The following is a 57,671-nucleotide window of genomic DNA, read 5'->3' on the forward strand; positions in this document are numbered from 1 at the left end:
TAACTAACTGTGTTATACTGTCTGCTTCGTTTTCTTCACCGCGTCAGCAGCGAAGAACCGAACTATACGCCTCACAACAAAACCAGTCAACACCCAATTTCAAAAAAAATTAAAAATTTTCACAACTATCTGTATTTAAATAATTTAAAATTTATTGGATTTTATCGTTCGATAGATAAAACAGATACCCAAAGATAAATACTCCTGCGGCTTTACTCTTAATTGCCACATTCAAACACTCTATATCTCTATATTACTGGCGCTTTAGTCCCATCTACTCTTACAATCTCTACTTTCTCCAATAAAACAATCATAAATTTAGAATAGTCCCTATTATGAGTAACGAAAAGATTCAACAAAAATTTGAACAAGCATATCACTCTTTTATTGAAGAGGAAAATTACGAGGAAGCGCTAAAACGTGCCGAGATTCTTTGCCTTCTCAATCCCCAATCTGTCGAATATCATCATAAAGTTGCTTATGCCTATCTGAAGCAATTGAAATGGGAAAAAGCCATTGAGGCTGAAATGAAAACGCTAGAGCTGGATAGCACCTATATTCCTGCTTTGGATTTACTTGCACATGCTTACGGCGCTCTAGATAACTGGGAAAAAACCGGGTTTTACGGTCATCAGGCTTTGGTTCTAAAAGATAAAGCCATCCCAGACCTAGAACATGAAATCACTCCAACACCAGCTCCAAAAAACGGCAAACGGATTATCTCCTTTTCTTTATTTGGCAATAATTCCAAATATATTGAGCCTGCCGTATTAAATACCCAGCTTGCGCCTGTGCTTTTCCCCGGTTGGACATGTCGTTTTTATGTCGACGATTCTGTATCGGCTGAAGCTATTCAACGATTTAGAAATAACGGTGCCGAAGTGATTAAAGTTGGCGCACCGTTGGATAACTGGCCGGGTACAATGTGGCGCTTTCTTGCCATCAATGATCCCGAGGTTGAATACGTTATTTTCCGTGATGCAGATTCTATTATTTGCTATCGTGATGCTGCAGCCGTATCCGAATGGATAAAAAGTGGCACCCTATTCCACACTATTCGCGACTCAGGCTCGCATACTGCCCTGATTCTTGCGGGTATGTGGGGGGCTAAAGCGGGTGCAGTCCCAGATATGCAGGAAAGAATTCAAAACTTTGTTGACGAGGGCTACCCTTCCAGACATTTTGCAGACCAAGATTTTCTAGAAAAAGAATTGTGGGCCTATATCCGTCAGAATCTGTTTGCACATGACAGATTATTTGATTTCTGTAATGCACACAAAATTCCCGGCGAGTTCTACTCTAATTATCAAATCGCTTTCAGCGAAGGGGTCACCAGCTTTAACGCAACGACTAATTATGAAGACGGCAGTCTGGCAAGATGGACGCTGTACTCCAGTGCTTCGCCTTTGGTCAATCCGGACTACTCGCTCAATGTTGTTCCTGAATTTAAAGTCTGCAGTTATGTGACTGAAGTGAAAAACGGAGCGGTTTCAGCATTCTTACCAAAGAGATATGGTAATGCGATTAAAGCAAAACTGGCCAGAATCAACATCGAACAAATCTAATTTGATTTGATTCCTATATATCTCATTTAATGAACCCGTTATTTATGAGCAAACACATTCTCCTCGGCATTACTGGCGGTATTGCGACGTATAAATCTTGTGAACTGGTCAGACTACTGAAAAAGCAAGGACATTCTGTATCAGTAGTGATGACGGATTCTGCGACAGAATTTATCTCCCCGCTGACTTTCCAAGCTTTAACCGGCAATCCTGTTTTATCGGATACCTATTCAGGTGCTTCCAATAATGGCATGGCGCACATCAATCTGACGCGTGAAGCCGACGCATTTCTTATTGCGCCTGCAACTGCCAATACGATTGCCAAAATTGCCAACGGATTGGCTGATAATCTACTGACCAACTTGGTAGCAGCCAGGAAATGCCCTTTGGCTGTTGCGCCTGCAATGAATGTCGAAATGTGGAACAACCCTGCCAATCTGCGCAATATTGAGCAGCTGGTTTCAGACGGCATTACCGTGTTTTACCCAAACAGCGGCGAACAGGCTTGCGGCGAAACAGGCACTGGCAGGATGGTCGAAGCGGTCGATCTGGCTGATTTGCTAGAGGATTTATGGACACCCAAGCTACTGAGCGGTAAAAAAGTTCTGATTACAGCCGGCGCAACGTTTGAAGCCATCGATCCTGTTCGCGGCATTACCAATATTTCCAGCGGACAAATGGGCATAGCTTTAGCGCGTGCCTGCCGTGCTGCCGGAGCGGAGGTCACGCTGATTTACGGTCAAATTCAGACGGCCTTGCCCGCAGGCTTAACTCATTCTGAACAGGCTGTCAACGCAGAAGCCATGTATCAGGCGGTTCATCGCCATATTCCGAAACAAGATGTCTTTATTTCCGTTGCAGCTGTTGCAGACTATAAAGTCAAAAACAGCAGCAACGAGAAACTGAAGAAAAACGGCAATCAGCCCCCGGTTATCGAACTGACGGAAAATCCGGATATTCTCGCATCCGTTGCCGCCTTGCCTTCTCGACCATTCTGCGTCGGCTTTGCTGCAGAAAGCCATCAGGTTTTGGAATTTGCACGGGCAAAACGTTTGCGCAAAAACGTACCTATGCTGGTAGCCAACCAAGTTTCCGTTTCCATGGGTAAGCCAACCAATCAAATCACCATTATTGATGACCTTGCTGAAACCTCATTTCCGGAAACATCGAAACGCCAAGCGGCAGATGAAATCGTCAAACGCCTGGCTGAATTATTGGCTTAATCAAACAAAAGGCCGTCTGAAAATTTTTCAGACGGCCTTTGTTCAAACACATTACATTACAAACCCAATTCGCGCAGAAAACGAATATCGTCTGCCCAACCGGATTTCACTTTCACCCAAATCTTCAAGAAGACTTTGGTATCAAACAATTTTTCCATATCAAGGCGGGCTTCAGTAGAAATTTTCTTCAATTTCTCCCCACCCTTGCCAATCAAAATCGCCTTTTGGCTGTCTTTATCGACCAACACCGCGATATAAATGCGGAACAGTCCGCTTTCCTCTTCCTCAAACTGCTCCACTTCAACATTCATCGCATATGGCAACTCTTCGCCCAAATAGCGGAACAATTTTTCGCGCACAATCTCCATCGCCAGGAATCGGCTGGATTTGTCCGTCACCATATCTTCCGGATACATCGGGATACTTTCCGGCAGATACGGCTTGAGCAATTCCAGCAGATTGGCAATACGCAGACCATGTTTCGCGCTGACTGCCTCGCTGGCGGCAAATTCAAACTCTTGGCGCACTTCATTGATAAACGCCTCAAGCGCAAATTTGTCTTTGGCTTTGTCTTTATCGATTTTATTGACCACCAATACCACAGGCGTATGCTTAGGCAACTGCTTCAACACCACGCGGTCGGCATCGGTAAAGCGCATGGCTTCCACCACAAAAACCACCACATCCACGCCGCTCAACGCTTCGGTTACGTTTTGATTAAGACGGTCGTTCAAAGCATTGCGGTGATTGGTTTGAAAACCCGGCGTATCGACAAACACAAATTGCGCCGTGTCGTCGGTGTAAATACCTGTTACACGGTTGCGCGTGGTTTGTGCTTTTTTACTGGTAATACTGATTTTCTGACCGATTAAATGGTTCATCAGCGTGGACTTGCCGACATTCGGGCGACCCACGATGGCCACAAAGCCGCAACGATAATCCGTCGGGTGTTGTGACTCGTTTTGCAAAAAGGTTTCGATATCCATTTATATATGACTTTCTTGATTGTTTCAGACGGCCTTTGCATTTTCTCAAAGGCCGTCTGAAATATTATTTTTTAGATTTTTTTAAAGGGAACTTCTGTTCCAACCATTCCAAGGCTTCACATGCCGCTTTTTGCTCGGCCACTTTCCGACTGCTGCCGCGCGCATTGCAGATAAAGCCAAGTTCGCCCAAATCACAGGAAATCACAAACATCGCATCAGCCGTCTGCTCCGCCTGCTCTTCGATTCGATATTTCGGCAGGGCAAAGCGGCGTGCCTGCAAGGCTTCCTGCAAAGCGGTTTTACTGTCTTTTTTGCCGATGTTCAAATCCGCGCGTTTTACGCGTTCCGCAAATAAATGGCGAACCACTTTTTCCGCCGCAGAAAAATCCGCGTCAAAGCTGACCGCCGCAAACATCGCCTCCATCGCGTCGGCCAAAATCGAAGGCCGTCTGAAACCGCCGCTCTTCAACTCGCCGGCACCCAAATACAAACCGTCGCCGACATTCATTTCCAACGCAATTTCAGCCAACACGCCTTCATTCACCAAAGCCGCACGCATCCGCGACAACTCGCCTTCCGACAATTTCGGAAACGCGTCAAACAACATCCGCGCCACGGAATAGTTCAAAATCGAATCGCCGACAAATTCAAAACGCTCATTGTGTTTGGCATTGTAGCTGCGGTGGGTCAAAGCCTGCTGAAGCAGCTCCATATTGCGGAACTCATAGCCCAGACGCTTTTGAATCGCTCGATGCGCCTGCTGTTTGAGCAAATCAGGTTTCATTCCATACTTTCAAAAAACAGCCCGAAAATACGCCTCATCCGCAGTGAAACAAAATAAAAAGGCTACACCGGCAACTTTTTTATTTTGGCTCATTGTTTCTTGCGTCCCTCAAGCCGATAAACAATCAAAAGCCGTCATGTTCAAACCTGACGGCGCTCGACCGACATTGTACCATCAAACCGCCCCGGCACACATCCGTGCGGAAAAGCGGCGAATCGTGTAAAATCATGCCAAATCATCTCTTTGCCAACTCCATGAACAAATTTGCCCAAGCATTGGCCGCAGCGCTCGACCGCTGCATCGTCACCAACACCGTCGCCGAACAAGGCGAACCCGTCGGCTTCCTCTACCGCGAAGCCCCCGTATTTGAAAACGACAGCGGCTGGCGTATTTTCAGCGGCGACGAAACCGACGAATACACCGACAATCCCGACAACTTCAGCATTGTCAGCCTCTCCGCCATTACCGCAGACAATCCCGACATCGCGCCCCTGCTGACTCAGGCAGAAGGCAGCGCGTGGGAATTAAACGAAGACGGCGAGTTCCAAGCCGTTGCCGATTGGCAGCCGCAAGAATAACCCATCCCCATTTCGTTTCAGACGGCCTCCTTTATAACAAGGCCGTCTGAAACCGAGCAGAATCCCTATTTCACAAATATTGAAGGAATCATCATGAACATTATCGAACCACGCCTCGATGGCACCAACCTGCGCATCGGCATTGTTCAAGCCCGCTTCACCAACGAAATCGGCAGCGAAATGGTCAAAGTTTGCTGCCGCACCTTAAAAGAATTGGGCGTAGCCGAAGACAACATCACGCTTGCCACCGTTCCCGGCGCGCTTGAAGTGCCTATCGCGCTGATGAACCTCGCTTCATCCGAACAATTCGATGCCCTGATTGCCATCGGCGTTGTCATTCGCGGCGAAACTTACCACTTTGAATTGGTATCCAATGAATCCGGCGCAGGCGTCAGCCGCGTTGCCCTTGACTACAACATCCCGATTGCCAACGCCATCCTGACGACCGAAAACGACGAACAGGCCGTTGCACGCATCGAAGAAAAAGCCTCCGATGCCGCCAAAGTTGCCGTAGAATGTGCCAACTTGGTCAACCATCTTTTGTCAGAACAATACGAAGACGACGAAGAATAAACTTCTCCCCGTATTGAATACCGCATATTTTCAGACGGCCTCCCAATCATGACATTGAGGCCGTCTGAATCATTCAATATTTAGCCGACAACCATCGGCCCTCTTCACAAGGAATACCCATGAAAAGCCCACGCCGCCGCGCACGCGAGCTTGCCGTACAAGCCATTTATCAAGCAGGCATCAACAAAACCGCCGCTCCCGAAATCGCCAAAAACATCCGCGAACTGTCCCAAGCGCCCAATATGGATGAAGAGCTGTTCAACAAACTGTTTTTCGGCGCACAAACCCATGCCGAAGAATACATGGAAAAAATCAGCCCCCTGCTTGACCGCGACGAAAAAGACCTCAGTCCTATCGAACGCGCCGTTTTGCTGGTTGCCTGCCATGAGCTGAGCACCATGCCTGAAACCCCCTATCCTGTCATCATCAACGAAGCCATCGAAGTTACCAAAACTTTCGGCGGCACCGACGGCCATAAATTCGTCAACGGCATCCTCGACCAGCTGGCTTCCCGCATCCGCCCTGATGAACCGCGCCGCAAAGGCTAAGATTGACTTCACATCGGAACAAGATTACTGATCTTTGCCCTATTGAGGCTCATCTGCTTATACAGCCAAACCATCCAAAAGGCCGTCTGAAATTCAGACGGCCTTTTATATTTCGATTTATTCCGATTTTGGTATTTCATAACCGGGGCAGTTTTGTTTATCGCTGTTTGCCCAAATGATACCGCTGTCGTTGTAATAAACAGTACAAGTTTCATCGGCATTGGTTTCTTTATTGGGTACAGCCTTCAAAATATAACCTGAATCGGAAGGATTAGGCATAGAAGCCGTACCTTCGGAAAAACTAATATTGAAATATTGATTCTGCTGTAAGGTTTCAGGAGGAAATTTCTTAAATGTACTTTTTTGAGTGTAATAGCGTTCGAGTTGTTGGGCGTTATGCAGCATCTGCGTGCGGACGGTGGCAAGGCGCGTTTGGCGGATGTAGTTTTGATAAGACGGATATGCGATGGTAGCGAGAATGGCCGCAATCAAAACGACTATCAGCAGCTCGATAAGCGTGAAGCCTTGTTGGTGTTTCATTTTATTTGTGTCGTTAATAATTGGAATAAGACATGAATATTATAGTCGTTTTCTTGCGGCTTAAATGTTCAGATTCGGAGGGAGTTTGGGAATTTATGTAAACGAGGTACAAGTTCTGAAAAATATTTTTATTCTTTTATTTTTTATTTCAATAAGTTAAACTTCAATTTTAGCCGACCGTCTCTTGGTTGGCCTTGGTCTTTACAGTAAAATCCAGTTGTTTTTTTGTTTCTATCAATACATTTGTTGCTTGTCTGCGACGTTATTTTATTGAATTGGTTCCTTTTATATGTCTAAAGTTTTCAAGTGGGCGGCCGGTACGGCTGTTGTAGTAGCAGCGGCTTTCGGCGGCTGGTCTTTGATGAAGCCTGAGCCTCAGTCTTCTTTTATTACTGAAGTAGTCAAACGCGGCGATATCCGTCAAACCGTGTCGGCAACCGGCGAAATCTCACCTTCCAATTTAGTATCCGTAGGCGCGGAAGCTTCAGGTCAGATTAAAAAACTGTATGTGAAACTGGGCCAACAAGTGAAAAAAGGTGATCTGATTGCGGAAATCAACTCAACCAATCAGATCAATACCTTAAATACCGAAAAATCCAAACTGGAAACCTATCAGGCAAAATTGGTTTCTGCCGAAATCGCGCTTTCCAGTGCGGAGAAAAAATATAAACGCGAACTTGCCTTATGGAAAGAACAGGCAACTTCCAAGGAAGACTTGGAATCTGCACAAGACTCTTTAGCCGCAGCTAAAGCGAATGTCGCCGAACTGAAGGCCTCCATCAAACAATCAAAAATCTCGATTAATACAGCCGAATCCGAACTGGGCCACACGCGGATTACCGCCACCATGGACGGCACCGTGGTCGCCATTCCTGTTGAAGAAGGCCAATCCGTCAATGCGGCGCAATCTACGCCGACCATTATCCAGCTGGCAAATCTGGAAACCATGTTAAACAAAATGCAGATTGCCGAAGGCGACATCACGAAAGTCAAAGCCGGTCAGGATATTTCGTTCACCATTTTGTCCGAGCCGGACACCCCGATTAAAGCGAAATTAGACAGTGTCGACCCCGGCCTGACCACCATGTCTTTGGGCAACTACACCAGCAGCACGGACACGACTTCCAATGCGATTTACTACTATGCCCGCGCCCTGGTGCCGAATCCCGAAGGCAAACTTTCTATCGGCATGACCACTCAAAATACGATCGAAATCAACGGCGTAAAGAATGTTTTACTGGTACCGACACTGACCGTGAAAAAGCATAACGGCAAATCCTATGTCAGCATTTTGGGCGCAGACAATAAAGCGGTAGAACGCGAAGTGACCGTCGGTTTGAAAGACAGCATGAATACCGAAATCAAAAGCGGCTTGAAAGAAGGCGAAAAAGTGATCGTTTCTGAAATGAGCGCAGATGAAAAGAATAAGAGCAGTGAACGCGCGATGATGGGTGGCGGCCCTCCTCGCTGATTGATTAAGGTCGTCTGAAAGGTTTGGCTGTGTTTCAGACGGCCTTAGTTCCTGTATTTCTATTTTTCGCCCGGAAAGATTATGAGTTTAATCGAATGTAAGAATATCAACCGTTTTTTCGGTAGCGGTGAAAACCGTGTGCATGTATTGAAAGATGTCAGCCTTTCTATTGAGAAAGGCGACTTTGTGGCGATTATCGGCCAGTCCGGTTCAGGCAAATCAACGCTAATGAATATCTTGGGCTGTCTGGATACCGCCACCTCCGGCTCTTATCAAATCGACGGCATCGAAACATCGCAAATGCAGCCGGATGAGCTGGCGGCTTTACGCCGTGAGCGTTTCGGCTTTATTTTCCAGCGTTACAACCTGTTAAGCTCGCTGACCGCCCGGGACAACGTCGCCCTGCCTGCCGTATATATGGGTATGGACAGCAAAGAGCGCGCGGAACGTGCGGAAAAACTGTTGGGCGATTTGGGCTTGCAAAATAAAGAAGGCAACAAACCCAGCGAACTTTCCGGCGGTCAGCAACAACGCGTTTCGATTGCCCGCGCATTGATGAACGGCGGCGAAATCATCTTTGCCGACGAACCGACCGGCGCATTGGATACCGCCAGCGGTAAAAACGTGATGGAAATCATCCACAAGCTGCACGAAGACGGGCATACCGTGATTATGGTTACCCACGATCCGGGTATTGCAGCAAACGCAAATCGCGTCATCGAAATCCGCGACGGTCAGATTATTTCGGATACATCTAAAAATCCCGATATCCCGCTAAGCAAAGTGGAGAGGATTAAAGAAAAAGCTTCCTGGTCGTTTTATTACGATCAATTTATGGAAGCATTCAAAATGTCTGTGCAGGCGATTATGGCGCACAAGATGCGTTCGCTGCTGACCATGCTGGGGATTATCATCGGTATCGCCTCGGTGGTATCGGTAGTGGCATTGGGTAATGGCTCGCAACAAAAAATCTTGGAAGACATCAATTCGATGGGTACAAACACCATCAGCATCTTCCCCGGCCGTGGTTTTGGCGACCGCCGCAGCGGACGAATCAAAACGCTGACGATTAATGACGCAAAAGCCATCAGCCAACAAAGCTACGTCGCCTCTGCCACCCCTCAAACCAACTCCGGCGGCACCTTGACCTACCGCAACACCGACCTGACCGCCTCGCTTTACGGCGTAGGCGAACAATATTTCGACGTGCGCGGTTTGAAATTGGAAGAAGGCCGTCTGTTTGATGATGACGATGTAAAAAACGATGCTCAAGTCGTCGTCATCGACCAAAACACCAAAACCAAACTCTTCGGCGAAGGTGTCAATCCTTTAGGCAAAACCATCCTTTTCAAAAAACGCCCGCTAACCGTCATCGGCATTATGAAAAAGGATGACAACTCGTTCGGCAACTCTGACTCGCTGATGCTTTGGTCGCCTTATACAACGGTCATGCACCAAATTACCGGCGAGAGCCATACCAACTCCATCGTTGTCAAAATCAAAGACGATGCCAACACGCAAGTCGCCGAAAAAAGCCTGACCGAGCTGCTGAAAGCACGCCACGGTACAGAAGACTTCTTTATGAACAACAGCGACAGCATCAAAGAAATGGTTGAAAGCACGACCGGCACCATGACGCTGCTAATTTCTTCCATCGCGGTCATCTCTTTGGTGGTCGGCGGTATCGGCGTGATGAACATCATGCTGGTCTCCGTTACCGAGCGCACCAAAGAAATCGGCGTCCGCATGGCAATCGGCGCACGCCGCAACAATATTTTGCAACAGTTCCTAATTGAGGCCGTTTTAATCTGTATCATCGGTGGCCTGTCAGGCGTATTGTTGTCCGCAAGCATCAGCCTGGTGTTCAACTATTTTGTTACCGACTTCCCGATGAGCATTTCCATGACTTCCGTCATCGGCGCAGTGGTCTGCTCCACCGCAATCGGCGTCGCGTTCGGCTTTATGCCTGCCAACAAAGCTTCCAAGCTTAACCCGATTGATGCACTGGCTCAGGATTGATTATGTTTCAGACGGCCTATTATCTTGGGCCGTCTGAAATGCTGTTACCCGAAAGATTTTTATGAAGACGAAACCTTTTTCCCAAGCAGCCTTATCATTGGCTGTTGCCCTTGCCCTAAGTGCGTGCGCCGCACCTAAAGCCAATCCGAACCTGACTCTGGAAGCGACCGGCCAAGTCATGAGCGCGGCGGAAACTGCCGAACGCTACGATGTCAACGGCAACTGGTGGGAAATCTACCAAAGCCAGCAGCTCAACGCGCTGATGGAGCAGGCGCTGACCAACAATGTCGATTTGAAACAGGCGGCCATCAGCGTCAACAAAGCTTTGTATCAAGCCAATATTTTGGGTGCGGATTTGGTACCTTCATTCAGCGGCTCATTGGGCGCAAACGCTTCTAAAAACCTGAAAACCGGCAGCCACGGCAATACCTTCAGCAGCCAGCTTGGCTTGAGCTACGAATTGGATTTATGGCGTAAACTCAGTGCCACTGCCGATGCTCAGGTATGGGAATATCAAGCCACGCATGAAGACATGGCCAACACACGCCTGACTTTGATTAATAATGTTGCCGATGCGTATTTCAATATTGCCTACCTGAACGAAGCCATTGAGTTGGCGAAAAAATCGCTGAAGCAATATCAGGAAATCAACCGCATTGCGAATGCCAAGTTTCGCTACGGCCGTGCCGACTCAAGCCAGCCAACCCAAGCCAAACAGTCATTGCTGAGTGCGGAAAACAGCCTGTTGTCTTTGCAAAACAATTTGGATACGCAAAAACAGGTTTTGCGTAATTTGTTGAATTTAAGGCCGTCTGAAAACATGGCCGCCGATCCGGCACAATTCCGCCTGTTGCCGGTCAAAGGTGTGAACTTGGACGTACCGATTACCGTTTTGGCCAACCGCCCCGACCTGCGCGCCGCCGAATACCGCCTGCAAGCGTCGCAACAATCGGTCAACGCGCAAAAACGCAGTTGGTATCCGTCGATTACTTTGGGTGCAAGTTTGAGTACGTCTTCCGATAAAGCGAAAAGCACGTTCAATATCCCCATGTTGGGCGGCTCGGCCACCATCAATCTGCCTTTCCTTAATTGGCAGACCATGAAATGGAAAGACAAAACCGTACAAGCGGAGATGGACAGTGCCAAGCTGAATTTTGAAAAAGCCCTGACCACCGCGCTTAACGAGGTCAACACCAACTACCTTGCCTACAAAAACGCGCAGGCCGGCCTTGCCAATCAAGAACAGCGTTATCAGTTGGACAAGAAAAACAGCCATTACTATCAAGTACGCTACCAGCATGGTAAAAACGAACTGAAAGACTGGCTGGAGGCTTTGAATTCAGAATACAGCTCGGCTCAAAACCTGCTGAACCAACGCTATGAAGCCTTAAAATACGAAAATATGGTGTATAAAGCCATGGCGGGACGTTATACGCCGAAATAGCATTTTCAGACGGCCTTTGGTTAATTTCCGTCAACGGCCGTCTGAAAAACATTCAAGCAACTGAATTTTCATATATAATCGCGCGTTTATTTGATTTTATCCGGACAACATTATGGCCTTCGCCTCTCTCTTTACGCTTTTGGACGACATTACCGCCGTTTTGGACGACGTAGCGATGATGACCAAAGTCGCCGCCAAAAAAACCGCCGGCGTGGTCGGTGACGATTTGGCGCTCAACGCCAATCAGGTAACCGGCGTATCCGCCGAGCGCGAATTGCCGATTATTTGGGCGGTGGCAAAAGGCTCTCTGGTCAACAAGCTGATTCTGGTGCCGCTTGCGCTGTTGCTTTCCGCTTTCGTGCCTGCGCTGATTACGCCCTTGTTGATGATCGGCGGTGTTTATTTGTGTTTTGAAGGCGTGGAAAAACTGTTGCACAAATTCTTGCACCGCAATGAACACGAAGACGGACACGATGCCGAGCCTGAAGTCACAGACGAAAAAACAAAAGTGAAAGGCGCGGTCCGCACAGATTTCATCCTCTCCGCCGAAATTATTATTATCGCGCTGGGCGTCGTTGAAAAATATGACCTGATGACGCGTTCTTTGGTTATGGCCGCCATCGGTGTCGGCATGACGGCATTGGTCTATGGTTTGGTCGGCATTATCGTCAAACTTGACGACCTCGGCATGATGTTGATGCGCCAAAAAAGCGCCGCCGTACAAGGCATCGGACGCGGTTTGATTTCATTTATGCCTTGGTTTATGCGCGGCTTGAGCATTGTCGGCACGCTGGCGATGTTCTTGGTTGGCGGCGGACTGATCACCCACAACCTTGGCTTTTTGCACGATTTCCTCCACGCACAGCATTGGGACAGCGGCATAATGGAACATATCGCCAATCTGGTGGTCGGAGTAGCCGCCGGTGCATTGGCTTGCGCAATCGTCCTACCTGCAATGCAATTGTTTCAAAAAGACTGATTTTGTTTCCCTGCCGTCTGAAAACTTTTCAGACGGCCTCAATACCATTTAAAGCATGAATATTTTCCGTAAACTCGAACAATATTGGCAACATCCGCTGCTTTACTGGCCGCTGGTCATCTTGATTGCTGCCGCGACGCCGTTCACTTTCGCCCCCTATTATCATTTCTGGCTGATGCCGCTGTTGTTTGGCGCACTAATACGCCTGATTGAATTGCGTCCGCGCTTTGCCGTCATGACTGCCTATCTGTTCGGATTAATCGGTTATACGGCGCAGTTTTATTGGATACACACTGCCCTGCATGATGTTTCGGGTCTGCCGGATTCATACGCCATCCCCCTCACCTTCCTGCTGCCGGCATTTCTTGCGCTTTATCCGGCCATCTGTTTTTGGGTGTGGAGAAAATGCAACCTGGCGCGCTGGGCCAAAACCGGCCTCCTGCTGCCGATTTTGTGGACGCTGGCAGAATTTGCCCGCGAACGTTTCCTGACCGGATTCGGCTGGGGCGCAATCGGCTATTCCCAAATCATCAAAGATAGCCCGTTGGCAGGCTTCGCGCCTTTGGGCGGCATTCACATGGTTACGCTGGCAACCGCTTTCCTCAGCGCATGGCTGGTGTTGCTGATTGACAACCACGGCCGTCTGAAACACCGCCTGCTGCCCTTATTCCTTATCGTTGCGCTCTGCTCCGTCGGCTACATTTCCCAACAAACCGAATACACCCGCCCTGACGGCAGCACCAGCACGGTTGCTCTGATTCAAGGCAATATCGAGCAAAATCTGAAATGGAAGGAAGAGCAAATCATCCCGACCATTCAGAAATACTACGAACAAATCAGCAAAACCAGTGCCGACATCGTCATCCTGCCTGAAACCGCCCTGCCGCTGATGCGCCAAGACCTGCCCGAAGGTATCTTGGAACAATTCGCCGAACAGGCGCAAAGCAACGGCAGCGCGTTGGCCATCGGTATAAGCCAATATACGCCCGACGGCAACGGCTACGAAAATGCAGTCATCAATTTGAGCGAATATCACAACAGCACTTCCGATGTCATCCCCTACTACGCCAAGAACCATCTCGTTCCATTTGGCGAATACAAGCCATTGCCCGCCATTACCGAGCGCCTCTATAAAGTGATGGATATGCCTTTGTCCGACTTTCAAAAAGGCGGCGACAACCAAGCGCCTTTGGTGATGAAAGATCAAAAAGTCGCCTTCAATATCTGCTATGAAGACGGTTTCGGCGACGAACTCATCGCAACGGCGAAACGCTCTACCCTACTCGCCAACATCAGCAATATGGCGTGGTACGGCAAATCCAATGCCATGTATCAGCAGCTTCAACAGTCCCAAGCGCGAGCAATGGAACTGGGCCGCTACATGGTTCGCGCCACCAATACCGGTGCGACCGCCATTATTTCCCCTAAAGGCACGATTGTTGCCGAAGCCCAACCGGATACAGAAACCGTCCTCGAAGGCCACGTCAAAGGCTATATCGGCGAAACGCCTTATATGAAAGCAGGCGGCTCAACATGGCTTATCAGCATTTTGGCCGTTATCGGCGTATTCCTTATCCTGATTGGCCGGAAGAAACCAGAATAAAAAATTTAAGACCTTGTTATACAAGGTCTTTTTTATTACTAAAACTATTTACATACAGAAATGTTTGTAATATACTTAGCCAAAACCTAGCAAATCACTCAAATTTTCTAAGACAATCAACCCTTGAGATTCAAGCAGTAAAAACTATTGAATCTATCGTTAATTTACAGAAAAAATCCAACCCATAACAAAACAAACCACAGGCAGTGTTATACTGCTTGTCACACAATAAACAAAAAGCCGTTTTCAGACGGCCTAATCAAGGAGAGCATCCTTTTATGAATAAAGCTTTTGCATTACCCGTTATCCACAGCGGCAACGGTAGCCTCGAGCAATACATTCATACTGTCAACAGCATTCCAATGCTGACCGCCGAAGAAGAAACACAACTAGCGGAACGTCAACAAAAAGGCGATCTCAATGCCGCCAAACAGCTTATTCTGTCCCATCTTCGCGTCGTCGTATCCATTGCACGCGGTTACGACGGCTACGGCCTCAACCAAGCCGACCTGATTCAAGAAGGCAATATCGGCCTGATGAAAGCCGTCAAACGCTACGAACCAAGTCGCGGCGCGCGCCTGTTTTCGTTTGCCGTGCATTGGATTAAAGCCGAAATCCACGAATTCATTTTGCGCAACTGGCGTTTGGTCCGCGTTGCCACAACCAAACCGCAGCGCAAACTGTTCTTCAATCTGCGCAGCATGCGTAAAAACCTGAATGCCTTGTCTCCAAAAGAAGCGCAAGAAATCGCCGACGATTTGGGCGTCAAATTGTCCGAAGTCTTGGAAATGGAACAACGCATGACCGGCCACGACATCGGCATCATGGCAGAAAACAACGATGACGAGGACAACTTTGCCCCTATCGACTGGTTGGCCGACCACGATGCAGAGCCTAGCCGTCAGTTGTCCAAACAAGCCCACTACGCCCTACAAACCGAAGGTCTGCAAAACGCCTTGGCGCAACTGGACGACCGCAGCCGCCGTATCGTTGAAAGCCGCTGGTTACAAGACGACGGCGGTTTGACCCTGCACGAATTGGCTGCCGAATACGGCGTATCTGCCGAACGCATCCGCCAAATCGAAGCCAAAGCCATGCAAAAACTGCGCGGTTTCTTGGCAGAAGAAGCAGAAGCCGTTTAAGCCTTTCTTGATAAAAAGGCCGTCTGAATCTTTTCAGACGGCCTTTTCGATGGCAAACCTCATCGTATCTTATCCCCCAACACATTCATTTTAAAGCCCACTTAAGCTATAATAGCCACCACACACACTACCCGGTCATACCATAACCATGCAACTTACCGTCGTCGGACTCAACCACCAAACCGCGCCCTTGAGCATACGCGAAAAACTGGCATTTGCTGCTGCAAATTTGCCGGATGCCGTGTCCAACCTCGCGCGCAGCGAGGCGGCGGAAGAAGCAGTCATTCTTTCTACCTGCAACCGCACCGAGCTTTACTGCGTCGGCGAATCCGAAAAAATCATCAACTGGTTGGCAAAATATCACAATCTGCCTGTCGAAGAAATCCGCCCCTACCTCTATACCTTAGATAATAATGAAACCGTCCGCCACGCCTTCCGCGTCGCCTGCGGCTTGGATTCCATGGTCCTGGGCGAACCGCAAATTCTCGGTCAAATCAAAGATGCCGTCCGCGTTGCGCAAGAACAAGAAAGCATCAATACCCACTTAAACGCCCTGTTTCAAAAAACCTTTGCCGTTGCCAAAGAAGTGCGTACCGACACTGCTGTCGGTGAAAACTCCGTCTCCATGGCTTCTGCATCGGTCAAAATGGCAGAGCAAATCTTCCCTTCCATTTCCGATCTGAACGTCCTCTTTATCGGCGCAGGCGAAATGATTGAACTGGTGGCCACTTATTTTGCCGCCAAAAATCCCAAGCTCATTACCGTTGCCAACCGTACACACCAGCGCGCGCAGGAATTGTGCGACAAACTCGGTGTCAACGCCGAAGCTTGCCTGCTGAACGAATTGCCCGATATTCTTCACGATTACGACGTGGTTGTTTCTTCCACTGCCAGCCAACTCCCACTCGTCGGCAAAGGCATGGTCGAACGCGCATTGAAAAAACGCCACAACATGCCTGTTTTCCTGCTGGATTTGGCTGTTCCGCGCGATATCGAAGCCGAAGTCGGCGAATTGGAAGACGCATATCTCTATACCGTAGACGACATGATGGACATTGTCCAAAGCGGTAAAGATGCGCGCAAAAAAGCAGCGGCGGCGGCTGAAAGCATGGTGGAAGAAAAAGTCAGCGAATTTATCCGCCTACAGAAAAACCGCCAAAGCGTTCCGCTTATCCGCGCCTTGCGCGACGAAGGTGAACGTGCACGCCGCCAAGTATTGGAAAATGCCATGAAGCAACTGGCAAAAGGCGTATCCGCCGAGGATGTCCTCGAACGCCTCTCCATCCAGTTGACCAACAAACTGCTCCACTCTCCGACACGCACGCTCAATAAAGCGGGCTCGGACAACAGCGAATTAATCGATGCCGTAGCGCAGATCTACCATTTGGATCAACACGACTGACGACAATTTAAAGGCCGTCTGAAAGAAGCGAACCGACGGACAGGTCATATTCCAAAGCTTTCAGACGGCCTTAAAACAATAAAATCCCAATTATCATTTTTTCATTTAAAATGAAATGCTTGAAAAAAAACCATTAAAGTGTAAAAATCCTACCTTATACATTTAAACAGCATTCAAACAATAAAACTGCCTGCCGATTCAAACGCATGCCGACAATACGATAGGCGCCGGCAAAAGGAACTTTCGTGAATATTAAAACAAACACATATCTGGCCCTTGCTGTTCTCTCAGCTTCCCTTCTTTCAGGTTGCGACAAAGTCAGCACCTTTTTCGGCAAAGACGAAAACAAAGAACTCGTTCAACGCATAGAAACCAATACCGATGACGGAAAAGTCGGTATGTTGCTGCCCGACTTCGCCCAACTGGTACAAAACGAAGGACAGGCCGTCGTCAATATTCAAGCGACACCGGCAAAACGCTCTGCGACACCGGATGACGACCATAGCATGGATCTGAGCCAATTCCCCGACAACGATCCGTTTTACGAGTTCTTCAAGCGCCTTGTTCCCAATATGCCCGACATGCCGCAAGAAGATACCGAAAGCGACGCTTTGAATTTCGGTTCCGGCTTCATCATCAGCAAAGACGGCTATATCCTGACCAATACCCACGTGGTTGCCGGCATGGGCAATATCAAAGTCCTGCTCAACGACAAACGCGAATACACGGCCAAACTGGTCGGCTCAGACGCCCAATCCGACGTTGCCCTCTTAAAAATCGAGCCACAAGAAGACTTGCCGGTTGTCAAAATCGGCAATCCGAAAGATTTGAAACCGGGCGAATGGGTAGCCGCCATCGGCGCGCCTTTCGGCTTTGACAACAGTGTAACCTCCGGCATCGTCTCCGCCAAAGGCCGCAGCCTGCCAAATGAAAACTACACGCCGTTCATCCAAACCGACGTTGCCATCAACCCCGGCAACTCAGGCGGCCCGTTATTCAACCTCCGCGGCCAAGTAGTCGGCATCAACTCGCAAATTTACAGCCGCAGCGGCGGTTTCATGGGTATTTCGTTTGCTATTCCGATTGATGTTGCCATGAATGTGGCCGATCAATTAAAAGCCAACGGCAAAGTCCAACGCGGCCAATTAGGCGTGGTTATTCAAGAAGTTTCTTATGATTTGGCCAAATCTTTCGGTTTGGACAAAGCAAGTGGCGCACTGATTGCAAAAATCATGCCAAACAGCGCGGCACAACAAGCAGGCTTGCAGGTTGGCGACATCGTACGCAAAGTTAACGGCGAAGAAGTCCGCGCTTCCAGCGATTTGCCAGTTATGGTCGGCTCGATTATGCCGGGCAAAGAAGTAACTTTGAGCATTTGGCGCAGCGGCAAACAAACCGATGTCAAAGTCAAACTTGGCAGCGCAGCCGAACAAACGGAAACTTCTGCAAAAGAAGCCGAACACCCGCAACACGAAAGCGGCCATGACGGATTCACCGTTGAAAATACAGGCGTTACCCTGCAGGTTGAAAACGCAGACGGTAAACAACGCTTAATCGTTCTGCGCGTTAGCGGCGCGGCCGAACGTGCCGGCCTCAAACGCGGCGACGAAATCATTGCCGTCAGCCAAATCAGCGTCAATGACGAATCCACTTTCCGTAGCGCATTGGAAAGCTCAGGCAAAAACGTACCGCTTTTGGTACAACGCGACGGCAATACTTTGTTCCTCGCGCTAAATCTGCAGTAGTCCGATTTTTCAGACGGCATGATGATGTGTTAGATGATAAAATACCCATATGTCAGAGGCAGTGGGTATTTTGTTATCCGTCTTCCAATTTAGGCCTTCTGAAAATATTTCACCGCTTATACACAATATAATTATGCAACTTATTAATTATTCGAATTCTATTTTATCTATCGTCCCGGCAGCCATCGCGCTCGCCTTGGCCATTGCAACGCGCCGTGTATTGCTGTCCTTAGGTGTCGGCATTATCGTAGGCTCATTCTTGCTGGTAGGCAGTAATCCACTTGATGCCTTGGTTCACTTAAAAGACATGGCAGTCAGCCTGACTTGGGCGGACGGCGATTGGTCCTTGGGCAAACCCAAAATCCTACTCTTCTTGGTGCTTTTGGGGATTTTCACTTCCCTGCTGACGCATTCCGGCAGCAACCAAGCATTTGCCGATTGGGCAAAACAGCACATCAAAGGCCGTCGCGGGGCGAAGCTGCTGACCGCCTGTCTGGTATTCGTTACCTTTATTGACGACTATTTCCACAGCCTTGCCGTCGGTGCGATTGCCCGCCCTGTAACCGACAAATTCAAAGTTTCCCGCGCCAAACTGGCTTATATCCTTGACTCCACTGCCGCGCCGATGTGCGTTTTGATGCCTGTATCCAGCTGGGGGGCGTCGATTATTGCTACTTTGGCAGGCCTTTTGGTGACTTACAACATCACAGACTACACACCAATGGGCGCATTCGTGGCCATGAGCCTGATGAATTACTACGCCGTCTTCGCATTGATTATGGTGTTTGTCGTGGCTTGGTTCTCCTTCGATATCGGCTCCATGGCCAGTTTGGAACGCGCCGCTTTAAATGAAATTCATGATGAAACCGTTGAAACAGGCCATCCCAACGGCCGTGTATTTGCACTGATTGTGCCGGTTTTGGTACTGATCGTCGCCACGGTTTCCGCCATGATTTACACTGGCGCGCAAGCTTCTGAAACCTTCTCTTTACTCAGCGCGTTTGAAAATACCGACGTGAACACTTCCCTCGTATTCGGCGGTACTTGCGGTGTATTGGCCGTCATCCTCTGCACCATCGGCACCATCAAAACCAACGATTACCCTAAAGCCATTTGGCAGGGCATCATCTCTATGCGCGGTGCCATTACCATCTTGATTTTGGCATGGATCATCAGCACCGTTGTCAGCGAGATGCACACCGGCGAATACCTCTCCACTTTGGTGGCAGGCAATATCCACGCAGGCTTCCTACCCGTGATTTTGTTTCTGCTCGCAGGCGTGATGGCCTTCGCTACCGGCACAAGTTGGGGCACATTCGGCATCATGTTGCCGATTGCCGCCGCCATGGCCGTCAAAGTCGAACCTTCGCTGATTATCCCTTGCATGTCCGCCGTCATGGCCGGTGCCGTATTTGGCGACCACTGCTCGCCGATTTCCGACACCACCATCCTCTCTTCTACCGGCGCACACTGTAACCACATCGACCACGTTACCTCGCAATTCCCTTACGCACTAACCGTTGCCGCCTCTGCCGCTATCGGCTACCTGATTTTAGGCATGACCGGCTCTGCACCTTTAGGTTTTGTGGTAACCGGCATCGTGATGGTTATGTTGATTTTCATCTTAAAAGACAAGAAAAAAGCAACTGCCTAATTCAAAACCAATATATTCAGACGGCCTGAGATATTCCTACACTCTCAGGCCGTCTGAACATAACGATTATCCAATATATACATTATTCAGGACAAAACAATGAATACGCCTCATCTTCCACGCGGCCCAGTCATGGCCGACGTCGCTGCCTATCATCTGACCGAAGAAGAAAAACAACGCCTGCTCGACCCTGCCGTCGGTGGCGTTATTTTGTTCCGCCGCAACTTTGAAAACGTTTCCCAGCTCAAAGCTTTGGTTCAAGAAATCAAAGCCGTCCGTACACCTGAACTCATCATCGCCGTCGACCACGAAGGCGGACGGGTTCAACGTTTTATTGACGGCTTCACCCGCCTGCCGGCCATGAACGTATTGGGTGAAATTTGGGACAACGAAGGCCAAGAAGCCGCCTGCGCCCAAGCAGAACAAGTCGGCTGGGTTTTAGCAACCGAACTCTCCGCCTGCGGTATCGACCTATCCTTCACGCCCGTATTGGATTTAGACTGGGGTCAATGCGCCGTCATCGGTAACCGCAGCTTCCACCGCGATGCTAACATCGTTACCCAGCTTGCCCTTGCCCTGCAAAAAGGCCTGAACAAAGGCGGCATGAAATCTTGCGGCAAACACTTCCCCGGCCACGGCTTTGTCGAAGGCGACAGCCATCACGTCCTGCCTTGCGACGAACGCAGCCGCGAAGAGCTCGAAGCCGCCGACCTTATCCCATTCTGCGCACTGAGCCAGGCAGGCATGGCCGCAGTCATGCCTGCCCACGTCGTGTACCCGCAAATCGACAGCCAACCTGCCGGCTTCTCCGAAAAATGGCTGAAACAAATCCTGCGCCAAGAAATCGGATTTAACGGCGTTATCTTTTCAGACGACCTGACCATGGAAGGCGCATGCGGTGTCGGCGGTATTAAAGAACGCGCCCGCCTTTCTTTTGAAGCAGGCTGCGATATTGTACTGGTGTGCAACCGCCCTGACTTGGTAGAAGAATTGCGAGACGGTTTCCACGCACCAACAAACGCCGACTTAGCAGCACGTTGGCAATACATGGCCAACACATTGGCCGTACAAGAAGCTGCCGACATCATGGCAACTGAAGCATTCCAAGCCGCCCAACAAGCAACTGCCAAACTGGCAACGCCCAAAGACATTGCAGGCGGTGTCAAAGTCGGCGAAGCATTCTGATTCAAGGCCGTCTGAAACATTGACGGCAAATAAAAAAGGAAGACTTGAAAAAGTCTTCCTTTTTTGTCTTCCTAATTAATGAAGTTTTACGTTATAGCGACGTTCCAAACGTAAGAATACCCATCCTAATACACTCGTCAATACAAGATAAATCAATGCAACCGTATAAAGCGGCTCTTGGAATATCGAATACTGACCTGTGATTGCTTTTTGAACAGACATAAGTTCAGGAACTGCAATAACAGACAGCAAAGAACTATCTTTCAAAAGCGTGATAAATTCACCTGCAAGTGGTGGCAACATACGGCGCAAAGCTTGCGGCAAAATCACATAACGCATCGCCTGAGTATAGGTCAGACCCAAAGAACGCGCAGCTTCCATTTGACCCTTATCAATCGACTGGATACCGGCACGGAAAATCTCACAAACATATGCACCTGAGTTGGCAATCAAAGCCATTACACCTGCGATCAATGGGCCATAAGAGCGACGAAAATTAATTGCAGATTCTCCGCTGATTAATGCACCATCGGTAGGATGTACAAAAAATGGGAAAATAACAAAAGCCCAAATAATAACTTGAGCAAGCAATGGCGTACCGCGGAACAATGCAACATACACAAAAGAAATCTTACGCAAAACCCAAGCCAATGCACGTATCGGCGCACCGGCTTTTTCCGGATTAACCAAACGAGCCAATGCCAGCAGCAAACCTAAAATCGAACCGCCAATCGTTGCAACCACTGTAATTCCCAGCGTCGCTAATACGCCGTAAAAAAACATCCAGCGGTATTCATAAATAATGTCAAAACGAAAATCCATAAACCTTCCGTCGGTCAAAATCGGTAACTAATCCGAATATTTTTTAAAAATGAAGCTTGATATTTTACAAGAAAATACATTGCTTGAACGGTTTTTTGTTAAATTAATCCACCCAACCCTGCTTTTTTACATTTCCAACGTATTGCAGCCCCTTTTCACCTTTCATCATATAAGACATTTTCCGTATAAAAAACAAAGCGCAAACCCGACACAAAATTGACCGAAACACAAAAACAGCGGATAATCCGCCCATTCTTCAAACATCTTTCAGACGGCCTTCCCTCTTCCCTTGAGGGCCGTCTGAAAACATTTTAAAAAGCATAAAACATGAAAGCACCCGAACTCTTATTGCCTGCAGGCGGCCTCGAACGTATGCGCGCCGCCTACGACTACGGCGCAGACGCCGTTTACGCCGGCAGCCCGCGTTACTCCCTGCGCGCCCGCAACAACGAATTTGCCAAACTCGACGTCCTTGAGCAAGGCATTAAAGAAGCGCACGAGCGCAACAAAAAATTCTTCCTGACCGTCAATACGCTGCCGCACAACTCCAAACTCAAAACCTTCGTTTCCGATATGGAACCCTTGATTGCCATGAAACCCGACGCGCTGATTATGGCGGATCCAGGTTTAATCATGACCGTGCGCGAAAAATGGCCGGAAATGCCGATCCACCTATCCGTTCAGGCAAACACCACCAACTACTGGGGCGTGAAATTCTGGCAAAACATCGGCGTCGAACGCATTATTCTGTCGCGCGAATTGAGCATGGAAGAAATCGCTGAAATCCGCCAAGAATGCCCCGACATCGAACTCGAAGTCTTTATCCACGGCGCATTGTGTATCGCCTACTCCGGCCGCTGCCTACTCTCCGGCTACTTCAACCACCGCGACCCCAACCAAGGCACCTGCACCAACTCCTGCCGTTGGGATTACAAAGTCCACAACGCCGTCGAAAGCGATGCAGGCGATGCCCAGCTTCTGCAAGGTTTCAACTTTGAAAAAGCCCAAGAAGAAGCCAACCAAAACTTTGAAGGCATCAACGGTCAAAAACGCCATCCCTACGCCGACAAAGTTTTCCTGATTGAAGAGTCCAACCGCCCGGGCGAAATGATGCCGATTATGGAAGACGAACACGGCACCTATATCATGAACTCCAAAGACCTTCGCGGCATCGAAGTAGTTGAAAAACTGGCCAAAATCGGCGTGGACAGCCTCAAAGTCGAAGGCCGTACCAAGTCGCTCTATTATGTTGCACGCGTGGCCCAGTCCTACCGCAAAGCAATTGATGATGCCGTTGCAGGCCGTCCGTTTGACTACGGCTTGTTGAGCGAACTCGAAGGCCTTGCCAACCGCGGCTACACCAGCGGCTTCCTCGAGCGCCACCAAACTCAGGATTACCAAAACTACCTGACCGGCCACTCCATCGCCAAACAAAGCCAATATGTCGGCCACGTTACCGAAATCGATGAAAATGGCTGGGCGACCATCGAAGTTAAAAACCGCTTTGCCATCGGCGATTCACTCGAAATCATCCACCCAAGCGGCAATCAAACCATCAAATTGGAACAAATGACCCGAAAAGGCCAGCCTGTCGATGTTGCCCCAGGCAACGGCATTCAGGTAAAAATCCCTAACATGCAGGGCAAAGAAAAAGCTTTGGTTGCGCGGATTATGAATCCTTAAGCATCAACAAAATAAAGGCCGTCTGAAACTTTCAGACGGCCTTTTAAAATGATCTATGCTGTTTTAAGCCTGTTCTTGCAATACGGCGGCAATCAATTCTTCCGCACCATCATCCGCCAGTTTTTTGGCGACCGCGCGACCCAAAGCATCGGCGTATTCGGCTGGGGCTTGCGCGTCTGCCTGCAAAATAACCGAACCGTCAGGATGACCGACCAAGCCGCGCAAGGTCAGCAAGCCGTTTTCTTCAGTACAATATGCGGCCAGCGGCACTTGGCAGCTTCCGCCCAAAGCGCGCGCCAAAGCGCGTTCGGCCGTAACGCAGGCGTGTGTGGTATCGTGGTTCAATGGCTTTAAGACTTCGTACAAATCTTCGCGATGCGCTGCAATTTCAATACCCAATGCGCCTTGTCCGGCAGCAGGCAGGCTGTCGGATTCCGACAAAATCATGCGGATGCGTTCGTCCAATTCCAGACGCTGCAAACCGGCGGCAGCCAAAATAATCGCGTCGTATTCGCCATTATCGAGTTTGGACAAACGGGTTTGCACATTGCCGCGCAAAGGTTTGATAACCAAATGCGGATAGCGCGCGCGCAACTGGGCTTCGCGGCGCAGGCTGGATGTGCCTACGACGGCGCCTTTGGGCATTTCTTCCAAACGCGCGTATTGGTTGGACACAAATGCGTCAAACGGATTGGCGCGTTCGCCGATGGCCGCAAGCGCGAAACCTTCAGGCAAATCCATCGGTACATCTTTAATAGAATGCACGGCCAAGTCGGCCCGACCGTCATACAAAGCCTGTTCCAACTCTTTGACAAACAAGCCTTTACCGCCGACTTTTGACAAAGTTCTGTCCAAAATCTGGTCGCCGCGCGTGGTCATGCCCAAAATCTCGACTTCGCAATCGGGATACAGGGCTTTCAGACGGCCTTGGATATGTTTTGCCTGCCACATGGCAAGCAGGCTTTCGCGACTGGCGATAACGAGTTTTTTCGGGTTCATAATGGTTGCCTGAAAGATGGAAAACGGCATGAAGTCTATCATATTTTGGGCGGTTTTTCAGACGGCATGGGGGTGAATATGTTATATTTACGCCTAAAAACCAAATTTTCGGGACAACATGAAACGCGCCAAACAATATCCTTTTTTATCCTTACAGCGGCAACGTTTTCATCTGAACTTTGAAAACGCTTCTTCCGCCGCCAACCTTCCTTCAGAGAATGACTTCTACCGCTGGGCGTGGTCTGCCTTAAAAAACGAATACCGCCGCGCAGACATCAGCCTGATTCTTCTGGACGAAGAAGAAGCCCGCGCTTACAACCGCGACTACCGAGGCAAAGATTACGCCACCAATGTATTGAGTTTCGCGCTCAACGAAGGCGAAATCCTGCCCGACCAGTTTTCAGACGGCCTGTATGGCGATTTGGTGATTTGCCCGCAAGTGGTTTTGAAAGAAGCCGCCGAACAAGGCAAAACACCTGAGCAGCATTTTGCCCACCTGACCATACACGGTACTTTACACCTGATGGGCTACGACCACATCGAAGACGATGAAGCCGAAATAATGGAAGCCGAAGAAATCCGCCTGATGCTGGCGTCAGGCTTCCCCAACCCCTACCAAGAGGACGAATATTAAAATGGACGGTACGCAGTCGAAACCCAAGTTTTTCGAACGCCTAATCTCCCGACTTGCCGGCGAGCCCGACTCCGCCGAAGACGTATTAACCCTGCTGCGCCAAGCGCACGAGCAGGAAGTTTTTGATGCCGACACACTGACCCGGCTGGAAAAAGTATTGGACTTTGCCGAACTGGAAGTGCGTGATGCCATGATTACGCGCAGCCGCATGAACGTATTGAAAGAGAACGACAGCATCGAGCGCATCACGGCCTACATCATCGAAACCGCCCATTCGCGTTTCCCCGTCATCGGTGAAGACAAAGACGAGGTTTTAGGTATTTTGCACGCCAAAGACCTGCTCAAATATATGTTCAACCCCGAGCAGTTTCACCTGAAATCCGTCTTACGCCCTGCCGTTTTCGTTCCCGAAGGCAAATCTTTGACCGCCCTTTTAAAAGAGTTCCGCGAGCAACGCAACCACATGGCGATTGTTATCGACGAATACGGCGGCACATCCGGCCTGGTAACCTTTGAAGACATCATCGAGCAAATCGTCGGCGACATCGAAGACGAGTTTGACGAAGACGACAGCGCCGACAATATCCACGCCGTTTCTTCCGAACGCTGGCGCATCCACGCGGCTACCGAAATCGAAGACATCAACACCTTCTTCGGTACGGAATACAGCAGCGAAGAAGCCGATACCATCGGCGGCCTGGTCATTCAAGAATTGGGGCACCTGCCCGTACGCGGCGAAAAAGTCATCATCGGCAGCCTGCAATTTACCGTCGCGCGCGCCGACAACCGCCGTCTGCACACCCTGATGGCCACACGAATTAAAGAAAACACGGATAAACCATGATTATTCTGGATCACGTCTCCAAACACTATCAAACACGCGACAACAAAGACTTTGTCGCCGTCGAGCCGACCAGCCTCGAAATCAAACAGGGAGAAATCTTCGGCCTGATGGGCTATTCCGGCGCAGGCAAATCCACCCTGCTGCGCCTGATTAATTTATTGGAACGTCCGGATACAGGTACCGTCAGCGTATGCGGCCAAGAACTGACCGCGCTCAACGCCACGCAACTGCGCCACGCCCGACAAAACATCGGCATGGTATTCCAACAGTTCAACCTATTGAGCAACCGTACCGTTGCCGAAAACGTCGCCTTTCCTTTAGAAATTGCCAAATGGCCGTCTAAAAAAATCCAAGCACGTGTTGAAGAATGTTTGGAAATCGTTGATTTGCAAGACCGTGCCAATCATTACCCGTCCCAACTTTCTGGCGGTCAAAAACAACGTGTAGGCATTGCCCGTGCGCTGGCGCCGCAACCTCAAGTCATCCTCGCCGACGAACCCACTTCCGCCCTCGACCCCGCCACTACGCGCAGCGTTTTGAAGTGTTTGGAAGACATCAACCGACGTTTCAACGTAACCATCGTCATCGTTACCCACGAAATGAGCGTTATCCGCCGCCTGTGCGACCGTGCCGCCCTCTTGGACAAAGGCCGTCTGCTGGAAATCATTGAAGTACACGGCAACCAAATCCATGCCCAATCCGAAATCGGGCAAGAGCTGATTCGAGAGGACTAATATGGCAGATTTAACATTTGAAAGTGCTGTTGAGACCATCGTCAGCATGAAGGGCGAAATTATCCAAGCCTTGGGCGAAACCTTTATTATGGTCGGCCTATCGACTACTTTCGCCGTTATCTTCGGTACGATTTTGGGCGTATTGCTGTTTGTGACGTCAAGCCATCAGTTGCACTACAACAAACAGCTGAATTTATTTTTGGACAACCTGGTCAACCTGATGCGCGCGTTTCCTTTCGTCATCCTGATGATTGCCATGATTCCTGTTACACGCGCCATCATCGGCACGACCATCGGCCCGGTTGCCGCTTCATTGGTATTGAGCGTATCCGGCTTGTTCTACTTCGCTCGTTTGGTCGAGCAAAACCTGCGCGAAGTACCCAGAGGCGTGATTGAAGCGGCCTCCGCAATGGGCGCTTCCCCCATGAGCATCATCTGCAAAGTGCTTTTGAATGAAGCACGCGCAGGTATGGTTTCCAGCATTACCGTACTGGCTATCGGCCTTCTGTCGTACAGCGCGGCGGCAGGTATGATTGGCGGCGGCGGCTTGGGCGACCTTGCCATCCGTTACGGCTACTACCGCTATCAAATGGAAGTCATCATCTTCATCGTCGCCATCCTGGTTTTACTCGTTATCCTGATTCAAGGTATCGGCAACAGATTGGCACGCAAACTGGATAAACGTTAAACAAACCAGGCCGTCTGAAATAGATTACTATTTTTCAGACGGCCTGTTATCTATTTAGAACATATTAGGATATATATTCCAAATAAATTTACAAAAAACATCCTCATATTTCCAAAATAGATTTACAATCCCTCTTTTTTGACGGCGGCGGCTTGAGGCCGTCTGAAACCGTTTTATCATCCATTAGGAGCAAAATATGCAAATCAACACATTCTTCAAAACCCTTTCAGCCGCTGCGCTGGCCATCGTACTGGCTGCCTGCGGCGGTCAAAAAGACAGCGCGCCTGCTGCTTCTGCCGCTTCTTCTGCTGACAACGGCGCAGAGAAAAAAGAAATCGTCTTCGGTACAACCGTCGGCGACTTTGGCGATATGGTAAAAGACCAAATCCAACCGGCTTTGGAGAAAAAAGGCTATAAAGTCAAACTGATCGAGTTCACCGACTATGTTCGCCCCAACCTTGCTTTGGCTGAAGGCGAATTGGACATTAACATCTTCCAACACAAACCTTATCTGGACGACTTCAAAAAAGAACACAAGTTGGACATCGTTGAAGCCTTCCAAGTACCGACTGCACCTTTGGGCCTGTACCCTGGCAAACTGAAATCTTTGGACGAAGTGAAAGACGGCGTCAGCGTTTCTGCACCTAACGACCCATCTAACTTTGCCCGTGCATTGGTTATGTTGAACGAATTGGGCTGGATTAAACTGAAAGCCGACGTTGATCCGCTGACTGCTTCTAAAAACGATATTGCCGAAAATCCAAAAAACATCCAAATCGTAGAACTTGAAGCCGCCCAACTGCCACGCAGCCGTGCCGACGTTGACTTTGCCGTCGTTAACGGCAACTACGCCATGAGCAGCGGCATGAAACTGACTGAAGCCCTGTTCCAAGAGCCAAGCTTTGCCTACGTTAACTGGTCTGCCGTCCGCACTGCCGATAAAGACAGCCAATGGCTGAAAGATGTAACTGAAGCCTACAACTCTGACGAGTTCAAAGCTTACTCACAAAAACGCTTTGCCGGTTACAAATATCCTGCTGCATGGGGTGAAAACGCAGCTGCAGGCGCTCAAGCCGAAGCTGCTTCTACTGCTTCTGCAACCAAATAAGTAACTTTTTGAAAAAAGGCCGTCTGAACATTCAGACGGCCTTTTTCTATTGATTATCTATTCCCAAAGCTCAAAACAAGTTTTTTGATTAACGCCAAATACTTACACAATTCCCTTTTTAAAACCAAATCAATATGTTGTAAAAAAGTTCAATAAAAAGTCATATTTTTATTCAATAAAATCAATTACTAAATGAATTATTCTAATTTTTTATAATATTCACTAGTAATGTTCCGTTTATCCTGATATTATACCGTTCATCTAAAGACATCCGGTTATCTGCATTACAGACCGTTCATCTGAATTGCTTCAAACCACTTTGTCGGATTTTCCCATGTATGTTGTGTTTCTCCGTATCGAAGGGGTTTGAGCGGTTGAAACCGTATTGCTTAGATATTAAAGCTTCATGCTTTGAAATGAGTGAATTTTTGTTTTAAGTGTCGTAATCTCTTGCTAATTACTCCCAGCTGCAAGAGTTTCAGGGTTGCCCCCTTTGGCAGCCCTTCTTTTTTTATCCTCCATTATTTCAGTAATCGAACCTTCCCTGCCCTATGCACATAGTCAAAATCACAGGCAAGGCTGCCCTTCTCCTCAACTTCCAATCTTCTTCAATTCATTATTCGGCATCACCAGCCAAACCTGTGCCTTTTTAACTTGAGCCGCAGTACGGATGGCTGCTTCATCCATAATGGAGAATGCGGTAGAAAAGGCATCGGCAACCGCCGCACTCTCCGCCATGACGCTCATGCTTTTATAACGCGGTTGGCTTCCGCCTGTACGCGGGTCAAACAGATGGGTAAATTTGCCTGCCTCGTCCATTACAGTGCCATAGCCGCCCGATGTGGCAAACGCTTGATTTTTCATGGCAATGGTGGTCAGGATTTGGTCTTCTTGGTCAGGATTGCGGATGCTGACATTCCACTCACGCTGGTTGGCATTATCAAAGCCGTAAATCTCCCCCATATCAATCAATGCCTGAGAAACGCCTTGCTGCTTCAACAATTCGGCTACTTTGTCGGTGATATAGCCTTGGGCAATGCCGTTAAGCGACAAGCCCATGCCTTTTTGGGCAAAACGGATTTCTTTGGTATCAAAATCGACTTTGTTAAAATCCACTAATTTGAGCGTGTCTTTGATACTGCGCTCAGATGGCGGTGTTTCGGTTTTCGGATTTCGTCTGAAATGGTCGGCATACAGATTCCACAAAGGCTGAATGCTAGGATCAAATGCACCTTGCGTCAGCTGATGGATATCTCGGCTGATACTGAGCAGCTGTAAAAAATCGGATGGCGGATTCTTCAGACGGCCTTCTCGGTTTAAGCGGCTAATCATGCTGTCATCCCGATACAGGCTGAAGATTTTTTCCAATCGTGAAACTTCCGCCAATACTTTGTTGACCAGTATTTCCGCCTGCTTGCGCTCAACGCCGAACAAACGCAACTCCGCACCCGAACCCAACGCAATACCTCTCCAAATAACTGGCTGCTCTTCTTGATTCAGACTGGTCGGATGAGTCGGTTGATTGGTTTTGCGGCTGATGGCAAAAGGAATGCCGACACCGGCGGCAAGTGTGGCGGCGATAGCAATGAAACAGCGGCGCGTTAAAGGGGTGGACATAAAGTATTCCTTAGATTTTTTATCTTTATATTGAAAGCTGCATTCATTAAATCATCAATCGGCAGCTTCCAACACAAAGGCCGTCTGAAACTGTTTCAGACGGCCTTTTATTGATTGTTTTATTTGAAAATGTATTCGTCGGGCATCTCTGTAAAACCGACTACTCTGCCGCCTTTTTCTTTGGCGAATTTTTCAGCCTGAGCCTTGTCGGCAAACGGAAGCGCGTCTTCCGCACCCATGCCGCCAATAAAGCTGCTTTCAATAACGTAATAGGCTTTTTTCGCATCTATCCATTCAGTGTCGGCATTGGGTTTTTCCCAATCTTTGACTTTACCCATATCGGTAACATAGATGGCATGAATGCCTTTAGGCTCTTCGGGCAGTTTGGTGTAGCCGAACATCTGCTTGATGGTGGAAAACCAAACCGGTTTGTCAGGTTTGCCGTTCAAGAAGATTTGCGCTTTAGGGCCGTTATGTTCAGTCAAATTCATGCTGCAGTAATGACCGACTGCGCTGTCGCTGATTCGTTGGGGCGTAGGCGGAGGAGTATTTTCCTCTTTGCTACAAGCAGATAAAGCAAGGATGGTGAATGCTGTAAATAATATTTTTCTCATATTTGTCTCTTTCCGAAAATCCAGGCGGCCAAGATCAAAGGAATGATAACCCATAATACCTGCGCCGTCAGCAAAACCGGCATAGTCAGGCTGATTTGATCGCTCAAACCGGCCATACCTGCGTACATCGCGGTGTTTTCATAACCGGTCAGGTTGAGCAGACGGTAAATGTCGGAAGGATTGAACAAGAGAATGGTTTCTACGACAGGCGCGGTAATGACTTGTTCGGTATCGGCAACCAAAACACCCAAAAGCGCCATATCGAAAATCACCACAAAAAACAGCCATACGCCGATGGCGATACCGGCGGCAGTACCGCGTTCTTTGACTTTCGCACTAATCAAATAACCCATAGACAAAAAGGCTGCACCAAGAATCACACTGGCAACAATCAGGAGGGCAAAAGGTTTCCATGCGGCAAGGTCAAAGCCGCCGTTGGCAAGCTGGAGGGTAATGCCTGCCAATCCGTAGCCTGCCGTGGTAGCAAGAGCAAGAATGATGAGGTGGCCAATAAATTTACCGGCAAGGATTTGGTTGCGCGAGATGGGGTAACTTAGCAGCAACGCCATTGTACCGCGCTCGATTTCGCCGATCAGTGCATCATAAGAGAGCAACATCGCAATCAGCGGAATCAGGAAAATCGACAGGCTGGAGAGGCTGACAACGGTAACGGTCAACGGATCGACTTTGACTGTACCGGTAGGCGAACTGCCCAGGAAACCCAATGACAGGGCAAGCGCGGCAAGCAGGAGTGCGGCGGCGAGGACCCAACGGTTGCGCAGGCTGTCGCGGACTTCTTTGCCGGTAATAATCCAAACGGGGTTCATACGTCTTCCCTTTTTAAGAATTGTGCGTACATATCGTCAAGTGTCGGGGTATGGATATCGATATAGGCAAGGTTGCCCAAATCACCCAATTCGCTCAAAAGTCCCATACGCTCTTCGGCTTTACATTGCGCCTTATACGACAGGCCGTCTGAAAGCGGCTGCCAACGCTCGCTCAACGGTCGTGCTTCTTTCAAACGGACATTGACGGTCAACGGCAAACCGCTTTGAACATGCAACTCATCCATGCTGCCATCGGCAACTTTCACACCGTTTTTCATGACGATAATGCGGTCGGCGTGGCCATCGAGTTCGGCAAGCGCATGCGTGCTGAGCAATACGGTCGCACCGCGTCCATTCAGCTCGCGCACGACTTCGTAAAACATTTGGCGTGAAGCCGGGTCAAGGCCTGTGGTCGGTTCGTCAAACAATAAGACTTTAGGCTCGCCCAACAAGGCTTGTGCCAAAGCGAGACGCTGGCGCATACCTTTGGAGTAAGTGCCGACACGGCGGCGTGCCGCTTGAGAAATACCAACGCGTTCCAACAACTCACGGTTTTTACTCAAGGGCTGTTTTTTCAGCTTGGCATAGAAATCCATGGTTTCAATGCCGGTCAATGAAGGATGAAGCGCGACGGTTTCAGGCAAGTAGCCGATTTGGCTGCGAAGCAGTGCGCCTGCCTTGCTGCCGGTACGCTCGCCCAGCAACATGACTTCGCCTTCGGTCGGTGTAATCAGGCCGAGTATCAGCTTCATGATGGTGGATTTGCCTGCACCGTTATGCCCTGCCATGCCGACGCTTTCGCCTGCTTTGAGGACTAAATCGACTTGGTTGACGGCTTTTTGACTACCGAATTGTTTGGTCACGTTTCTTAATTCGACGTGGTTGGTCATGAATAATTCCTTTGTGCTGTTTCAGACGGCCTCATTCAAAAGGCCGTCTGAAAACATGTTTAATTCAAAGATCCGTTTTCGGCATCGCTCCAATCGGATTGGCGCGTACTGGCTTCGTGCAACAGCTCATCCTTCATGGCTTCGTATTTGGTGCTTGTTTTGTTGCTGATCGGTTTCATCAATGGCTTACTGTCGATGACGCCGCCCGGCAAAATAGCGGGGAACTGAGATTGCGCCCATTTGACAATGCTGACGGCAGGACTGTTCATCAGCAGACGGGACACGGGCGCGCGCCAAATAATTTGGTCTATGATACCGTTCGGTCGATAGGCATTATCGCCAAAACCATCGCCATCAAGATCGAATGTACTGTTGTCGCTCCAATAATTGCCTCGGCCGCCCTCTCCCCAATCAAGGAAACGGGTGCTGACGTATTTAACTTGGCTTTCGTTGTTGATAAACGAATTATTGGACAGGCTTGTGCCTTCAATGGCCGCGGTAAAGTGGATGCCGATTTGACAGTTTTCAAAATGGTTGTCAAAAATTTTATTGAAGTTGGCGTTATAGGCGAATACGCATTTACCGGCTTTGTTGATAATGTTGTCGTTAATGTCGGAATAGTTGACGTAATTGAGCATGATGCCTTGGTCACGGCTGCCCACAGCGATATTGCCATACACTTTAAGACGCTCTGAGAACATCAACACATAGCCCATATTGTTGCCGACGGAGATGTTGTTGCTGACCTCGCTGTCGTTGGTGTACATATAATGCACTGCAAAACGCAAATCGCTGAAACGATTGCCTTTATAGGTATTGTTTGTACTGGTATTGGAAAAAATACCGTCACGGCCTTTGGAAATATCGTTGTCAACTACTTGCGCGCCCGGCGCATTCCAAACCGTTACGCCATTACCGCGCTCATTCACGCGCAATGTGGCTTCCCCGACAATCTTATTTTCACGCACCATCGATTCTGCCGCGCCATGGATGTACACGCCGACTGAGTTGTCCAAGACATTATTGTGTTCAACCAATGCACGCGGAGCCGTTTCATCGAGGTAAATCCCTGCATCCATAGCCGGCAGGCTCAAGCCTGAATTGGAAACGGTCAGATTGCGCAGGGTCACGTCAGGCGCATGAACGGCAATGGTACGCCCGCTCCTGTCGCCGACAATCTTGGCGGAGCGATCGGCCGGACCTTCAATGGTAATCGGTTTGTCGATATAGAGTTTGGTCTTGTATGTACCGGAGGCAAGCTTGAGCGTATCGCCGGCTTGGGCGCGCGCTAAAGCATCATTGAGATTGTCTTGTGCGGATACGTTGATGACTGAGGCAAAGGCCGTCTGAACCATACTGCCCAATAGCAATACGAATGCGGCACGTTGCCATTTGGAACGATGGGATGGTGTATGCGTCATAATTATATCTCAATTTCAGACGGCCTGTTTTCTACATGGTAAACATATGCAGAAACAGGTATTTTGATGTTATAGCAAAGCTGTCTGATGATGGCTTATATCTCATTGCAATATCTGCAGACAAACAGCTTTGCTATAAAGGCCGTCTGAAAGAATGTCTTTTCAGACGGCCTGAAGGATTAAATCATCAAACCAAAATTATTTTGGTTTAACAATCATTTGACCTGACATTTCCATGTGCAATGCGTGGCAGAACCATTGGCAGTAATACCAGTGTACGCCTGGACGGACTGCTTTGAAGGTTACAGAAGATGTCGCTTGCGGGCCGATCTCCATAGCGATACCGTAGCCTTCCAAAGTGAAACCGTGAGTCAAGTCCTCAATGGTCTCAACGTTGGTTACGTATACGGTCACTTCGTCGCCTTGGTTCACTTCAAATTGAGGGATACTGAATGCAGGCGCAACGGCAGTCATGTACACGCGTACTTTGTTGCCTTCACGTACGACTTTAGCGGCTTTTTCCAGCTCAACACCGTCTTTTTGCGCTTGTTCCAAAGCATCTTTCCAGAACCATGGGTCTTTGCGGTCCCAAGTTTTGCTTGGGTTCACTTTGGAAGCGGAAACCAGACAGAAGTCATGTGGTTCTGCAAAAGTCGGGTTGTCGTGAACCAGACGCATTTCGTCGCCGGAGATGTCGATTAATTGGTCACACTCAGGTTTCAGAGGGCCTGCGTTCAGGAAGCGGTCTTTGGAGAATTTGTTCAAAGACACCAACCATTTACCGTCGGCTTCTTTAGTTTCACCCATGGTAGTGTGGTTGTGACCAGGTTGATAGTGAACGTCCAATTTTTGTTTAATCGGATCGATTTTCTCGCCTTTGTAGGCTTTAATCGCATCGTCGATGTTCCATTTCACCATTTGGCTGTCGATAAACAATGTAGTATAGGCATTGCCGCGACCGTCAAATGCAGTGTGTAATGGGCCAAGACCCAGTTGAGGTTCAGCTACGACAACATCGCGCTCTTTAATTTTGCCTGCAAACAAATCGTCCAGTTTGCTGACATCCAATACGGTAACGGTTGGAGACAGTTTACCGTTGAGCATGATGTATTTGCCGTCAGGGCTTGCGTTACAGCCGTGAGGAGAGTTAGGTACAGGGATGTAGCGGGTGTATGGAGAGTTGGCTTCTGCACGGCCGTCCAACATTTTCACGCCGTTAACTTCTTTGAAGTCGCCTTTTTTGATGCCTTCTTCGATAGCGGCCAGGTTAAATACTACACACCAGTCTTGCTCGTTAGAAGAAGCACCTTGTACAGTCAGAGCGCGTTCAGAGTTATAGCAGGTAGAGAAAGAGTATTTACCTTGGTAGTCGGCATCGCCGTTGTCCAAGTTACCGTCTACCAAAACTTGCCATGCGATTTCCATGGTTTCGCCGTCAATTGCGGTATAAACGGCATTCCAAGTTTTCGCATCATCCCATTTACCTACGCCGTCAACTGGAACAATGTGTTCGCCGTTGGCAAAAACGTAACCGGTTTTCGGATAACGTTGCGGACGCAGACCGTGGATACCTGAAGCATTAGGAATATCGATGATTTTATCGGTTTTCATTACATCCAAGCGGACGCGGCAAACACGGGTGTTTGCTTTATCGTTGGCGTAAGCATAACGGCCATCGTAAGTTTGGTCGGTGAAAGACAAGTGCGGGTGGTGCAAGTCGCCGTTAGGGTAGCAACGCAGACCGCTGTCTTGCAGGAATTTACGGGTTTCCGGCGTAATGTTTCCGTTTAAAACGCTCAGACTCTCGTTGGTACGACCCCAACCAGTAGCGCTGTCCATATTGAATACTGGGATACGCATCAGTTCGCGCATAGATGGCAAACCGATCAAGCGCATTTCGCCTGATTGACCGCCTGACAGGAAACCGTAGTATTGGTCAAGTTCGCCTGGACCGACTTCGGAAGTTTGTTTGCCCGGTTCGGCAGAATGAGCAGCGGCTTTTTCGGCAGGAGCTGCGCCAGAAACAGCAGCTTTGTCACCCTCACCGTTAGAGCAACCGGCCAAGCCCAACAAACCGGCACCGGCAATACCTGCGCCGGAAGCAGCGGCAGTACCTAAGAATGAACGACGGCTTAAGCCGTTTTGTTCTAATTTTTCGTCTGACATACGACACTCCTTGGATAAAATCCGGCGGCCGATTTTTTTCAGACGGCCTACCGATGAAAAAATTTCTAAGTTGGGCTGCCGATACAGCCCTCTTTTTTATAAATAACTACTTATCAACACTAATTGCCGATTCTTTTTTAACAAACTGAACAACTTGTTCTTGAGCATTTTTCGTTGCTGCCGCATCGTGCTGCTCAGATTTTGCTGCCGCTTGTTTTTGTTTTTTCTTATTCGTTGCCACTACTTGAGGACAACGCGTATCGTGGTGATACATTACCTGGCAATGCAGGCATTGGATACATTCGTTCGGATGGATATCGCCTTCTGGTGCAATGGCCTGTACCGGACATTCATGCGTACAAATCTGACAAGGATTGCCACACATTTTATAGCGGCGCAGCCAGTCAAACACACGGAATCGACCCGGCAATGCGATACCCGCACCCAAAGGACACAGATAACGACAGAAGAAACGTTCGATAAACAATCCGGCAATCAGCAAAGCTGCAGCAAACAATACAAACCACCATTCGCGCATAAACTTCAGAATAATTGCGGTTTTGAAAGGTTCAACTTCTGCAAATTTTTCAGCAGTACCCAAATCATACAGGGAAATAGCCAGCAAACCGAAGAAGATGACGTATTTAATGGCTGTCAGGCGCGTATGCAACAGATGTGGCACAGTAATTTGTTTTACGCCCAGTTTTTTAGCAATGCGATTGGTCAATTCTTGCAACGAACCGAAAGGACACAGCCAGCCGCAGAACGTACCCCTGTTCCACAACAGCATGGTTGCCGCTGTAAAGAGCCACAGGATGAACACCAGCGGATCCATCAGGAAGAATTCCCAGTGGAATTCAGTCAAAACTGCGGAGAATAAGGTCAGCGTATTGACAACCGATAATTGAGCTTGCGCATACCAACCAATATAAACTAAGGTAAATGTCAGGAAGCAGAGGCGGAAACGGTCATACCATTTTTCGTAACGTACAATCCAGTCTTGGAACAGGAATACCAACAGAAGAATTGTCAAAGCAATACCGACAACAATAATTTGACCTTGCTTGGCTTTCCAAACCTGTTTCCAAAGTTGGTTGGAAACACCATCATCACCGGCAGTCGCATCTTCGGCAATACCCGTACTTTCAGGAACTGAAGCTGCAGCCGCAACTTGCTCAACCGGCGCGCTGATTTCAACAGGTGGCGCTTTTGGATCATCGACATAGTAGCCTTTTGGCAATTCGTAATCCAAATCTGCATTCACAAAAGCTTTATCGTTAACGCTCAACACACGTTGAATCATCAGTTGTAAACGCCATGGCTCGGCAGCATCAAATTCCACACCTTCCGGGATGGTAAACCAAGAGACCTCTTTAAATGCAGGTGCACCTTCCGCTGCCAAAGCAACTACACGCTCATGTTGTGCATCGGTAAAACGGAAGCTGGTATCGCCCTGAATCATTTCGATACGGTCGAAGATACCGCCACGCACATAGCCTGAGCCTTTCCAAGAGTATCGGCCTTCACCGGCAACCATAATAGCCTGTTGACCTGGTTGCAAACGTTTTTGCAGATTATTCCAACCGGCTTCACCTAAAAGACTTTTACCGATAGAAGGTTGGCTGACCAAAGCAACATATAAATCAACGAATGTATCGTTACCATCGCCCTGCTCTGCATGGTCTGTAACACCTGCTTTACCACCTTTTTCAAACAATTTGTTGATATCGTCAACAGAAATATGCAGATGACCAACAGCTTTTTGTTCTAACAGTGCATTCCAAGACTGAATATCTTGTTTATCAGAATTCACAGCACGACGGGGACGGGTTTGAACCGCAGGCTCATTTGCAGCTTGTTCACCAGAAGCGGCAGCAGCACCGGCTTGAGTCGCTTTATCCGTACCCAAATGATATTGATGAATAACCGATTTGACAGAACGCTGAATACTGTCGTTAATCACCATTAACGTTACAGTCGCACCACTGATGATATCACCAGGAGCCACGCCAGGCTGCGGAGGATTTTTAATAAAATTTAAGCCAATATATTTATCAATGAATTTATCAACACGGGATTGCGGAATACCAATCAGCATAATTGGTTCATGATGTTCAACCAATTTTGCTCCGGCAATAGTGCCATCATTGGCCAATGCAACCATCGTATCAATCGGCTTACTCGAATAACCGCGCGTATTAACCACATCAGTCGTGATATAAACCAAGCCAAGTTGCTCTTCGCCTTTATATACACGAGCAACCAAAGGCTTACCTTCAGGTTTGCCGTAGCGATCAGCACCAGGAAAAATTTCAGAAGGCTGAATTTTTGCCAAGAAATCAGGCAAGCGCTCTGCGTAAGCAGGTAGGCTTACTATCATCATAGAAAATACAGCAAACAGCACAAGGATTCGTTTCCAAATGCCACTTAAGCACTTCATTTCAAGACAGGACATGGCTATTCCCGATATATCGATACTCTAAACACTTATATTATATGAATCATCTATCGGCAATAATTTGATTAAAATCAAATTTACAAATCTTAAAATCAAATTCCACATGCTAATAATACTTTAGAACTATAAAAATAAATCTTTTATTAGTAGACATGAAATATAGGAAAATCAACTTAATCAATGACCATCTTTATATTGTTAACTTATTTATAATAATACTCAAAACAATTTCTAATATTTTATTTAGCATATATTTAATAGAATATAATCTGACTTAGATTTTCATAAGCCGTCTGAAAATATCGAAAATACTTTAACCTACCCTTGCAATAATAAAATACAGTCCCTGCAAAAACAAAAAGAGCCTGTATAAAACAGGCTCTTTTTCAGGCTAATCTTAAGTCAGATTAGAATTTGTGACGCAGGCCAACAGTACCAGCAGTTTTCTCGTATTTGTTGTCGCCTTTACCTTCTTTCAACCAACCGGCTGACAACAAGGCAGAAGTGCGTTTAGAGAAGTCGTAGTCAGCACCAACGATAACTTGGTTGTAAGCGCTGTTCTCTTGTTTCACGCCTTCTTCTTTAGCTTTAAAGCCGTGAGCGTAAGAAACACGAGGAGTTACGTTACCGAAGCGGTAAGCAGCAGTTGCACCAACTTCAGTACGTTCGTTTTTCTTAGCACCAGCTACGTCAGCTTTGAAGCCTTCGTATTGACCTACAACAGCAACCATCAGGTTGTTAGCATCGTAACCAGCAGTCAGACGGTGAGCTTGGTGATCTTTATAAGTACCAGCAGTCAAAGTAGTGTTGCTGTTGAACGCATCCAGGTAACCAGAAGTCAAGTCAGCACGTTTAGCATAAGAACCAGCGTAGCGACCGAAGAAGCCAGAGTTTTCGTAGTTCAGACCCAAGTCGTAAGACTCACGGCTTTTCACAGTGTGAGTGTATTTGTCGCCAGGGTTAGCATTGTCACGAGGTTGGTATTGTACGCTTGCGCTGAAACCACCCAATACAGGAGTATCGTAACGTACAGATACTTTACGAGAATCTACACGTTTGATTTTACCCAATTGCAGAGCGTCTGCGTTAGCATCACTAGATTCCCAAGGGTCGAAGCTATCGCTGCTGTCGTTCAGAGCAGTATTCAAGTTACCGGCACGAACTTTACCGAAACCGCCTTCCAAGCCCAAGAAAGATTCACGGTTAGCGAAACCAGAGTCACCACCGGCGATAGAAGTTTTTTGTTCAACTTGCCAGATAGCATTCAGGTTGCTACCCAAGTGTTCGTGGCCTTTGAAACCGATGCGAGAGCCGAAGTCAGCAATCTCAGTAGCAGTTTTAGAAGAAGTCTTACCCTCTTTTACTTTAGAAATTTCTACGCCAGCTTTAATTTGACCGTACAGAGTTACGTCAGCCATAGCTGCAACAGGCAGGGCAGCCAGAGTCAGGGCAATCAGGGATTTTTTCATTGCTGTATTCCTTTTCTATTGTGAAGAAATAACTTAAGCAGACCGGACAATCCGCTTAGGCTTACTTTATCGCTGGAATCAGCGATTCCATGACTGTCACTATAATTGTTCCTTTCTAAAAAAACAAACTTTATTCAATTCCCCCCCACTACCGTAGAAACCAAATAAAGGTAGAGACAACCCAAATAATGGAAATTTATTATTTAAAATCAATGATAAATTTCTTCAAAACCCAAATTTGCATTTTTACAACACTTTATCAGTTTACACATCAATCACGCTATTTTGTTGCTTTTATACCAACAATCCGCAGTCAGGCCGTCTGAAAATCATTACCTAGAACGCTCATCCACTCGGGCAAAGATAGTTGTGTCACCCCAAACTCATCAGGATAGTCAACACCTGTTAAATATAGACCATCAGACATAAAAGTTGGCGGAGCCTTCAATCTGCTTTTTGCATGAAAGACCGACTCAAACTCATCTACACTGATTCTGCCACTACCTACGTACACCAATGCCCCCATAATATTGCGTACCATATGATGCAAGAATGCATTTCCATGCAAATCAAGGCACAGATAGCGAGAAGTTCCACTAATCTTTGTACTATATAGTGTCTTTATAGGGGACTTCGCCTGACATTCGGCCGCTCGAAAGCTGGAAAAGTCATGTTCCCCCTCCAACAAGGCAGCAGCCTGCCTCATCAGATTTAAATCTAATTTCAAATGCGTCCACCCTACTCTGCCAACTAATAATGGAGAACGAACCGGTGAAGATTCCAATAAATAGCGATAATGGCGGCCATAAGCATCAAATCGGGCATGGAAATGAGGTACAACTTTTTGCGCAACCAACACAGCAACACCATCAGGCAAATGTGCATTGACACCACGCACCCATGCTTGCTCCGGACGACTTACTGACGTATCAAAATGCACCACTTGAGCAGTTGCATGCACACCCGTATCCGTCCTTCCCGCAACAATAGTATTAATTTGCTCCCTTGCTATTGAAGACAACGCCTGCTCTAAGGCCGTCTGAACAGTCGGCAAATCTCCCGCCTGTTTTTGCCAACCATAAAAACGGCTACCGTCATAAGAGAGGGTCAAAGCCCAACGCTGCACGAGATGCCCTGTTGTATTTCCTTTTTCAGTCATTTCTTATACTTCTTGTAAATTGATATTGTTGCCTACGCTTAAGTAACAAATATTAAAAAGGCGTGATTAACACACGCCTCTCATGTATTTCAGACGGCCTTCATCTTAATTTACCATAAAAAAGATGCCGTCTGAAACGGCATCTTCATTTTACTAGTACTTATACGCCAAGCTCTTTCATCAGTTTTTGGGCTTTATACAGAATATCTCCTTCAGCCTCTTCAATCAGCGCTTGCAATGTTTCTCGAGCCGCTTCAGGATCACCGATTTCGATATACATCTTAGCCAAATCATATTTGGCTTCAAGCGGTGCAGTCATACCGACTGATTCTGAAACAAAGCCTCTTTCACTATTGCTTTTATCGGCAGCCACTGAAACATCTTCAGCTCCCCATTCCAATGCACCTTCTTCAATCACAAACTCAGAAGCAGCTTCTTCTTTCTCTACTTCTTCTTTGGTTTCTTGAATTTGCAAGTCTTGATCTTGCTTGATATCGAATGGCAACACATGGCCGTCTGAATCTTCAGGGGTATCTACCGTAAACTCGAGTGGCTCTTCATTTCTTGACTCGAAGACTTTTGTTTCTGTCGCAAAATCAAACTCATCAAATGTATTTACCTGCTCTTCTTTACGTTCAGGCATAACAACGGATACCGGCTGATATGGATTTTCCGGTTCAGGCTCGTACACGCTTTCTGTTGATTCGATACTATCCCAATCAGCATAGCGACGTTGCTCTGTCTCTGCATCATGCGTTACTGCACCTGAAAGAATACCTGTCTGACTATTGTCAATCTTACCCAAATCAAGTTTAACATCATTAATAGTGGAAGATTCTTCTACTTCATTGATGACCACATCATCTTCGAAATCGTCTTCGATAAACAGACCGTCTTGAATTTTTTCAGACGGCGTTACTTTAGTTGTAGCAACCGCAGCAGCTGAAGCAGCAACATTTTTCTGTACAGCCTTTTCTTCATCCTTACGGCTTACAGGCGCTGCTTCCGGCTCATCTTTACGTTTACCGGCAGCTTTCAACAACAACCAAGCAGCAATAAGGGCTGCACCGCCTGCCAATAACCATTTCCATAAATTACCATCTGATTCGCTTTCTGTTTGCTCCGCGACAGAATCAGTGGTTGCAACAGGCTCAGAAGCCACTATATTCTCTTGAGCATCGGAAGCCATAGCTTCTTGAATATCGGACGCAGGAACAGTCGATGCGGCTTTTTCATTAACCGCTGCAGATGCTGCTTGTTCTGTTTGTTCAGCTGAAGCTTGTTTTACTTCTTCCTGTTGCTGTGTATTTACGCCAGCATCTTTAACCTGAGCTTCAGTTTGAGCATCAGGCTGAACAACAGGTTTTTCTGTTTTAGCCTCTGTTGTATTAGCGGTTTCATTAGCTTTTTCTGTTGCCGTATTAGTTTTAGCAGGAGCAGAAGCAGCCAAGCGTTGCAATTCGCTACGGTTTGGAATATTCAGTACTTTACCTGCCAACATACGGTTGGCATTATTATCAATAAACACATCCGGGTTGGCATTTACCAAAGCCTGGATGGTTTGATCCAAGGTCATACCTTGCGGACGGATGCTCGACGCAATGGCCATCAGGGTTTCACCCGTACGCACCAAATGCTGTCTGCCTAAACGTGAGGCAGTGTCGTTTTTAGCAGAGGCCGTCTGAACTTGTTTTTTCTCAGCCTTACGCTGCACATCCTTACGCACCTGAGTGGCCTGATTACCTGCTGCTTTATTATTTTTCGTTGCAGGCTGTTGGACATTACGTGTCGGCTCGGAGGATTGAGATTCAGTGGCCGGACGGGTACGAACAGATGCAGCATCTTTAGAATCATATCCGGCCGGATCGATAATGGCGGTGTATTCACGCGATTGCGCGCCGATACCTACTTGGAAAACCAAAACAGGATCTTTGATGGCTTGAGAAGAGCGGATAGTAACGACTGCCTTATCGCCTGATTTGCGTACCGCCGCGCGCAAATTGCCATTTGAAATAGTGGCCTTACCGCCATTGAGCAGAGCCTGAGCTTCCTCACCAGTCACAGTGATACTGCCTGTAAAAGGCTCACCCAAATGAGATTGAACATTCAAGCCCCCCAAACCCGCAGAGGCACTGAGCGATGTCATTAAAGCGATAGAAGCTGTAATTAATTTAATATTGTGATGTTTTTTCAAAACGGATCCCCTGTTCGAAAATTATGGTACTAACCAATGTGCGCGCATTCAACCATATATTTACTAGATATTACGTCATGATATATTTTTAACCTATTCCTGCCAAGCAATAGAGGCTATTCAGCCTAAAATTCCTTAGCAAATCTATTACTTTTGCATGCTTGTGTTTCTTTTTTACAAATTTCGCTAACCCAAAACAAATATTTTATATAAATATATGTGGTATTAAAGTCATGGGGAAAGGTGCAAAAAAACACATCTCCCTGTATGATTAGCATTTACTCAATTAGTTTCATCATTAATATATGAAGATTTTGAGCGACTTATTCGCCGTATTCTTATTTTTCATCACATATATCATCACCAAAGACATGATTGCCGCAACAGCTGTTGCGGTTATAGTCGGCATTGCCCAAGCTGCGCTGACCTTTTGGAAACACCGTAAACTGGATACCATGCAATGGGTCAGCCTGATTTTGATTGTCTTTTTTGGCGGCGCAACGATTCTGCTGAAAGACAACCGCTTTATCATGTGGAAACCGACCGTTCTGTTTTGGATCGGTGCCATCGTCATGCTGTTCAGCCACCTTGCCGGTAAAAACGGGCTTAAAGCCGTCATGGGCAAAGAAATGCAGCTCCCTGATTTTGTATGGACGCACCTGACTTATGCATGGATTGGCTTCCTGATTTTTATGGGTGCGGCCAACCTCTTTGTCTTTACATATTTTCCAGACCAATGGGTCAATTACAAACTGTTCGGCACATTGGGTTTCACAATCATTTTTTCCATCGCACAGGGTATGTATCTGATGCGTTTTCAGCCTAAGGAGGATCAATAATGGAATATTTCATGCTTTTGGCTACTGATGCCGAAGATGTCCACGAAGCACGCATGGCAGCACGCCCTGCCCATTTAGCACGCTTAGAAGAATTGAAAGCGCAAGGCCGTCTGCTGACTGCCGGCCCCAATCCTCTACCAGATAATCCGGAACGCGTTTCCGGCAGCCTGATAGTGGCTCAATTTGAATCTTTGGACGCTGCACAAGAATGGGCTGAACAAGACCCTTACGTCGATGCCGGCGTATACGCAGAAGTATTGATTAAACCCTTTAAAGCCGTATTCAAATGAGCAATATGCGTCAAATTATCGAGGAACGCCTGCAGGCGCTTGAGCCTGAGTTCTTCGATTTTGAAGATGAAAGCCACCTGCACGCCGGCCATGCCGGTAATAAAGGCGGCGGGCATTACGCCATAGTGGTGGTCAGCAACGCATTTGAAAACATTGGCCGCCTCCAGCGGCAACGTATGATTAAGCAGCTTTTACAGGACTTGTTTTCAGACGGCCTGATTCATGCACTCAGTATCAAAGCAGCCACGCCGGACGAATACTTCCATTAAGATTACTGCCCAAACTTTGATTTCCAATCATTAATTTAAAAGAGAAATACGATGAAAAAAACCTACTTTGCTTCAGCCTTGATGCTTGCTCTGACTTCCGGCACCCTGTTTGCCCAAACTTTGGTGACCGTCAACGGCCAAGCCATCGACAGCAGCGTTATCGATGACCAAATCGCTTCCGTACGCGCCAGCAACCCGAACGTTCAAGACACTCCTGAATTGCGTCAAATGCTGACTGAACGCCAAGTTATCAGCACTGTTGTTACCCAAGAAGCTAAAAAATTAAAACTGGATCAAAGCGCTGAATTCAAAACTGCATTGGAGCAAGCGCGTGCCGATGCCGCCAAACAAGGTGCAGATAAAAAAGCCACATTCAAAACCGAATGGGCAGTTTTCGAAAATGATTTGTTAGGCCAAGCTTTCGCGGCGCATATCGTCCGTCAATATCCTGTCCAAGAAAAAGATGTCAAAGCCGCTTACAACGACTTCAGCAACTTCTATAAAGGTACTCAGGAAGTCCAACTGGGCGAAATCGTGACCGACAGCAGCAGCAATGCCCAAAAAGCCATTGCCGATTTGGATGCGAAAAAAAGCTTTGTTTCGATATTGAACCAATACTCAATTGACGAAGCGGCCAAAAAAGCCGGCGGCATCCCTAAAGCTTATGTTCCGCTTAAAGATTTGCAAGAATCAGCGCCTCCGCTTTACGCTGCTGTCAAAGACCTGAAAAAAGGTGCACACACTAAAACTCCACTGCAAAACGGTAATTTGTACGCCGTTTTCTATGTCAATGACCGTCGTAACGTTACTGTACCTTCTTACGAAGCCGCTAAAAACGAGATTGGCAACGACTTACAGGCAGCCCGTGTTGATGCGGCCATTCAATCATTACTGAAAAAAGCCAGCATCAAAGTCAACAAATAATATAAGGTGCCCGCCGTGATAGCGGCGGGCAATAAGGAACTCACATGAACATCAAGCCCAAAACTGCCGTTTTGGCTATCCTCGCCTTGTCAACCGTGAGCTTAGCAACCGCCAAAGCGCCTGAAATCGATCCCGCCCGTATCGACAGCATGGTCGCCGAAGTATTGAGACAGGCCGATCAACATCCCAACCAGACTGCAAAACCCGATGGCCAGGCAATCCGCAAAGATGTGGTTACACGTTTGCAGACTTTGGAAATTTTGAAAAATGAAGCCATCAAGGCTGGTTTGGACAAAGATGCGGAAGTGCAGAATCAGCTTAAAAACGTTGAAGCTGAGTTTTATGCCAACCAATACGCTGCCTATCTAGAACGCCAAACCGCGGTTGACGATGCTGAGTTGCGCCGTTTCTACGACCAGCAAACACGCATTATCAAGCTGCAACAAGTCAGCTTTGCTTCAGCCGACGAAGTACGCGCCGCGCAAGAACTGCTGCTCAAAGGCTTGTCATTTGAAGAGCTGATGAAACGCTATCCCAACCCCGAACAAGAGTTCGACGGCTTCATCTCTCCGCAGCAGCTCTCTCCTCAACTGGCTACCGCTTTTGCTGACATGAACCGAGGCGATGTAACGCATGAGCCGATTCAGATGGAAAGCCGTTTTTATCTGTTTAAACTCAGTGCAGTAGAACGCGATCCCAATGCCGAACCTTTCGAACTGGTACGCAATCAGATTGCCCAAGCCGTTAAACGACAAAAAGTCGAGAATCAGATCGAACGTATCTTAAAAGAAAACGACATTAATCCGTAAATTAATTCAATGGTTTCAGGCCGTCTGAAACTATATTTAAACCCCAAGGGCGTATCTTACGCCCTTTTTTACAAACTTCTTTTATTCAAAAACATCATGCGCGCTGTTATCCAAAAAGTTACCCAAGCTAAAGTTGACGTTTTGTCCGAAAACTCCTGCGAAACCTGTGGCGAAATCAACAACGGATTTATGATATTGATCGGCGTTACCCACACCGATACAGAAGCGGACGCCAAATACATTGCGGATAAAACCGCCAACCTACGTATCTTTGAAGACGAAAACGGCAAATTAAATTTATCGCTCAAAGATGTCGGTGGCTCGATATTACTGGTTTCTCAGTTTACCCTTTACGCCGATGCGCGCAGCGGCCGCCGTCCGTCCTTCTCCAATGCTGCCCCTGCCGAACAAGCAGACAAGCTTTATCAATACACCGCGCAACTTTTGCGCGAACATGGATTGACTGTCGAAACCGGCAGATTCCAAACCCATATGCAGGTCTCCCTTTGCAATGACGGGCCGGTTACCTTATTGCTTGATTCGCAAAAAACATTCTAAATCCCATAGGAAAAGGCCGTCTGAAATATTTCAGACGGCCTTTCCATTTCTGATCATTACTAAATCAAGCCTTGCGCTTTCACCCAGTTCACAATATCTGCCTCAACGGCTTCAGGCGAACCCGGATTGTCAATTTTGACACCGTACTCATCAGCACCCAGCTCTTCCAAAATCTCCAGCTGAGAATCCAGCATTCCGGCTTTCATATAATGCCCCTGACGCGACAGCATACGCTCAAGATTGATTGCTTGAGGCGGAGTCAAATGGATAAAAGCCACCTTCCCTTCTGCACCACGCAGAATATCGCGGTATTGGCGTTTGAGTGCGGAACAAGTAACGATGGAATATGTTTCCCCATTTTTTGCCTGCTCCGTCATCCAGTCACGCAAATTGCCGAGCCATGGGTAGCGGTCTTCATCCGTTAACGGAATACCTGCACCCATTTTATCGCGGTTGGCTTGGGTATGAAAATCGTCGCCTTCAGCATACGGACATTGGTTGAGATGTTTTTGCAAAGACAGCGCGGCAGTGGTTTTACCGCAACCGCACACGCCCATCATGACAAAATGTGTCGTCATTTTTCTACTCCTTGTTTATCTAGATTTTAACGGTATTTAAAAACGGGCGGATTGTGTTATCTCAAAAACACTATCCGCCCGTTCTTCCGATTAAACCAAAACAAACAACACTGACGATAAAGCAAAACCGATGAGTGCGATAAGTGTTTGGTTGACCGTCCATGTCTTCAAGGTCGTCGGCACATCCATATTCAACAGACGGCCGACAAGCCAGAAACCGGAGTCGTTAAAGTGGCTGCAACCAACGGAACCTGCCGCCGTAGCCAATACCACGCAAGTAATCTGCCAATCGCTGAAACCTGCCGCCGCAACGGCCGGTGCCATCAACGCGGCAGCGGTAGTCAATGCAACGGTCGCAGAACCTTGCGCAATACGCAAAGCCAAAGCCACCAAGAAACAACCCAGCAAAACAGGGATACCCAAGTCCGCCATACTGTCGGCCAAAGCCTTACCGATACCGGAAGCACGCAACACTCCGCCGAACATACCGCCCGCACCGGTAATCAAAATGACCGAGCAAACCGGACCCAATGCGCCATCAATGGTTTTCTCCAAAGCGCTGGCTTTTTCGCCACGTTTGCCACCCAATACATACAGGGCTACCAAAACAGAAATCAGCAAAGCAATCGGTGTCGAACCGATCATGCGACCAAATTGCACCCAGCCTTCATCTGCACTGACAACTTTCTCACTGATTAAAGTGGACAAACCGGTATTTAAGAAAATCAACAGCATAGGAATCAGCATAATACCAACAACGGTAGATGCTTTTGCAGGCGCTTTCGGTTGGTCATTATCTTGCGTACCACCACTGATCAGATCAGGAACAGGTACATGAATGCTGCGACCCAAAACTTTACCCAATAAATAGCCGCTGAAATACCAAGTAATCAAGGCAACAGGCAAACCCAAAATCAGCAGTTGACCAATATTTGCGCCATAGAACTCAGAAGCAGCAATCGGGCCAGGATGAGGCGGCAGGAAGACGTGCATGACCGAAAATGCGCCAATAGACGCCATCGCGTATGGCAGAACGGTCTGCTTCATACGGCGTGCCGTTGCAAACACAATCGGCAACATCACCACCAAGCCGGCATCAAAGAAAATCGGGAAACCAAAAATCAAAGAAGCCACGCCTAAAGCAAATGGTGCACGATTCTCACCAAAAATCTGAATCAGCGCATCTGCCAAAGACTGAGCGCCACCGGAAGTTTCCACCAAACGGCCGAGCATTGCGCCCAAACCGACCAGCAACGCCACGCTGCCGAGCGTACCGCCGAAGTTTTTGACCAATACATCATTAACAATGCTGCCCATAGGCAGACCTGTTACGATGGCAGTCAGCAGGCTGACCAATACCAACGTCAGCAAGGCATGAACGCGCAGTTTTACAATCAAAATCAAGATTAGCAAAATCGCTGCCGCGGCGATACCGAGCAAGGTACCGGCACTCAGCGTTTGAGTCCATCCATCCATTTTGAAGCCTTTCTCTGTAAGAAAAATACAAACTTATTAATGTTTCTTAACACACTTAGATAAGATAACACATTTCACTATGGGTTCATATGGATGGATTTAGTCAAAATATAAATTTCTCTTTTTCAAAACCCTTTTTGCAAGATGCTTGATAACTAAGAATAGCAAAGAAAAAACAAAGGCAATAAAAAGGCCGTCTGAAACGTAGTTAATTTTCAGACGGCCTGACATCATTCTTCTCGATAAAATAGAAACGAATATTTTTTCAATTACCTAAAATCAAGTATTTTCGGCTTATGCCTTGGTAAAAATCACCCCATTTCCCAAACGTAATTCCGGCAGTTTGGTATTAAAATCCAGCCCATTGAGGCATGAGGGACTGTTACACATTACTGCTTCGATTTCGGCAAAATCCTCGGTCAAAAATTTTAGCCGAATCAAAAGAATCTGGGCAGTAATGTTTTACGACTCCCCAAACATCCATCATACTTTTTCTTAAAAACTGAAGTGCGATGATACAAAGGCCGTCTGAAAAATTCTTCAGACGGCCTTGATTCTTAAACTTCTGCCGGTGGTTGCGGTGTATCTTCATCTTCCTGCTGCGTTTTCGCTTTGATAAAGCGGCTGAACCAAATGCCTGCTTCGTAGAGCAGAATCAGCGGAACAGCAAGCAGGGTTTGAGAAATTACGTCAGGCGGCGTGATGATTGCAGCCACGACAAACGCACCGACAATCACATACGGACGCGCATTCTTAAGCTGTTCAGTCGAAACAATGCCCATTTTTGCAAGTAACACCACAACGACGGGAACTTCAAACGTCGTACCGAATGCAACAAACATGCCCAAAATAAAGGACAGGTATTTGTCGATATCGGTCGCCATATTGACGCCGACAGGGGTTACCCCGGCCAAGAATTTGAAAATAACGGGAAATACCAAAAAATAGGCAAACGCCATACCGACAAAGAAAAGCGTCACGCTGGACAACACCAGCGGCGTAATCAAGCGTTTTTCGTTTTGGTATAAGGCAGGAGCGACAAACGCCCAAACTTGATACAGCGTGTGCGGCAACGACAGCAGAAATGCCGCCATCAGAGTAACCTTGACCGGCACAAAAAACGGCGCGATCACATCGGTTGCAATCATGCTGGTATCTTTAGGCAGATTGGCCATCAATGGTTCGGCAACAAAGGTATAGAGCTGCTGGGCAAACGGCATCATACCCAAAAAGCAGACGACGATACCGATGACGATCCACATCATGCGGCGGCGCAGCTCGAGAAGATGCTCGATAAGCGGTTGGACGGGTTGTTCGTGTTGAGGTTCGGACACCGGTTGACTCACTTTTTACTTACGGACGCGCAGTTTGGGTTTGGCGTGGAATTTCGGACGCATATCGCGTTTGCGGCTCATCGCCTGCTTACGCAAAGAAGTCGTATGCAGCGAAGGAACATCGGCGACAGGGGCTTCGACATAGCTGACTTCGACCGCCGGAGTGGGTGAAACCGATGCGGTCAAATACTCACGCCAAGCGCGGTCTTGCTCGGACTCGGCATTTTCAGCCCCGACAGGCTCTTGAGTTTGCGCTGCTCCACCCTCTTCAGGAACTTGGGCCGCACTTTCATTTTCAGTGCTGCTTGAAGCCAAATCAGGCAGAGGATTACCGAACTCGTCCACGCCAAAATCGGCAGGCGTTTTCTGTTCGGGCAGGCGTTCCCACGGCTTGAGGCCGTCTGAAATATCGCTCAGATTTTTTTGTGCATCGTTGCCCAAGTCTTTGATACCGTCGCGAAACTCGGATGCGGCGGTTTCAAATTCCTGCTTCACCTTGCGCAATTCGTCCAACTCAGCCTGAGTGTTGAGTTCCTGCTTGACGTTATTGACGAATCCTTGCAATTTACCGACCAAACGCCCAGCCGTACGCGCGGCTTGCGGCAGACGTTCGGGGCCAAGCACTATCAGGGCAACAACGCCGACCAGCAGCAATTCGCCCAAACCGAAATCAAACATGGATTATGCTTTGTCTTCGTCTTTTTTGTGTTCGATGACTTCGTCTTTTTTGGCATCTTTGCCGTCTGTACCTTCGTTCAGGCCTTGTTTGAAGTCATGCACTGCGCCGCCGAGATCTTTGCCGACGTTGCGCAATTTTTTGGTACCGAATACCAAAACGACGATAATCAGTACGATAATCCAGTGCCAAAGAGAGAAGCTACCCATGATAAGTCCTTGAATTTGTTTAATTTAAAAAGAGATAATAATTATGCGGGCGTACCCATGATATGGATATGCAGGTGGAAGACTTCTTGTCCGCCGCCTTTGCCTGTGTTGATCAGGGTTTTGAAACCGTCGGTCAAACCTGCCTCTTGGGCGATTTGAGGGACTTTCAACATCATTTTACCCAACAGGGTTTGATGTTCGGCAGTGGCGTGTGCCAGTGAATCGAAGTGTACTTTCGGAATCAGCAGCAGATGTACCGGCGCGGCAGGACGGATGTCTTTGAAACAAAGCATCTCATCGTCTTCGTAAACGGTTTGTGCCGGAATATCTTTGGCGGCGATTTTGCAGAAAATACAATTATCCATAATGGCTCCAATGGCCGTCTGAAAACGGGTGCAACGGGTTTCGCCAAACAAAGTGAAATCGTTTTTGCCCCAAGAGACGGATTCTGAAACAGGTCAAATACGGGATTGTAATATAAATTCAAGATTCTTTGCGAGAAGCTTTTTCCACCAATCCCGACAAACCTTGACGGCGCGCAAGCTCGTTGACCACATTTTCGGCGCGCAATCCGTGATGCGCCAATAAAACCATGGTGTGAAACCACAAATCCGCCACTTCGTAAACCAAATGTTCGCCGCCGCCATCTTTAGAAGCCATCAAGGTTTCGCCCGCTTCCTCGATGACTTTTTTCAGAATCTTGTCTTCGCCTTTGTGCAACAGTTGGGCAACGTAAGAAGCATCGGGATCGCCGCCTTTGCGCGAATCGATGACGTTTTGGATTTGGGTAAGGATGGTATCGGTCATGGTCGGTTTCTCTTATTTCTTTCAGACGGCCTTAAGGATGTTTATATCCGTAAATTGCTTCTTCGTCTTTCAACACGGCATCCACTGTCTGCCATGCACCCTCTTGCCAAACTTTGTAAAAGCAGCTTTCACGCCCGGTATGACAGGCAATGCCGCCGTTTTGTTCAATCAACATAACCACAGCGTCGCCATCGCAATCCAGGCGCAATTCGTGTACTTTTTGCGTATGCCCCGACTCTTCGCCCTTCATCCATTGTTTTTGGCGGGAACGGCTGTAATAGTGGGCAAAACCGGTTTCTACGGTTTTTTGCAGGGCTTCTGCGTTCATCCAGGCGACCATCAGCACACGGTGTGTCTGCCAATCTTGGGCAATGGCGCAAACCAAACCTTTTTCATCAAATTTTACGGCATTCAGCAGCGTTTCGTTTATATTCGACATTCGCGTTTTTCTCCCATATTTTTCAGACGGCCTTTGGGTAGCAATCACAAACGCACTTCAATTCCTGCTTCACGCATGGCCAGTTTCGCTTCGCGGATACTCGCTTCGCCAAAGTGGAAAATACTGGCGGCCAATACCGCATCTGCCTTTCCGTCTTTAATGCCGTCCACCAAGTGTTGTACCGAACCGACGCCACCGGAAGCAATGACCGGAATATCGACCGCTTCACTGACCGCGCGTGTCAAAGGCAGGTTAAAACCTTGCTTGGTGCCGTCCCGATCCATACTGGTCAGCAAAATCTCGCCCGCACCGCGCCGCTGCATTTCGACAGCCCATTCCACCGCATCCAAACCGGTCGGATTACGTCCGCCGTGGGTAAAGATTTCCCAACGGGTATTTTCAGGGTTGACCGCTTTGGCATCCACGGCAACGACAATCGCTTGTGAACCAAAAAAACCGGCCGCTTCATTTACCAAATCAGGATTGGTTACAGCGGCCGTATTGATGCTGGCCTTATCGGCACCGGCATTAAGCAGGCGACGGATATCGGCAACCGTACGCACACCGCCGCCGACCGTCAATGGAATAAAAACTTGTGATGCGACTGCCTCAATAACGTGCAAAATAGTATCGCGATTGTCGCTGGAGGCAGTAATGTCCAAAAAGGTCAATTCATCCGCGCCTTCATCGTTGTAGCGTTTGGCAACGTCAACCGGATTGCCTGCATCGCGTAAACCCAAAAAGTTGACACCTTTTACCACGCGACCGTCTTTTACATCCAGACAAGGAATAATTCGTTTTGCCAATGTCATACTCAATACCTCTTATCCGTTCTCAGGCCGTCTGAAACCGTCAGGCCAAAAATTTGCTCAACCAATCCGGCAAATGTTGCAACAGCTGAAAATAACCAATCCCCGCCATCATCGCCAAAACGCAGGAAATAATGAAATTGCTGTCGATGCGACCGACGATGGAAAAAATCAAACCGGCAAATGCCCATATTATCCCGTTGAAAATCATCCAATAGGTATCGATAATCGGCAAATCAAACGCCGTCAGCTGCCGCAATATCACTGCAATCAGTGTAAACCACAAACTTTCACTTAGTGGATACACTTCGCGGTCGGATGACCAGATAATCCAAAAACCCAAAACAAACGCTTCAAGCATACTAATCCCTTAATAAAATATCGATTGGGTTGTTTTTATAATTATTTCAAACAGATATAAACCCATGACCTATACAGGCAATCCCTTTGAGTGCATTTTTGTGTGCTGCGTCAGCCGCTGCGTTTTAATGGCCTGCAAGGTCTTATCCGCATAATCTGACACACTTAAGCCAAAGAATCGGCCAGTTTTTGCGCCTGTGCAAAATCAATGCTTCCCTCATAAATTGCACGGCCGGTAATTGCACCGCTCACGCCTTCGTTTTCAACGGCACACAATGCACGGATATCATCCAAATTCGTCAAACCGCCGGAAGCGATAATCGGAATATTCACGGATTGGGCCAATTTGACGGTAGCTTCGATATTCACGCCGCTCATCATGCCGTCGCGGCCGATATCGGTATAAATAATGCTGTTGACGCCATCGTCTTCAAAACGCTTGGCCAAATCGACGACATGATGCTCCGTTACCGTTGCCCAACCGTCTATCGCCACCATACCGTCTTTGGCATCCAAGCCGACGATAATCTGACCCGGAAAGGCCTTACATGCTTCGCGCACAAATTCAGGATTTTTTACCGCGGCCGTACCGATAATCACATCGGTCAGACCCAAATCCAAATACTTTTCGATGGTGCCCAAATCACGGATACCGCCGCCAAGCTGTACCGGAATATCTTTGGCTACGGCGGCCAAAATTTCTTTAATCGCCGGAAAATTTTGAGGAACGCCTGCGAATGCGCCGTTCAAATCAACCAAATGCAAACGGCGTGCGCCTTGATTGCGCCAATGCAAAGCCATCTCTGCCGGTGAATCGGAAAACACCGTCGCCTGCTCCATCAAGCCTTGTTTTAAGCGAACACAGCGTCCTTCTTTCAAATCAATGGCAGGTATCAACAGCATTTTCTTCTCCTCTATTCAATTTCAGTATATTTTACACAAATTAGCGATTTTTAGCAGATTTATGTTAAAAGCCTCAAATCTGCCAATTTAAAAAATTACGCAGCAGCAGCAATCCTGCCTGATGGCTTTTCTCCGTGTGGAACTGTGTGGCAAACACATTGTCCTTACCGACAATGCAGGCAAATTCATTCGGATATTCGCTAACGCCTAAAACAATCTCTTCATTTTTCGGTGCAAAATAATAGCTGTGAACAAAATAGAAATACTCGTTTTGCCCAATGTCTTGAAATAAAGGATGCGGACGGGTTTGGCGCACTGTATTCCAACCCATATGCGGCACTTTCAGACGGCCTCCTTGCTCATCGGTTTGATTGGGCAAAAACCGTTTTACTTGACCTTCAAACCAACCCAAACCATCTGTATCGCCTTCTTCACTGTGTTCAAACAATAATTGCGCACCTACGCAAATTCCAAAAAACGGCTTGTTTTTCAGGCCGTCTGAAACCGCCTCACCCAAACCGCTTGCCTCCAGCGCCGACATGCAATCCGGCATGGCACCCTGCCCTGGAAAGATAACCTTATCCGCCGCCATCACCTCTTCAGGCCGCGAAGTCAGATAAACCTCGGCATTTTGATTAGACAAAACCTGCGCCGCCTGAACAGATTTCAATACTGAGTGCAGGTTTCCCATTCCATAATCAACAATCGCTACTTTCATTGCTTCTCCTCAGGCCGTCTGAAAACATTTAATGATTAATATAATAATAAGAATGATTGTAGCAAAAGATGGTTTAAAACAAAATATTGTCGATATACAAGACAAATAATAAAGGCCGTCTGAAATCCCGATCGGTTTCAGACGGCCTTTATTCATTCACACGATGCCTTATTCTTCAGATGCGGCTTCTGCTTCTTCCTGAACAGACTCTTCGCTCAGCGTACCTTTGGTAGAAGGCGTTTGACCCATCATGCGCGGATCGTATTCAACCGCCATGCGCAATGCGCGGCCGAAGGCTTTGAAAACAGTCTCGGCTTGATGATGTGCATTACGACCTCTAAAATTATCGATGTGCAAGGTCATCATGCTGTGATTCACAAGGCCGTGGAAAAATTCTTCAAACAAATCAACATCAAAACAGCCGATCAGGGCGCGGGTAAAGTCGATGTTGTACACCAAGCCAGGGCGGCCGGAAAGGTCGATGACTACACGGCTCAACGCTTCATCCAACGGAACATAGGCATGACCATAACGGGTAATGCCGGCTTTATTGCCAAGTGCTTGTTTCAAGGCCTGACCCAATACGATACCGATGTCTTCAACCGTGTGATGGTCGTCAATGTGCAAATCGCCTTTGCAGGTAATATCCAAGTCAATCAAACCATGACGCGCCACTTGAGCAAGCATGTGTTCAAGGAAAGGAACGCCGGTATCCAAGCGGTATTTGCCGGTACCGTCAAGGTTGAGGCTAACGGTAATTTGGGTTTCGCAGGTATTGCGGGTAACAGTAACAAAACGGCCTTCAGTTGAAACACCAGCTTCGGCTGTTTCGACAGTTTGTTTTTCCAAACGCGCCGCTTCAACTGCTGCTTTTTCTTGGTCTTTGCTGTGATCACGGTTCAGCCAGCCTTTGCGTTTGTGCATACCGGATTCCAACTTCGCAGCCAGGCTCGGACGAATGCCGCGTGCAGACTCATCGCCTGCTTGTTGTTCCAAACGGCGTTTGAGCTGAGACAAAGAGGCGGAGTTTTCATAACCGCATGCGCGTGCGAGTTTGGTCAATGAGCCGGCTTCTTCAACCAGTAACAGAAAATTGGTCAAATGCAGTTGAGCTTTGTTCATAATGGTAGTTTCCTTGAAATCAAAGATTGGGGTAAAGGTTTCTAATAACGGCCAAGACGGCATCATTTTGCGCTGCCGAGCCTATGGTTATGCGGACACACTGATCCAAAAGCGGATGGCTGCCATGCAGTTTTTTAATCAGTATGCGGTTTTGCTTCAATGTTTCAAACAGCTCGTTCGCATCAGGTACGCGAACGGTAATAAAGTTGGCTTCGCTCGGAAAAACTTCCAAACGGTTTAATTTCAACAATTCATTCATCACGCGCGAACGCTCGTTTTTTAATGTATCAATGTTTTGCTGAATGATTGGATGATGCTTCAATGAGAATTTCGCCGCCGCCAAGCTTAATTGATTCATATTGTAAGGCGGAAGGATTTTGGCCAGTTCACCCATAATGCTTGGGCTTGCCGCCGCATACCCCATCCGTAAGCCGGCAAAGCCGATTTTACTGATGGTGCGCATTACGACCAGGTTTTCGACTTCGCCCGCCCACGGAAGGAAACTGTCATGATGAAACGCACCATATGCCTCATCGACAACCACAATGCCGGTATCCGCACGAATGACCGCCTCTACTTCTTCTCGCTTAAAGCACACGCCGGTAGGATTATTGGGATAGGCAATAAAAATTAATGACGGCTGATGTTGCTCGATAGCGGTCAAAACGGCAGGGAGATTTAAAGAAAAATCTGGATTTAAGGGAACGCCGACATATTCCATGCCATAAAGCGCGGCATTATGACGATACATAACGAAACTTGGCTCAATACCCAATACACGCG

56 protein-coding genes (1 of these 56 running past the window's edge) are annotated in these 57,671 nt (G+C 47.9%); 27 read left to right on the plus strand and 29 right to left on the minus strand.

Annotation, left to right across the window (positions count from 1 at the left end):
- Positions 1–335 precede the first annotated feature (335 nt).
- Complete coding sequence (locus ACTHSN_RS01735) at positions 336–1,565, plus strand: tetratricopeptide repeat protein (protein WP_107769528.1); 1,230 nt, start codon at positions 336–338, stop codon at positions 1,563–1,565.
- 44 nt (positions 1,566–1,609) lie between these two features.
- Positions 1,610–2,788, plus strand: a complete 1,179-nt coding sequence (gene coaBC, locus ACTHSN_RS01740; protein WP_440365030.1) for a bifunctional phosphopantothenoylcysteine decarboxylase/phosphopantothenate--cysteine ligase CoaBC — start codon at positions 1,610–1,612, stop codon at positions 2,786–2,788.
- A gap of 56 nt (positions 2,789–2,844) precedes the next feature.
- Here coaBC and era read toward each other — a convergent pair whose 3' ends face one another.
- Positions 2,845–3,774 carry a GTPase Era gene (gene era, locus ACTHSN_RS01745; protein WP_036493257.1) on the minus strand — a complete coding sequence of 310 codons (930 nt, stop codon included), beginning with the start codon at positions 3,772–3,774 and terminating at the stop codon, positions 2,845–2,847.
- Between the two features lie 64 nt (positions 3,775–3,838).
- Complete coding sequence (gene rnc / locus ACTHSN_RS01750; RefSeq protein WP_003748556.1) at positions 3,839–4,558, minus strand: ribonuclease III; 720 nt, start codon at positions 4,556–4,558, stop codon at positions 3,839–3,841.
- A 254-nt stretch (positions 4,559–4,812) separates the two neighbouring features.
- Between rnc and ACTHSN_RS01755 the strand changes: the two genes are divergently transcribed.
- From ACTHSN_RS01755 to nusB, 3 genes are all read left to right on the plus strand, one after another.
- The gene (locus ACTHSN_RS01755) at positions 4,813–5,136 is read left to right on the plus strand and encodes a DUF2185 domain-containing protein (protein WP_003748560.1); all 324 of its coding nucleotides are present in this window, start codon (positions 4,813–4,815) and stop codon (positions 5,134–5,136) included.
- A gap of 93 nt (positions 5,137–5,229) precedes the next feature.
- Positions 5,230–5,709, plus strand: a complete 480-nt coding sequence (gene ribH / locus ACTHSN_RS01760) for a 6,7-dimethyl-8-ribityllumazine synthase (protein ID WP_003748562.1) — start codon at positions 5,230–5,232, stop codon at positions 5,707–5,709.
- A 119-nt stretch (positions 5,710–5,828) separates the two neighbouring features.
- Complete coding sequence (gene nusB / locus ACTHSN_RS01765; protein WP_004519698.1) at positions 5,829–6,257, plus strand: transcription antitermination factor NusB; 429 nt, start codon at positions 5,829–5,831, stop codon at positions 6,255–6,257.
- Between the two features lie 117 nt (positions 6,258–6,374).
- Here nusB and ACTHSN_RS01770 read toward each other — a convergent pair whose 3' ends face one another.
- On the minus strand, positions 6,375–6,797 hold the full coding sequence (locus ACTHSN_RS01770; protein WP_440365031.1) for a type IV pilin protein: 423 nt from the start codon (positions 6,795–6,797) through the stop codon (positions 6,375–6,377).
- 289 nt (positions 6,798–7,086) lie between these two features.
- On the opposite strand from ACTHSN_RS01770, the gene ACTHSN_RS01775 reads away from it, so the two are divergent.
- The 10 genes from ACTHSN_RS01775 (at position 7,087) to nagZ (ending at position 21,441) form a co-directional block, all read left to right on the plus strand.
- On the plus strand, positions 7,087–8,268 hold the full coding sequence (locus ACTHSN_RS01775; RefSeq protein ID WP_070583472.1) for an efflux RND transporter periplasmic adaptor subunit: 1,182 nt from the start codon (positions 7,087–7,089) through the stop codon (positions 8,266–8,268).
- Between the two features lie 81 nt (positions 8,269–8,349).
- Positions 8,350–10,287 (plus strand): MacB family efflux pump subunit, encoded by a 1,938-nt coding sequence (locus ACTHSN_RS01780; RefSeq protein ID WP_440365032.1) that lies wholly within the window; start codon positions 8,350–8,352, stop codon positions 10,285–10,287.
- 61 nt (positions 10,288–10,348) lie between these two features.
- Positions 10,349–11,731 (plus strand): TolC family protein, encoded by a 1,383-nt coding sequence (locus ACTHSN_RS01785; RefSeq protein WP_070459318.1) that lies wholly within the window; start codon positions 10,349–10,351, stop codon positions 11,729–11,731.
- A gap of 112 nt (positions 11,732–11,843) precedes the next feature.
- Complete coding sequence (locus ACTHSN_RS01790; protein ID WP_070459315.1) at positions 11,844–12,710, plus strand: DUF808 domain-containing protein; 867 nt, start codon at positions 11,844–11,846, stop codon at positions 12,708–12,710.
- Positions 12,711–12,765: 55 nt separating this feature from the next.
- Positions 12,766–14,313 (plus strand): apolipoprotein N-acyltransferase, encoded by a 1,548-nt coding sequence (gene lnt, locus ACTHSN_RS01795; protein WP_070459312.1) that lies wholly within the window; start codon positions 12,766–12,768, stop codon positions 14,311–14,313.
- A 278-nt stretch (positions 14,314–14,591) separates the two neighbouring features.
- On the plus strand, positions 14,592–15,455 hold the full coding sequence (rpoH, locus tag ACTHSN_RS01800) for an RNA polymerase sigma factor RpoH (protein WP_004519690.1): 864 nt from the start codon (positions 14,592–14,594) through the stop codon (positions 15,453–15,455).
- Between the two features lie 148 nt (positions 15,456–15,603).
- Complete coding sequence (gene hemA / locus ACTHSN_RS01805) at positions 15,604–16,857, plus strand: glutamyl-tRNA reductase (protein ID WP_070459310.1); 1,254 nt, start codon at positions 15,604–15,606, stop codon at positions 16,855–16,857.
- A 245-nt stretch (positions 16,858–17,102) separates the two neighbouring features.
- Positions 17,103–18,602: a DegQ family serine endoprotease gene (locus tag ACTHSN_RS01810; protein ID WP_070459307.1), complete on the plus strand. Its 1,500-nt coding sequence runs from the start codon at positions 17,103–17,105 to the stop codon at positions 18,600–18,602.
- 133 nt (positions 18,603–18,735) lie between these two features.
- On the plus strand, positions 18,736–20,256 hold the full coding sequence (locus tag ACTHSN_RS01815; RefSeq protein ID WP_440365033.1) for a Na+/H+ antiporter NhaC family protein: 1,521 nt from the start codon (positions 18,736–18,738) through the stop codon (positions 20,254–20,256).
- Positions 20,257–20,355: 99 nt separating this feature from the next.
- Complete coding sequence (nagZ, locus tag ACTHSN_RS01820; protein WP_440365034.1) at positions 20,356–21,441, plus strand: beta-N-acetylhexosaminidase; 1,086 nt, start codon at positions 20,356–20,358, stop codon at positions 21,439–21,441.
- A gap of 75 nt (positions 21,442–21,516) precedes the next feature.
- On the opposite strand, the gene ACTHSN_RS01825 is transcribed toward nagZ, so the two are convergent.
- Positions 21,517–22,263 (minus strand): amino acid ABC transporter permease, encoded by a 747-nt coding sequence (locus ACTHSN_RS01825; RefSeq protein WP_070459299.1) that lies wholly within the window; start codon positions 22,261–22,263, stop codon positions 21,517–21,519.
- A 327-nt stretch (positions 22,264–22,590) separates the two neighbouring features.
- On the opposite strand from ACTHSN_RS01825, the gene trhP reads away from it, so the two are divergent.
- Positions 22,591–23,946, plus strand: coding sequence for a prephenate-dependent tRNA uridine(34) hydroxylase TrhP (gene trhP, locus ACTHSN_RS01830; protein WP_070606783.1), 1,356 nt, complete (start codon positions 22,591–22,593; stop codon positions 23,944–23,946).
- A 63-nt stretch (positions 23,947–24,009) separates the two neighbouring features.
- Here the strand turns inward: trhP and hemC are convergent, their stop codons facing one another.
- The gene (gene hemC, locus ACTHSN_RS01835; protein WP_107810756.1) at positions 24,010–24,945 is read right to left on the minus strand and encodes a hydroxymethylbilane synthase; all 936 of its coding nucleotides are present in this window, start codon (positions 24,943–24,945) and stop codon (positions 24,010–24,012) included.
- Between the two features lie 118 nt (positions 24,946–25,063).
- Here hemC and ybeY point away from each other — a divergent pair, with 118 nt between their 5' ends.
- The 5 genes from ybeY (at position 25,064) to ACTHSN_RS01860 (ending at position 28,953) form a co-directional block, all read left to right on the plus strand.
- Positions 25,064–25,579, plus strand: coding sequence for an rRNA maturation RNase YbeY (ybeY, locus tag ACTHSN_RS01840; protein ID WP_107810750.1), 516 nt, complete (start codon positions 25,064–25,066; stop codon positions 25,577–25,579).
- Position 25,580: 1 nt separating this feature from the next.
- Entirely contained in the window at positions 25,581–26,423 is an 843-nt protein-coding gene (locus ACTHSN_RS01845) for an HlyC/CorC family transporter (RefSeq protein WP_107792358.1), read from the plus strand.
- Entirely contained in the window at positions 26,420–27,157 is a 738-nt protein-coding gene (locus tag ACTHSN_RS01850; protein WP_107792357.1) for a methionine ABC transporter ATP-binding protein, read from the plus strand. Before ACTHSN_RS01845 ends, ACTHSN_RS01850 begins: the two co-directional genes overlap by 4 nt.
- Before the next feature lies 1 nt (position 27,158).
- A complete protein-coding gene (locus ACTHSN_RS01855; protein WP_070587440.1) occupies positions 27,159–27,845 on the plus strand; it encodes a methionine ABC transporter permease in 687 nt (228 codons plus the stop codon).
- Between the two features lie 196 nt (positions 27,846–28,041).
- Positions 28,042–28,953, plus strand: coding sequence for a MetQ/NlpA family ABC transporter substrate-binding protein (locus ACTHSN_RS01860; RefSeq protein ID WP_003684378.1), 912 nt, complete (start codon positions 28,042–28,044; stop codon positions 28,951–28,953).
- A gap of 591 nt (positions 28,954–29,544) precedes the next feature.
- Here ACTHSN_RS01860 and ACTHSN_RS01865 read toward each other — a convergent pair.
- The 10 genes from ACTHSN_RS01865 to ACTHSN_RS01910 form a co-directional block, all read right to left on the minus strand.
- A complete protein-coding gene (locus tag ACTHSN_RS01865; protein WP_440365035.1) occupies positions 29,545–30,570 on the minus strand; it encodes an FAD:protein FMN transferase in 1,026 nt (341 codons plus the stop codon).
- Between the two features lie 119 nt (positions 30,571–30,689).
- Positions 30,690–31,184 (minus strand): nitrous oxide reductase accessory protein NosL, encoded by a 495-nt coding sequence (locus ACTHSN_RS01870; RefSeq protein ID WP_440365036.1) that lies wholly within the window; start codon positions 31,182–31,184, stop codon positions 30,690–30,692.
- On the minus strand, positions 31,181–32,011 hold the full coding sequence (locus tag ACTHSN_RS01875) for an ABC transporter permease (RefSeq protein WP_296183882.1): 831 nt from the start codon (positions 32,009–32,011) through the stop codon (positions 31,181–31,183). Before ACTHSN_RS01875 ends, ACTHSN_RS01870 begins: the two co-directional genes overlap by 4 nt.
- Positions 32,008–32,901, minus strand: coding sequence for an ABC transporter ATP-binding protein (locus ACTHSN_RS01880; RefSeq protein ID WP_003684436.1), 894 nt, complete (start codon positions 32,899–32,901; stop codon positions 32,008–32,010). The genes ACTHSN_RS01875 and ACTHSN_RS01880 overlap by 4 nt, the downstream gene beginning before the upstream one ends.
- A gap of 59 nt (positions 32,902–32,960) precedes the next feature.
- Positions 32,961–34,322: a nitrous oxide reductase family maturation protein NosD gene (locus ACTHSN_RS01885; RefSeq protein WP_440365037.1), complete on the minus strand. Its 1,362-nt coding sequence runs from the start codon at positions 34,320–34,322 to the stop codon at positions 32,961–32,963.
- Between the two features lie 198 nt (positions 34,323–34,520).
- On the minus strand, positions 34,521–36,488 hold the full coding sequence (gene nosZ / locus ACTHSN_RS01890) for a TAT-dependent nitrous-oxide reductase (protein ID WP_070459260.1): 1,968 nt from the start codon (positions 36,486–36,488) through the stop codon (positions 34,521–34,523).
- Between the two features lie 106 nt (positions 36,489–36,594).
- Positions 36,595–38,871: a regulatory protein NosR gene (locus ACTHSN_RS01895; RefSeq protein WP_083290016.1), complete on the minus strand. Its 2,277-nt coding sequence runs from the start codon at positions 38,869–38,871 to the stop codon at positions 36,595–36,597.
- 482 nt (positions 38,872–39,353) lie between these two features.
- Positions 39,354–40,415: a trimeric porin PorB gene (gene porB / locus ACTHSN_RS01900; protein ID WP_107792355.1), complete on the minus strand. Its 1,062-nt coding sequence runs from the start codon at positions 40,413–40,415 to the stop codon at positions 39,354–39,356.
- Between the two features lie 313 nt (positions 40,416–40,728).
- Entirely contained in the window at positions 40,729–41,574 is an 846-nt protein-coding gene (gene truA / locus ACTHSN_RS01905) for a tRNA pseudouridine(38-40) synthase TruA (protein WP_070460219.1), read from the minus strand.
- A 160-nt stretch (positions 41,575–41,734) separates the two neighbouring features.
- Entirely contained in the window at positions 41,735–43,720 is a 1,986-nt protein-coding gene (locus ACTHSN_RS01910) for a FimV/HubP family polar landmark protein (RefSeq protein ID WP_107810942.1), read from the minus strand.
- Positions 43,721–44,073: 353 nt separating this feature from the next.
- Between ACTHSN_RS01910 and ACTHSN_RS01915 the strand changes: the two genes are divergently transcribed.
- The 6 genes from ACTHSN_RS01915 (at position 44,074) to dtd (ending at position 47,457) form a co-directional block, all read left to right on the plus strand.
- Entirely contained in the window at positions 44,074–44,607 is a 534-nt protein-coding gene (locus ACTHSN_RS01915; protein ID WP_070460216.1) for a septation protein A, read from the plus strand.
- Positions 44,607–44,897, plus strand: coding sequence for a YciI family protein (locus ACTHSN_RS01920; protein ID WP_004519663.1), 291 nt, complete (start codon positions 44,607–44,609; stop codon positions 44,895–44,897). The genes ACTHSN_RS01915 and ACTHSN_RS01920 overlap by 1 nt, the downstream gene beginning before the upstream one ends.
- On the plus strand, positions 44,894–45,166 hold the full coding sequence (locus ACTHSN_RS01925) for a BolA family protein (RefSeq protein ID WP_070460214.1): 273 nt from the start codon (positions 44,894–44,896) through the stop codon (positions 45,164–45,166). The genes ACTHSN_RS01920 and ACTHSN_RS01925 overlap by 4 nt, the downstream gene beginning before the upstream one ends.
- Before the next feature lie 51 nt (positions 45,167–45,217).
- On the plus strand, positions 45,218–46,090 hold the full coding sequence (locus ACTHSN_RS01930) for a peptidylprolyl isomerase (protein WP_070460209.1): 873 nt from the start codon (positions 45,218–45,220) through the stop codon (positions 46,088–46,090).
- 44 nt (positions 46,091–46,134) lie between these two features.
- On the plus strand, positions 46,135–46,899 hold the full coding sequence (locus ACTHSN_RS01935) for a peptidyl-prolyl cis-trans isomerase (protein ID WP_070460208.1): 765 nt from the start codon (positions 46,135–46,137) through the stop codon (positions 46,897–46,899).
- A 96-nt stretch (positions 46,900–46,995) separates the two neighbouring features.
- Complete coding sequence (gene dtd, locus ACTHSN_RS01940) at positions 46,996–47,457, plus strand: D-aminoacyl-tRNA deacylase (RefSeq protein WP_070460225.1); 462 nt, start codon at positions 46,996–46,998, stop codon at positions 47,455–47,457.
- A gap of 59 nt (positions 47,458–47,516) precedes the next feature.
- Here dtd and ACTHSN_RS01945 read toward each other — a convergent pair whose 3' ends face one another.
- The 14 genes from ACTHSN_RS01945 to hisC form a co-directional block, all read right to left on the minus strand.
- Positions 47,517–48,035: a gluconokinase, GntK/IdnK-type gene (locus ACTHSN_RS01945; protein WP_070460206.1), complete on the minus strand. Its 519-nt coding sequence runs from the start codon at positions 48,033–48,035 to the stop codon at positions 47,517–47,519.
- Positions 48,036–48,125: 90 nt separating this feature from the next.
- Positions 48,126–49,511 carry a GntP family permease gene (locus ACTHSN_RS01950; protein ID WP_070460203.1) on the minus strand — a complete coding sequence of 462 codons (1,386 nt, stop codon included), beginning with the start codon at positions 49,509–49,511 and terminating at the stop codon, positions 48,126–48,128.
- Between the two features lie 557 nt (positions 49,512–50,068).
- Positions 50,069–50,845, minus strand: coding sequence for a twin-arginine translocase subunit TatC (gene tatC / locus ACTHSN_RS01955; RefSeq protein ID WP_070460201.1), 777 nt, complete (start codon positions 50,843–50,845; stop codon positions 50,069–50,071).
- A 15-nt stretch (positions 50,846–50,860) separates the two neighbouring features.
- Complete coding sequence (gene tatB, locus ACTHSN_RS01960) at positions 50,861–51,523, minus strand: Sec-independent protein translocase protein TatB (RefSeq protein ID WP_070460199.1); 663 nt, start codon at positions 51,521–51,523, stop codon at positions 50,861–50,863.
- A gap of 3 nt (positions 51,524–51,526) precedes the next feature.
- Positions 51,527–51,730: a Sec-independent protein translocase subunit TatA gene (tatA, locus tag ACTHSN_RS01965; protein ID WP_003679438.1), complete on the minus strand. Its 204-nt coding sequence runs from the start codon at positions 51,728–51,730 to the stop codon at positions 51,527–51,529.
- Between the two features lie 41 nt (positions 51,731–51,771).
- Positions 51,772–52,095: a histidine triad nucleotide-binding protein gene (locus tag ACTHSN_RS01970; RefSeq protein ID WP_003748648.1), complete on the minus strand. Its 324-nt coding sequence runs from the start codon at positions 52,093–52,095 to the stop codon at positions 51,772–51,774.
- Positions 52,096–52,213: 118 nt separating this feature from the next.
- Positions 52,214–52,537: a phosphoribosyl-ATP diphosphatase gene (locus tag ACTHSN_RS01975; RefSeq protein ID WP_070460197.1), complete on the minus strand. Its 324-nt coding sequence runs from the start codon at positions 52,535–52,537 to the stop codon at positions 52,214–52,216.
- A 31-nt stretch (positions 52,538–52,568) separates the two neighbouring features.
- Positions 52,569–52,976 carry a phosphoribosyl-AMP cyclohydrolase gene (gene hisI, locus ACTHSN_RS01980; protein ID WP_070460195.1) on the minus strand — a complete coding sequence of 136 codons (408 nt, stop codon included), beginning with the start codon at positions 52,974–52,976 and terminating at the stop codon, positions 52,569–52,571.
- Positions 52,977–53,020: 44 nt separating this feature from the next.
- Entirely contained in the window at positions 53,021–53,788 is a 768-nt protein-coding gene (hisF, locus tag ACTHSN_RS01985) for an imidazole glycerol phosphate synthase subunit HisF (protein WP_070460193.1), read from the minus strand.
- 40 nt (positions 53,789–53,828) lie between these two features.
- Positions 53,829–54,146 (minus strand): multidrug transporter MatE, encoded by a 318-nt coding sequence (locus tag ACTHSN_RS01990; protein WP_070460191.1) that lies wholly within the window; start codon positions 54,144–54,146, stop codon positions 53,829–53,831.
- A 164-nt stretch (positions 54,147–54,310) separates the two neighbouring features.
- Complete coding sequence (gene hisA, locus ACTHSN_RS01995) at positions 54,311–55,048, minus strand: 1-(5-phosphoribosyl)-5-[(5-phosphoribosylamino)methylideneamino]imidazole-4-carboxamide isomerase (protein ID WP_070460189.1); 738 nt, start codon at positions 55,046–55,048, stop codon at positions 54,311–54,313.
- A gap of 73 nt (positions 55,049–55,121) precedes the next feature.
- A complete protein-coding gene (gene hisH, locus ACTHSN_RS02000) occupies positions 55,122–55,766 on the minus strand; it encodes an imidazole glycerol phosphate synthase subunit HisH (RefSeq protein WP_070460187.1) in 645 nt (214 codons plus the stop codon).
- A 168-nt stretch (positions 55,767–55,934) separates the two neighbouring features.
- Positions 55,935–56,888, minus strand: a complete 954-nt coding sequence (gene hisB / locus ACTHSN_RS02005) for an imidazoleglycerol-phosphate dehydratase HisB (RefSeq protein ID WP_070460185.1) — start codon at positions 56,886–56,888, stop codon at positions 55,935–55,937.
- A gap of 19 nt (positions 56,889–56,907) precedes the next feature.
- On the minus strand, positions 56,908–57,671 hold the 3' portion of the coding sequence (gene hisC / locus ACTHSN_RS02010) for a histidinol-phosphate transaminase (protein WP_070460183.1). 322 nt of this gene lie beyond the right edge of the window; the window shows 764 of its 1,086 coding nt (coding positions 323–1,086); the start codon falls outside the window, past its right edge; its stop codon occupies positions 56,908–56,910.

Origin of the sequence: Neisseria sp. P0009.S010 (genome assembly GCF_051958545.1) — a bacterium.
Taxonomy (GTDB): domain Bacteria; phylum Pseudomonadota; class Gammaproteobacteria; order Burkholderiales; family Neisseriaceae; genus Neisseria; species Neisseria subflava_A.

What these genes read in the sequence shown, in the direction of transcription:
- ACTHSN_RS01735 (WP_107769528.1), top strand. Translation starts at nt 336, where the DNA reads ATGAGTAACGAAAAGATTCAACAAAAATTTGAACAAGCATATCACTCT.
- coaBC (WP_440365030.1), top strand. Translation starts at nt 1,610, where the DNA reads ATGAGCAAACACATTCTCCTCGGCATTACTGGCGGTATTGCGACGTAT.
- era (WP_036493257.1), bottom strand. Translation starts at nt 3,774, where the DNA reads ATGGATATCGAAACCTTTTTGCAAAACGAGTCACAACACCCGACGGAT.
- rnc (WP_003748556.1), bottom strand. Translation starts at nt 4,558, where the DNA reads ATGAAACCTGATTTGCTCAAACAGCAGGCGCATCGAGCGATTCAAAAG.
- ACTHSN_RS01755 (WP_003748560.1), top strand. Translation starts at nt 4,813, where the DNA reads ATGAACAAATTTGCCCAAGCATTGGCCGCAGCGCTCGACCGCTGCATC.
- ribH (WP_003748562.1), top strand. Translation starts at nt 5,230, where the DNA reads ATGAACATTATCGAACCACGCCTCGATGGCACCAACCTGCGCATCGGC.
- nusB (WP_004519698.1), top strand. Translation starts at nt 5,829, where the DNA reads ATGAAAAGCCCACGCCGCCGCGCACGCGAGCTTGCCGTACAAGCCATT.
- ACTHSN_RS01770 (WP_440365031.1), bottom strand. Translation starts at nt 6,797, where the DNA reads ATGAAACACCAACAAGGCTTCACGCTTATCGAGCTGCTGATAGTCGTT.
- ACTHSN_RS01775 (WP_070583472.1), top strand. Translation starts at nt 7,087, where the DNA reads ATGTCTAAAGTTTTCAAGTGGGCGGCCGGTACGGCTGTTGTAGTAGCA.
- ACTHSN_RS01780 (WP_440365032.1), top strand. Translation starts at nt 8,350, where the DNA reads ATGAGTTTAATCGAATGTAAGAATATCAACCGTTTTTTCGGTAGCGGT.
- ACTHSN_RS01785 (WP_070459318.1), top strand. Translation starts at nt 10,349, where the DNA reads ATGAAGACGAAACCTTTTTCCCAAGCAGCCTTATCATTGGCTGTTGCC.
- ACTHSN_RS01790 (WP_070459315.1), top strand. Translation starts at nt 11,844, where the DNA reads ATGGCCTTCGCCTCTCTCTTTACGCTTTTGGACGACATTACCGCCGTT.
- lnt (WP_070459312.1), top strand. Translation starts at nt 12,766, where the DNA reads ATGAATATTTTCCGTAAACTCGAACAATATTGGCAACATCCGCTGCTT.
- rpoH (WP_004519690.1), top strand. Translation starts at nt 14,592, where the DNA reads ATGAATAAAGCTTTTGCATTACCCGTTATCCACAGCGGCAACGGTAGC.
- hemA (WP_070459310.1), top strand. Translation starts at nt 15,604, where the DNA reads ATGCAACTTACCGTCGTCGGACTCAACCACCAAACCGCGCCCTTGAGC.
- ACTHSN_RS01815 (WP_440365033.1), top strand. Translation starts at nt 18,736, where the DNA reads ATGCAACTTATTAATTATTCGAATTCTATTTTATCTATCGTCCCGGCA.
- nagZ (WP_440365034.1), top strand. Translation starts at nt 20,356, where the DNA reads ATGAATACGCCTCATCTTCCACGCGGCCCAGTCATGGCCGACGTCGCT.
- ACTHSN_RS01825 (WP_070459299.1), bottom strand. Translation starts at nt 22,263, where the DNA reads ATGGATTTTCGTTTTGACATTATTTATGAATACCGCTGGATGTTTTTT.
- trhP (WP_070606783.1), top strand. Translation starts at nt 22,591, where the DNA reads ATGAAAGCACCCGAACTCTTATTGCCTGCAGGCGGCCTCGAACGTATG.
- hemC (WP_107810756.1), bottom strand. Translation starts at nt 24,945, where the DNA reads ATGAACCCGAAAAAACTCGTTATCGCCAGTCGCGAAAGCCTGCTTGCC.
- ybeY (WP_107810750.1), top strand. Translation starts at nt 25,064, where the DNA reads ATGAAACGCGCCAAACAATATCCTTTTTTATCCTTACAGCGGCAACGT.
- ACTHSN_RS01845 (WP_107792358.1), top strand. Translation starts at nt 25,581, where the DNA reads ATGGACGGTACGCAGTCGAAACCCAAGTTTTTCGAACGCCTAATCTCC.
- ACTHSN_RS01850 (WP_107792357.1), top strand. Translation starts at nt 26,420, where the DNA reads ATGATTATTCTGGATCACGTCTCCAAACACTATCAAACACGCGACAAC.
- ACTHSN_RS01855 (WP_070587440.1), top strand. Translation starts at nt 27,159, where the DNA reads ATGGCAGATTTAACATTTGAAAGTGCTGTTGAGACCATCGTCAGCATG.
- ACTHSN_RS01860 (WP_003684378.1), top strand. Translation starts at nt 28,042, where the DNA reads ATGCAAATCAACACATTCTTCAAAACCCTTTCAGCCGCTGCGCTGGCC.
- ACTHSN_RS01865 (WP_440365035.1), bottom strand. Translation starts at nt 30,570, where the DNA reads ATGTCCACCCCTTTAACGCGCCGCTGTTTCATTGCTATCGCCGCCACA.
- ACTHSN_RS01870 (WP_440365036.1), bottom strand. Translation starts at nt 31,184, where the DNA reads ATGAGAAAAATATTATTTACAGCATTCACCATCCTTGCTTTATCTGCT.
- ACTHSN_RS01875 (WP_296183882.1), bottom strand. Translation starts at nt 32,011, where the DNA reads ATGAACCCCGTTTGGATTATTACCGGCAAAGAAGTCCGCGACAGCCTG.
- ACTHSN_RS01880 (WP_003684436.1), bottom strand. Translation starts at nt 32,901, where the DNA reads ATGACCAACCACGTCGAATTAAGAAACGTGACCAAACAATTCGGTAGT.
- ACTHSN_RS01885 (WP_440365037.1), bottom strand. Translation starts at nt 34,322, where the DNA reads ATGACGCATACACCATCCCATCGTTCCAAATGGCAACGTGCCGCATTC.
- nosZ (WP_070459260.1), bottom strand. Translation starts at nt 36,488, where the DNA reads ATGTCAGACGAAAAATTAGAACAAAACGGCTTAAGCCGTCGTTCATTC.
- ACTHSN_RS01895 (WP_083290016.1), bottom strand. Translation starts at nt 38,871, where the DNA reads ATGATGATAGTAAGCCTACCTGCTTACGCAGAGCGCTTGCCTGATTTC.
- porB (WP_107792355.1), bottom strand. Translation starts at nt 40,415, where the DNA reads ATGAAAAAATCCCTGATTGCCCTGACTCTGGCTGCCCTGCCTGTTGCA.
- truA (WP_070460219.1), bottom strand. Translation starts at nt 41,574, where the DNA reads ATGACTGAAAAAGGAAATACAACAGGGCATCTCGTGCAGCGTTGGGCT.
- ACTHSN_RS01910 (WP_107810942.1), bottom strand. Translation starts at nt 43,720, where the DNA reads ATGACATCGCTCAGTGCCTCTGCGGGTTTGGGGGGCTTGAATGTTCAA.
- ACTHSN_RS01915 (WP_070460216.1), top strand. Translation starts at nt 44,074, where the DNA reads ATGAAGATTTTGAGCGACTTATTCGCCGTATTCTTATTTTTCATCACA.
- ACTHSN_RS01920 (WP_004519663.1), top strand. Translation starts at nt 44,607, where the DNA reads ATGGAATATTTCATGCTTTTGGCTACTGATGCCGAAGATGTCCACGAA.
- ACTHSN_RS01925 (WP_070460214.1), top strand. Translation starts at nt 44,894, where the DNA reads ATGAGCAATATGCGTCAAATTATCGAGGAACGCCTGCAGGCGCTTGAG.
- ACTHSN_RS01930 (WP_070460209.1), top strand. Translation starts at nt 45,218, where the DNA reads ATGAAAAAAACCTACTTTGCTTCAGCCTTGATGCTTGCTCTGACTTCC.
- ACTHSN_RS01935 (WP_070460208.1), top strand. Translation starts at nt 46,135, where the DNA reads ATGAACATCAAGCCCAAAACTGCCGTTTTGGCTATCCTCGCCTTGTCA.
- dtd (WP_070460225.1), top strand. Translation starts at nt 46,996, where the DNA reads ATGCGCGCTGTTATCCAAAAAGTTACCCAAGCTAAAGTTGACGTTTTG.
- ACTHSN_RS01945 (WP_070460206.1), bottom strand. Translation starts at nt 48,035, where the DNA reads ATGACGACACATTTTGTCATGATGGGCGTGTGCGGTTGCGGTAAAACC.
- ACTHSN_RS01950 (WP_070460203.1), bottom strand. Translation starts at nt 49,511, where the DNA reads ATGGATGGATGGACTCAAACGCTGAGTGCCGGTACCTTGCTCGGTATC.
- tatB (WP_070460199.1), bottom strand. Translation starts at nt 51,523, where the DNA reads ATGTTTGATTTCGGTTTGGGCGAATTGCTGCTGGTCGGCGTTGTTGCC.
- tatA (WP_003679438.1), bottom strand. Translation starts at nt 51,730, where the DNA reads ATGGGTAGCTTCTCTCTTTGGCACTGGATTATCGTACTGATTATCGTC.
- ACTHSN_RS01970 (WP_003748648.1), bottom strand. Translation starts at nt 52,095, where the DNA reads ATGGATAATTGTATTTTCTGCAAAATCGCCGCCAAAGATATTCCGGCA.
- ACTHSN_RS01975 (WP_070460197.1), bottom strand. Translation starts at nt 52,537, where the DNA reads ATGACCGATACCATCCTTACCCAAATCCAAAACGTCATCGATTCGCGC.
- hisI (WP_070460195.1), bottom strand. Translation starts at nt 52,976, where the DNA reads ATGTCGAATATAAACGAAACGCTGCTGAATGCCGTAAAATTTGATGAA.
- hisF (WP_070460193.1), bottom strand. Translation starts at nt 53,788, where the DNA reads ATGACATTGGCAAAACGAATTATTCCTTGTCTGGATGTAAAAGACGGT.
- ACTHSN_RS01990 (WP_070460191.1), bottom strand. Translation starts at nt 54,146, where the DNA reads ATGCTTGAAGCGTTTGTTTTGGGTTTTTGGATTATCTGGTCATCCGAC.
- hisA (WP_070460189.1), bottom strand. Translation starts at nt 55,048, where the DNA reads ATGCTGTTGATACCTGCCATTGATTTGAAAGAAGGACGCTGTGTTCGC.
- hisH (WP_070460187.1), bottom strand. Translation starts at nt 55,766, where the DNA reads ATGAAAGTAGCGATTGTTGATTATGGAATGGGAAACCTGCACTCAGTA.
- hisB (WP_070460185.1), bottom strand. Translation starts at nt 56,888, where the DNA reads ATGAACAAAGCTCAACTGCATTTGACCAATTTTCTGTTACTGGTTGAA.